Consider the following 57671-nt stretch of genomic DNA (forward strand, 5'->3'; position numbering starts at 1 on the left):
GGAGGTTGAGCCGGACCTTGGCGTCGAGCGCGGACAGCGGCTCGTCGAGGAGCAGCACCTTGGGCCGTACGGCGAGGGCTCGCGCGAGGGCGACGCGCTGCTGCTGACCTCCGGAGAGCTGGTGCGGGTAGGCACCCGCGCGCCCGGGGAGGCCGACGAGTTCGAGCAACTCCTGGGCACGGGAGGCACGTTCGCTCGGCGAGGCGCCGCGGACGCGAAGGCCGTAGCCGACGTTCTCGGCCGCGGTCATGTTCGGGAAGAGGCTGTACGACTGGAACACCATGCCGATGTCGCGCCGGTGGGCGGGCACCGCGGTGACGTCCTGGCCGTCCATGAGCAGTTCGCCGCTGTCGGCGGACTCGAAGCCCGCGATGATGCGCAGGGCGGTGGTCTTGCCGCAGCCGGACGGGCCGAGCAGCGCGACCAGTTCGCCGGCGGCGATGTCCAGGTCGAGCCCGGTGAGGGCCGTCGTGGAGCCGAACTCCCGGCGCAATTGCTTGAGTTGCACGGGGACGGTCATGAGGTCTTCCTTTGCTTGCGGGTGCGCCCGCCGGCGAGCGCGGTGAGCAGGAGCAGCAGCCCCCAGGTGACGAGCAGGCTGAGCATCGCCGCGGCGACGGACAGCTGGGCCTCGCTGTCGCCGGCCTCGACCATCCACACGGCGAACGGCCGGAAGCCGAGCACCGAGGCGACCGAGAACTCGCCGAGCACCATGGCCAGGCTGAGCACCGCGCCGCCCGTCACGGCCTGCCGCAGATTGGGCGCCACGACCTGCCACAGGGTCTGTACCCGGGAGGCACCGAGGCTGCGTGAGGCCTCCACCAGGACCCGCAGATCGACGGCGCGCAGGCCGGCGTCGAGCGAGCGGTAGAGGAACGGCAGCGACATCACCGTGTAGACGATGACCAGGATCAGCGGGAAGTCCGGGTTGATGAGCGCCTGGAACGTCCCGTACAGCGGCGTGGCCGCCAGGTCCTGCTGCCAGGCGAGCACCGAGGTGACGCCGGCGACCAGGGCGATGGGAGGTACGACGAGCGGCATCATGCAGAGCGTCTCGACGGTCCGGCGCAGCTTCGGCAGTCGCAGCGAGACGGCGACCATGGTGGGCACCATCAGGAGCAGCCCGAGTACGACGGTGGCGAACCCGATGAGTACCGAGAGCGTCAGGCTGGTGATCAACCCTTCGGAGCCGAGGCCCTTGGTGTACGCCTCGAAGCTGATGCCGTCGCTGTCGTCGATCGTGAACCACAGGGAGGCCGCGATCGGGACCAGGAAGTAGAGCGCGGCGACCGTGAGGACGGGCGCTCGGGTGTTCAGCCGAGCCATCGGGCACTCCTGCGCTGCAGCGGGATCTGGACGGCCATCACGAGCAGCGCGACCACCACCATGTTGAGGCTCATGGCGAGCGCGAGATTCTCCTGGCCGGCCAGGACGTTGCCGTTGAGGGCGTTGGCGATCTGGATGGTGATCAGCTCGACGGAGCCGCCGACGAGGACGGCGGCGGTGGCGTGCGAGGCGAAGGCGGTGCCGAACATCAGGACCGCGCCGCCGAGCAGCGAGGGCGTCAGGACCGGGACACCGATGTGCCGCCAGAACTGCCCGCGGGTGGCGCCGCAGGAGGCCGCGGCCTCCCGCCACTGGCTCCGCAGCCCGTCGAGGGCGGGCAGCACGGTGACCACCATCAGCGGAATCATGAAGTACAGGTACGCGAGCACCAGACCGGTGAAGGTGTACAGGCTGAACCCGGTCGATCCGAGCGAGAGCAGCTTGGTGAGCGTGCCGGTGGTGCCGAGGGTGGCGATGAACGCGAACGCGAGGGGCGCGCCGGAGAAGTTGGCGAACACGCCGCAGGCGGAGACGACGGCCCGGCGCAGTGCGGGCCGCTTGGACGCGACCAGGGCCTGGGCGACGACGGTTCCGGCGAGGGTCGCCAACAGGGCTGTGAGCAGGGACAGTTCGAGGCTGCGCGCCAGGCCCCCGGCATAGACGCCGGACAGTGATCCGGTGACGTTGTCGGTGGTGAACACGGTCGCCCCGGTCGTCGGGTCGACCGCGGTGAACGCGCCGTACGCCATGGTCCCCGCGGGCAGTCCGAAGCCGACCGCGAGGAAGACGAAGAACGGGACGACGGCGAGCCAGCGGGCCCGGCCCCGGCGCACGGGCCGGCGCCGGGATCCGGGTGCCGGGGCGGGCGCCGCGGCCTCGGCAGGCGCCTCGGCCACGGTCTGGACAGCTTGTTCTGCCATGGTCATCCGACCGCCTTGCCCCAGCCCTGCACGACCTTCTCCTTGGCGTCGGCCTCCTGCTCGGTGCTGGCCGACTTCGGGGTGCCGGAGACGTCGGGGAGCTTGTCGGCGGAGGCCTTGTCGGCGGTGCCATCCTTCTCCATCGGCTCGAGGAGAGCCGGGCGGGAGTAGCCCTTCAGCCAGATGTTCTGGCCCTCGGGGCTGTAGATGAACTCGAGCCACAGGCGGGCGGCGGCCGGGTGCGGGGCGTACTTGTTGACGCCCTGGTTGTAGTAGAGCGAGTACTGACCGTCGGAGGGGACGGTGACCTTCCAGTCGACTCCCTTGGCCTTGAGCTTGTCGCCGTAGCCGAGGTTGAGGTAGTCCCAGTCGATCGAGATCGGGGTCTCGCCCTTCTGGATGGTGGCGAGGGTCGACTCGGCGGGGACGTAATTGCCCTTGGCCTTCAGCTTCTTGAAGAAGTCGAGGCCGGGCTGGATGTCGTCGAGCGAGCCGCCGTCGGCCAGCGAGGCGGCGAAGACCGCGGAGAGCGCGGAGCTGGATTCGGTCGGATTGCCGTTCAGGGCGACCTTGTTCTTGTACTGCGGCTTCAGGAGGTCCTTGAAGGTCTCGGGGCACTCCTTGACGGCCTTGGCGTCGCAGCCGATCGAGATGTAGCCGCCGTAGTTGTTGAGGAACGACCCGTCGGCCTGCTTCTGCTCGTCGGGGATCGAGTCCCAGCCCTTGACCTTGTACGGGGCGAGGAGCTTCTTGGCCTTGGCGTCCTGCATGTACGCGGTGCCGAGGTCGAGGGCGTCGACGGCGCGGTCCTGGCCCTTGCGCTTGGCGGCGGCGTTCAGGGCCTGCTGGCTGCTGCCGCCGGGGTTCTCGTTGTTGACCTTGATGCCGTACTTCTTCTCGAAGGCCGCGATCATCTCGCCGTAGTTGGCCCAGTCGGGCGCCAGGGCGTAGACGTTCAGCTTGCCTTCCTTCTTCGCCGCCTCGACCAGCTTGTCCAGGCCGCCGAGATCGGCCACCGAACCCGCCTTGCCGGCCTCGCTGCTCTGTGCGTCGGCGGTGGGCGCCGAGCCGCAGCCGGCTGCTGTCGCGACCACGGCGAGTGCGCAGGCGGCGGCTGCCACAGCGCGCCGGGTCACACGGGGACGGGATGCCTTCACGATGGTTACTCCTGGATCTTCGGGATGCCACCTGTATGGACAAGCAACGTCAGTAAGCCGGACGAAGATAACCGCCGAACGCCCCTCAGGTAAAGCTTCGGTGTAATAAAAACCCCAGGTCATAAGCGTTATAAAGAGATGCGTTTACCGACACAGGGAGCGGAAAGACGCATGGCCCACCCGCTGAGACCTGTACACAGCTGCGCACAACCAGAGATGCGTACGGCCTGGTCCGGATGGCATGATCCAGGCCCCGGGCCACCGCCCGGACCCACCCATCAGCACGGCTCCTCGAGGAGACAAGTGACCCGACGGCACGAGCACATCGCCGACGAGCTGCGCCGCGCCATCGCCGAAGGCCGCCACCCGGTGGGCGCGGCCCTGCCCTCGGAGTCCGAACTCGCCGCCGAACACGGCGTATCGCGCGGCACGCTCCGGCAGGCCTTCGGCACACTGCAGGCGGAGGGCCTGATCGGCTCCCGGCAGGGTGCCCGGCGCGTGGTCCTGTCGACCACGCCCAGCCAGAGCTTCACCGAACTGCGCAGCTTCGCTCAGTGGGCGAGGGCCGGTGGCCGCACCCCGGGCGGCCTGGTGCTCGACAGTCGCCGCGCACCGGCCACCGAGGCAGAGGCCGGACTGCTCCAACTCACCCCGGGCGACGAGGTCCTGCACATCCTGCGCATCCGCACCCTGGACGACAGCCCGGTCCTGCTGGAACGCACGGTGTACGCGGGCTGGGCCGCCGATCCGGTCGAACGGCTGCCCGCCGACTGCGAGTCGGTCACCCAGCACCTCCGGGACACCGTCGACCTGGTCATGTCCCACGGCGAGCACCACCTCGACGCGGTCGCCGCAGGCACCGTGGACGCACGGGAGTTGGGCGTGCGCCGCGGCTCCCCGCTGCTCAGGGTGCGCCGCACCACGACCACCCTCGAGGGCCGCCCCGTGGAGACCTCGGACGACCGCTACCGGCCCGGCTCCGTCGTCTTCACCGTCCGCAACTCGGTGCAGGCCAACCCGCTCGCCCGCACCACTCCCGACCGCCCCGCACCGTGAGGACCCCCGCGATGCCATCCGCGCCCCGTACCCTCGACCGGCCCGCCGCGCTCCTGTGCGACATGGACGGGACCCTGGTCGACACCGAACACGCCTGGCTGGAGACGGTCGCCGACTTCCTGCGCGCCCAGGGCTCCCCGGCCGACGCCCCGGTGCTCGCACCGTTCGCGGGCGCCGCCGTGGCCGATGCCGCGGATCACCTCGTACGCAGCGGACTGACCACCCGTACGGCCGCGGAGAGTTGCGCCGTGCTGGACCGGGAGTTCACCGCGCGGGTGGCGTGCGGCGTCACCGTGCAGCCGGGCGCGCTGCGACTGCTCGACCGCGCGCGTGAACTCGGCGTCCCCACCGCCCTGGTGACGGCATCGGAACGGCATGTGGCCGATCTGGTGCTGCGCGCGCTCGGCGCGCACCGCTTCGACGCCTCGGTCACCTCGGGCGAGTCGGAGCGCGGCAAGCCGCACCCGGACCCGTATCTCACCGCCGCCGCCCTGCTCGATGTCGACACGGCGGACTGTCTGGCGGTCGAGGACACCCCCACCGGCGCCGCTGCGGCCCTCGCGGCCGGCTGCCGGCTGCTCGCCGTACCGTCGGTCCCCGGCATCTCCCCCGGGCCGCGTACGACCCTGGTCGACTCCCTGGAAGAAGTCACCCTGCTGGGACCCGCCTGACGGCACAGCAGAGCCCCGCACACGGCGTCCGCACACACAGGAGGGCGGCACCCGGAGTGATCCGGGTGCCGCCCTCCTGAGGCTTCGGGTGTGTTACTTGCCCTTGGCCGCTTCCTTGAGCTTCGAGCCCGCGGAAACCTTCACGCTGTAGCCGGCCGGGATGTTGATCGGCTCGCCGGTCTGCGGGTTCCGGGCGGTGCGAGCGGCACGGTGCGTGCGCTCGAAGGTCAGGAAGCCGGGGATGGTGACCTTCTCGTCGCCCTTGGCAACGATCTCGCCGACGGTCTCGGCGAACGCGGCCAGCACGGCGTCGGCGTCCTTGCGGGTCACCTCTGCGCGGTCGGCCAGCGCGGCCACCAGCTCACTGCGGTTCATGTTTGTACTCCCGTGTTCTTCGTGCCGTTAAGGCGTGCCACGCGGTCGTCCCGCATGTCGAGCACCAGCTGAGCCGATGCTGCCAGGGGCCCTGGAGGTCCCCGGACCCGGGTCCCTTCGTAGACCCACGCGCCCAGAGAGGCATCCTGCCCCCACGTACGGTGGTAAGGCCAATCCGGCACCCGCGGGAGTCACACGAAAAGCGCCACACGACAAAATCGGTGACACTCCGTCCACTCCCGGCGGCTGACCGCTGGACTATTGGGCGGGGCTGCCCGCAACCCTAGAGGGCCACGCGGGGACATGGGTCCTGCGACGCGCCGCCGGAATGCGGTGCAACGCGTCACACACCGGCGCCGACGGCCTTCGCGGCGCCACGCACCGCTCCCGCCACGGCGCCCGCGACCTTGTCGTTGAAAACGCTCGGAATGACGTAGTTCGGGTTGAGCTCGTCCTCGGTGACCACGTCCGCGAGGGCGGTCGCGGCGGCGAGCATCATCTCCGTGTTGACGGTGCGCGACTGGGCGTCGAGCAGGCCGCGGAAGACACCCGGGAACACCAGGACGTTGTTGATCTGGTTGGGGAAGTCGGAACGCCCGGTGGCCACAACTCCGGCCGTCTCGCGGGCGATCGACGGCTCTACCTCGGGGTCGGGGTTGGCCAGGGCGAAGACGATCGCGCCCTCCGCCATGGCCGCCACGTCCTCGCCGCCGAGGACGTTCGGCGCGGAGACGCCGATGAACACGTCGGCGCCGCGCACGGCTTCCTTCAGGCTGCCGCTGACGCCCTCGGGGTTGGTGTTGTCCGCGATCCAGCGCAGCGGCGAATCGGGAGCCGCGTCCACCAGGTCGCCGCGGCCCGCGTGCACGACGCCGTGGATGTCGGCGACCACGGCATGCTTGACGCCGGCGGCGAGGAGCAGCTTGAGGATGGCCGTACCGGCGGCACCCGCACCGGACATGACGACGCGGACGTCGCCGATGTCCTTGCCGACCACGCGCAGGGCGTTGGTCAGTGCGGCGAGGACGACGATGGCGGTGCCGTGCTGGTCGTCATGGAATACCGGAATGTCCAGGGCCTCGCGGAGCCTGGCCTCGATCTCGAAGCAGCGGGGCGCCGAGATGTCCTCGAGATTGATGCCGGCGAATCCGGGCGCGATGGCCTTGACGATCTCGACGATGGCGTCGGTGTCCTGGGTGTCCAGGCAGAGCGGCCAGGCGTCGATGCCGGCGAAGCGCTTGAAGAGGGCCGCCTTGCCCTCCATGACCGGCAGTGCGGCCTTCGGGCCGATGTTGCCGAGGCCGAGGACGGCCGAGCCGTCGGTGACGACCGCGACCGAGTTCCGCTTGATGGTCAGACGGCGGGCGTCCTCGGGGTGCTCCGCGATCTGTGTGCACACCCGGGCCACGCCCGGGGTGTAGACCATGGAGAGGTCGTCACGGTTGCGGATGGGGTGCTTGGACTGCATCTCGATCTTGCCGCCGAGGTGCATCAGGAACGTACGGTCCGACACCTTGCCGAGAGTGATTCCGTCGATCCCGCGCAGCTGCTCGACGATCTCGTCGGCGTGCGAGGTGGACGTCGCGGCGATGGTGACGTCGATCCGGAGCGTCTCGTGCCCGGAGGCGGTGACGTCGAGGCCGGTGACCGAGCCGCCGGAGGACTCCACGGCCGTGGTCAGTTGGGATACCGCTGTTCCGCTGGCGGGCACCTCAAGGCGGACCGTCATCGAGTAGGAGACGCTGGGCGCCGTTGCCATGGCCGACTTCCTCTGCTTTCACCTGTGTCGCTGGTACGCCCGTCCGCGCCGGGCGCGGGAGCGTCATCCGATGGTCGCACCTACCACTGAGTACGCGGTAGCCGCATCGAATTGAGAACGTTGTGTTCTCGGGCGTGTTCGTGGGGGTCTTCCGGGGTACAGCTTGTTTCGGAAAACAGATTCCACCATACGAGAGATGCTGGCAACAGAAAAGGTCCCCGTCACTTGGTGACGAGGACCTCTCTTCGGGATCGCTCCCGGCTTCCCGGGATCTTCCCGGACGCTCAGTGACACCGACCCGCCATGCTCGCCTCGCGGCAAGTGGTCGCTCGTAGCGACTATGGTTGGGCCCGGGGGCTTGGATCGGGCCGGTGCCACATCCACGGTAACAAACGATCCCCGTAAGGCAATTCCCGTCCCGCACCCGTTCTCACGCCGCTTCCGGGAGCGCCCCCGGGTGCCCGTGACGCCCGCGTGGAACCCCCGCTCAGTCCCGCAGCAGGTCGGGCACCCCGTCGCCGTCCGGGGCGTCGCGCTCGCCGGAGACGAGGGTCAGTTCCTGGGTCGCCCGGGTCAGCGCCACGTACAGCACGCGCAGGCCGGCCGGCGACTCGTCGGCGATCTCCGCCGGCGACACCACGACCGTCGCGTCGTACTCCAGGCCCTTGGCCTCCAGGCTGCCGAGGGCCACCGCCCGCGGGCCGAGGCCGTCGAGCCAGCCGGCCGCCTCGGTGCGGCGGCGCATCGCGACCACCACACCGACGGTGCCGTCCACCCGGTCGAGCAGCCGCCGGGTCTCCTCACGTACCGCCGTCGCCAGGTCGCCGTCGGGCGCCACCGTGAAGTGCGGGCGTACGCCCGTGGAGCGGACCGCCTTCGGCGGCTGGGAGCCGGGCATCGCCAACGCCAGGACCTTCGAGGCCAGTTCGGCGATCTCGGCCGGGTTGCGGTAGTTCACGGTCAGCTCGAAGCGGCGGCGCGGCCGGGTGCCGAGCGCCTCCTCGCGCGCCGCGGCCGCCTCGTCCGGGTCGGACCAGGAGGACTGCGCGGGGTCGCCCACCACGGTCCAGGTGGCGTGCCGCCCGCGGCGGCCGATCATCCGCCACTGCATGGGGGTCAGGTCCTGCGCCTCGTCGACGATCACGTGGGCGTACTCGGTGCGTTCCTCGGCGAGGCGCTCGGCGCGCTCGCGCTGGGTCTCCTCGCGTACCGGCATCAGTTCCTCGAGGCCGGTGAGCTGGTCCAGCGGGTCGAGTTCACGCGGCTTGCGCGGGCGCGGCGGAGTGCCGAGCACCGCGGTCAGTTCGTCGAGGAGCGCCACATCGTGCACGGTCAGGCCGTCCCGCCGCAGCGAACGCGCCACCCGTCTGATCTCGCCCGGGTTGAGCACCCGGCGCGCCCAGCGGCCGAGGCGCCGCTCGTCGGCCATGGCGGTGAGCACCCCGCGCGGGGTGAGCTCGGGCCACCAGGCGTCCAGGAAGTCGATGAACGCGTCCTCGTCGCGTACGTCGGCGTCGAAGCCCGATCTGAGTTCCGCGGCCAGTTCGGGGTCGGAGTGCCGGGCCCCGGCGCCGGACTGCTCCCACAGGGCGTCCAGGAGGAGCTTGCGGGCGCGCGGACGCAGCAGGTTGACGGGGGCGGTGCCGCCGAGTGCGGTGCGGCGGATCCGGTCGAGGGCGTCCTGCTCCAGTTCGAGCCGTCGGCCGAAGGCGACCACCCGCAGCCGCTCCGGGCGCACGGTGCCTTCGCCCCGAGGGAGTTCGAGGGCGCCCCGGGCCGCTCGGCGGAGCACCTTGAGGAAGCGGGACGAGCCCTTGACGCGGGCCGTCGGCGGATCGTCGTACAGGCTCGCCTCCGCGCCGTCGACCAGGGAGCCGACCGCGCGGATCGCGACCTGTCCCTCCTCGCCGAGCGAGGGCAGCACGCCTTCGGTGTACGCGACCAGCAGCGGCGTCGGCGAGACGATCAGGATGCCGCCCGCGTACCGGCGCCTGTCCTGGTAGAGCAGGTACGCGGCCCGGTGCAGGGCCACCGCCGTCTTACCGGTGCCCGGCCCGCCCTCGACATGGGTGACGGAGGCGGCGGGAGCGCGGATCACCCGGTCCTGCTCGGCCTGGATCGACGAGACGATGTCGCGCATCGTGTGGCCCCTGGCCTGGCCGAGCGCGGCCATCAGGGCGCCGTCGCCGATCACCGCGAGCGCTTCGCCGTCCAGGTAGGCGGTCAGCTCGGGCCGCATCAGGTCGTCCTCGACGCCGAGCACCCGCCGTCCCTTGGAGCGGACCACCCGGCGGCGCACCACGCGGCCCGGATCGACCGGCGTGGAGCGGTAGAAGGGCGCGGCGGCGGGCGCCCGCCAGTCGATGACGAGCGGGGCGAAGTCCTCGTCGAGTACGCCGATGCGGCCGATGTGCAGGGTCTCGGCGATGTCGGCGGTGGAGTCGGCGCGGACCGCGCCGTCGGCCGGCTCCACCGAGGTGTAGGCGCCGTCGGGCCCCTTCTTGCCGTCCTTGCCGAGCAGCAGATCGATCCGGCCGAACAGGAAGTCCTCGAACTCGCTGTTCAGCCGGTTGAGATGGATCCCCGCCCGGTAGACCTGCGCGTCCCGTTCGGCGAGCGCGCCAGGGGTGCCGACGTGGCCGCGCTGGGCGGCGTCGTGCATGAGGTACTCGGCCTCGTGGATCTTCTCCTCGAGACGCAGGTACACCCGGTCCAGATGTTCCTGCTCCACGCTGATCTCACGGTCCCGTGCGTCGGCCACCGAGCCCCCTTCATGCTGTGCTGGGCAGCCGTCAACCGTACGCGAAGTCAGGCCCTCGCGTGGCACCGATCCCTGGTCACGCGTCGACCTCCACCAGACGGCGGCCGTCGAAGGTGCGTACTTCGAAGCGGTCGATGTCGGCGCGGTCGAGGGCGGAGCCGCCGTGTACGTACAGCGGTTCGCGGGCCCACTTGTTCGGGCTGTCCTCGATGCCGTAGCCCCACTTCGGGACGGACCAGGAGGTGACCGTCTGCTCCTCGCCGTCCGTGCCGACGGCGATCAGGGAGCACTTGAGCGGGCCCTTGACGTTCTTCAGTTCGAGGAGGGCGCGGGTGCCCCAGCCCGTCTCCTCCATGCCGACGGTGGCGCTGACGTCGGTGCGTGCGTCGGTGGCGCGCACCTTGTCGTCCATGCCGCGCAGCAGGGCGTCGTCGCCGGGCGCGGTCGACCGCGCCTCCGGCTTGGCCGCGCCGTCCTCGGCGGTCAGGGCGAGGACCGCGAGCGGCGCCGTCACCACGAGGGCGGCCGCCGCGGCGAGCAGATAGAAGCCGCGCCTGCGGCGGTGGGCGCGGCGGCGCACCACCTCGTCGACCGCGTTGTCGAGGACACGGGGAGCGGGTCCCGCCGCGCCCGGTCCCGCCGCGGGCTGCTCGGCGAACTCCGGTGCCGGCTGCGGCGGCAGATCGGCGAGGGCCGCCAGCATGGGTTCCATGCCGGAGAGTTCGTCGAGCTGTGCGGCGCAGAACTCGCAGCGCGCCAGGTGGAGTTCGAAGGCGCTCGCCTCCGCGTCGTCCAGAATCCCGAGGGCGTACGCGCCGACGGTCTCGTGCACGGCGTCCACGTCGTGTCCGCCTCCGTCCCGGCCGTGTCCGGTCGTGCCGTGGCCTGTCATGCCGTCACCCCCCGCTCCTCCAGCGCCAGCTTCATCGAGCGCAGGGCGTAGAACACCCGGGACCGGACGGTCCCGCTGGGTATGCCGAGCGCCTGCGCGGCCTCGTTGACCGTGCGTCCCTTGAAATACGTCTCCACGAGCACCTCGCGATGGGCGGGTGTCAGGTCGTCGAGCGCGTCGGAAAGAGTCATGAGCCACAACGCCTTGTCGATCTCGTCCTCCGCGGGGATGACCTCCAGGGGCGACGGGTCGACCTCCTGCGGCCGGGCCTGCCGGCTGCGGTGACCGTCGATGACGATACGCCGCGCGACGGTGACCAGCCAGGGGCGGACCGATCCGGTGGCGGCGTTCAGACGGTTCGCGTTCTTCCAGGCTCTGATCAGGGTTTCCTGGACGACGTCCTCGGCGCGCTGCCGGTCGCCGGCCACCAGACGCAGTACATAGGCGAGCAGCGGACCGGCGTGCTCCCGGTACAGCGCGCACATCAACTCCTCGTCGGGTGCCGGGAGTTGCCGATGGCCGGGCATACGATGCCTCGCCCGCGGGGGGCGTTCAGCTGCCACGGCGGAATCCTTGCGCACGCGTACCTCCGGTGTCCGGGGGTGGGGACAGCCAGGGGGTAGTGGTGGGTTCTGTGCGGTGCTCCCCCTGGAACCCCGGTCGGTCATCCAGGAGTTACGTACGCGGACGGCGGGATGTTCAACGCGGCCCGGGAACGGGGGTGTCGAAGGCCGGCCGCGTCGGCCCTAACGGTCGGCGAGGGACGCGGCGCGGCGGCGGTGGCGGGCGACCCGTTCGCGGTTGCCGCACACCTCGCTGGAGCACCAGCGGCGGCGCCGGCCGCGCGAGGTGTCCAGGTAGACCAGCGGGCAGTTGACCGCCTCGCAGCGGCGGACACGGGAGCGGGCCACCGGGTCGGTGAGCAGCTCCACGGCGTCGCGGGCGACTGCGGCGAGCAGTTCGGATCCGGTGGGTTCGCCGTGCAGGGCGCGGACCAGGCCGGCGCCGCCGGGGCCCTGAGCGGCTCGCGGGGCCGGCGGTGCGACCGCGGACTGTTCGTTGACCCGGGCCAGGACCGCGGGCGGGACGGCGGCCCCGGGCGGGACGGCTCCGGGGATCAACTGGGCAAGATCGGCGCGCAGTTCACGGAAACCGAGCAGGCATCCGGCGTCGACCAGCCGGAGCGGTTCACGGGCGGGGACGAGTCCCGCGCCGATCAGCCAGGCACGCAACGCCCGTACGCTGTCCAGCCGTTCGCCGGGATGCGCGGTGGCGAGCAGATCGAGGCAGACCCGCCCGGAGTCGAAGCGCAGCTCGTACGGGGCCGGGTCCAGGTCCGACGCCATGTGCGTGTCACCGCCTTGTGGGAGGCCGTACCGGAGTCGCCACCCACCAGAGTGCCCGTGCGGGCGGGTGTCCGGAAGCCCTGCGGCAACGGGCTGTTCAGGGGCCGTCGGCGTACTTGGTGTCCGCGGACGGGTCGAGCGCGAGGCGGTAGCCGCGTTTGACCACGGTCTGGATGAGGCGGGGAGCGCCGAGCGCCGTGCGCAGTCGGGCCATGGCGGTCTCCACGGCATGCTCGTCGCTGCCGGAACCGGGCAGCGCGCGCAGCAGATCGGCGCGCGACACCACCCAGCCGGGCCGTCGGGCGAGGGCCCGCAGCAGGGACATCCCGGCAGGTGGCACCGGCCTCAACTCGCCGTCCACGACGACCGCGTGGCCCCGGATCTCGGTCCGGTGCCCGGCGATCGGCAGGGTGAGCGCGCGTGCGGGAAGTTCGCGGCAGAGGATCTGCACGAGCGGGCCGAGCCGGAACCGTTCGGGCTGCACGGTCGCGATGCCGTGAGACTGCAGCGGCAGCGCGGTCACCGGGCCCACGCAGGCGGCGAGCACGTCCTGGCCGAGTAGGGCGGTCAACCGGTCGAGCTGACCGTGGTGTTCGGCCCGGGACAGCAGGGACGCGGCGGCCGGCGCGCTGGTGAAGGTCAGCGCGTCCACGGACCCGGCGAGCGTGGCGTCCAGAAGCCGGTCGACGGGGCCGATGTCCTCCGGCGGCAGCCAGCGGTAGACGGGGACCCCGATGACCTCGGCGCCCGCCGCACGCAGCGACTCGACGAAGCCGGGCAGCGGCTCGCCGTGCAGCTGGATGGCGATGCGGAGTCCGTCGACGCCCTCCTCGAGCAGACGGTCGAGTACTTCGGCCATCGACTCGGAGACCGGGGACCACTCCTCGGTGAGGCCCGCGGCGCGGATCGCGCCCTTCACCTTGGGGCCGCGGGCGAGCAGCCGTGCGTCGCGCAGCGCGGCGAGCAGGTCCGCGCCGACGCCCCAGCCGTCCGCCGCCTCGACCCAGCCGCGGAAGCCGATCGCGGTGGTCGCCACCACGATGTCCGGCCCGCGTTCGAGGAGTTGCTTGGTGGTGGCGTACAACTCGCTGTCGTCGGAGAGCGGGACGATGCGCAGCGCGGGTGCGTGGATGACGGTGCCGCCCCGCCGGGTGAGCAGCGTGCCGAGCTCCTCGGCCCGCCGGGCGGCCGTCACACCGATGGTGAAGCCGGCGAGGGGGCCGTGCGCGGTGCCGTCGGGGTGGTCGGTGTGGTCCATCGGTCTGTCCCGCCTGACTGTGGTGCGTGCGGACGACCGAGCCTGTCAACGGTCCGTGACGGGCTCGGTTCGGCCGGGTTGCCTCGGTGTTACGGGACCGCCCCGTGGCGCGCGAGGTCCTTACACGTCGGCGTACCCGAGCTGCGGCTTCGTCGCCGCGGTCGCGGCCGGGCCCGGCAGCCCGTCCGCCCTTCGAAGGTATACGGCCCAGGTGACCGCGGAGCACAGGGCGTAGCAGCCGAGGAAGACCACGAAGGCCGCGGTGCCGGTGCCGGCGGTCCGGAAGGACTGCCGGAAGGCGAGGTTGATGCCGAGCCCGCCGAGCGCACCGACCGCTCCGATCAGGCCCATCGCGGCACCGGAGAGCCGACGCCCGTGGGCCGCCGCCTGCGCACCGGTGAGGCCCTCGGCCAGCGCCCGTCGCTGAAAGATGCCGGGGATCATCTTGTACGTCGAGCCGTTGCCGAGCCCGGTGAGGACGAACAGGGCGGTGAAGCCGACGAGGAAGACCGGCAGCGACTCCAGCACCGAGGCCACCACGACCACCGAGGTCGCGGCCGCCATAGCGACGAAGTTCCACAGAGTGATCCGGGCGCCGCCGTGCCGGTCCGCGAGCCGGCCGCCGACCGGCCTGATCAGCGAGCCGAGCAGCGGCCCGAGGAAGGTCAGCGAGGCCGCCTGCAGCGGGGTGCGCCCGAACTGGGTCTGCAGGACGAGCCCGAAGGCGAAGCTGTAGCCGATGAACGAGCCGAAGGTACCGACGTAGAGGAACGCCATGATCCAGGTGTGCCGGTCGCGGAGCGCCTCGCGGGCGGCCCCGGTGTCGTTGCGTACGGGAGCGAGGTTGTCCATATGGCGGGCGGCGAGGGCGGCGGCGAGCACGATCAGCGGGATGTAGACGCCGAGCAGCACCCTCGGGTGGCCGGCTCCGGCCGTGCCGATGACCAGCAGGCCGACGAGCTGGATCACGGGGACGCCGATGTTGCCGCCGCCCGCGTTCAGGCCGAGGGCCCAGCCCTTCTCGCGCAGCGGGAAGAACGCGTTGATGTTGGTCATGGACGAGGCGAAGTTGCCGCCGCCCACCCCGGTCAGCGCGGCGACGAGCAGGAGCGTCCCGTACGAGGTGCCGGGCTCCATCACCAGATACGCGGCGACGGTCGGCACGAGCAGCAGCGCGGCGCTGAACACCGTCCAGTTCCGGCCACCGAAGCGCGCGACGGCGAACGTGTACGGCACCCTGATCACGGCACCGACCAGGGTGGCCGTGGCGATCAGGAAGAACTTGCCGGCCGCGTCCACGCCGTACTCGGGGCCCATGAAGAGCACGAGCACCGACCACAGGGTCCACACCGAGAAGCCGATGTGCTCGCTGATCACCGAGAGCAGCAGATTGCGGCGGGCCGTGCGCCGTCCCGACTCCTGCCAGAACTGCTCGTCCTCCGGGTCCCACCGCTCGATCCAGCGGGACCCGCTGCGCGGGCCGGTCGGGGCTTTCATCACGCCTCCACGAGTGCGTCGGGTCGTGGAGGTGACGCTAGGGACGGCGCGTTTCGGGCTGGTGCCGTCCGGTGACCTTCGCGCAACCTTGCTCTCACCCGCTCCGCGGAGCGGGTGTGAGCCCGACTGCGGGCGCGTCCCCGGCGGCGGGCGCGCTCAGCGGCGGTGCGAGCCTCCCGCGGCGGCGCGACGGCCGGACCGTGACGGCCGCGGCTTCGTGCCGTTCGGCCACAGGCGCCGGCTGCGTTTCGCCGCGAGGTCCTCGACCCAGCCCACGGAGACGATCATCAGCCCGATCAGCGGCCACACCAGGACGAACATCCACAGCGTGTACGTCGTCGAGAAGGCGTCCCCGAAGTGCTCGGACAGGAACGGGACGTTCCACACCTGGTCGAGCAGCGGGATGGTGGCCATGATCAGCGCGTTGTGCCAGAGGTAGATGGTCACCGCGCGGTTGTTGGAGAGGGTGATGAGCTTGTCGAACTGGGCCAGTTTTCCCGGTAGTTGCTGCCACGACGGCGCGTACTGCAGCAGGATCACCACGAACCCGAAGGACCAGGTGGCCTGGGCGAGCGGAATGTCGTTGAGGTCCCAGCCGTCCGGGCCGAGGTGGCCGGCGGCCCACCACAGGCCGAAGGCCATGAAGAGTGCGGCGAGCGACACCGCCAGGTACCGCGGTATCTGCTTGAGCACCCCCTCCTGGTGCGCGAAGCCGAGCACCCAGCAGGAGCCGTAGACGGCGAAGTCCGTGACCGCGTTCCCCGTCTCGCCGGGGATCTTGACCAGGCCGGTGCCGACCACGGCGGTGAGCGCGAGCGGCGCGAGCAGCGTCGCCCACGGGACGCGGCGGAACGCCCACAGCAGCAGCGGCGAGGCGATCACGAACCAGAGGTACGCGCGGATGTACCAGAGCGGGCCCGCGGCCTGCACGGCCCAGGTCTCCTCGAGCAGCCCGCCCGGGTCGCCGGCCTGCCACGGATACGGCGGGGCGCCGACCGGCACGATGTAGTTGAGCAGCTGCAGGAACCAGGTACCGCCCAGGTCCTTCGCCGGGTTCCAGCCACCGAGCAGCATGATCGGCAGCACCGCGGCGCCGAACACCCATACCGGCGGCAGCAGTCGGCGCACCCGGCCACGGATGACGCCCCAGGCGGGCCGGCTCAGCGACCGTGCCATCAGGGAGCCGGCGAGCGCGAACATCACGCCCATGGACGGGAAGAGGACGGTCAGCCAGGCCCATCCGAAGATGTGGTAGAAGACCACGCGGACCAGGGCGAGCGAGCGCAGCAGGTCCAGATAGCGGTCGCGGCCGGGCTTGCTCCGCGCCACCGCCGGCTTCTCGGAGGCACTCGGCTGCGCCGGGGCGCCGGCCGTCACGGGTGCGCCGGGCGCCGCCGGATCCACGGGCCGGGTGGGTGCGCCGGGCGCCCCGTACTGCGCCGGGTACGCGGCCGACCGGCCGTACTGCGGCGGGACTTGGCCGCCACCGGCCTCGGAGGCGCCGGGCACCACGGGCATCGGGCGCGTCCCGCCGCTGTCGGGGGGGTTCATGCGACGGGCCTCCGCTCCTCGGCACGGGACCGCCCGCCGGGCACGGAGCCGGGTGCGGCTCCGACGACTCCGGTGCGCCGGAGCTTCTGCCAGCGAAGGCGGCCTCCGGTGAGAGCGGTGATCCAGGACTGCAGCAGCACGACGTACATCAGCTGCCGGTAGAGGATCTGCTGGAGGGGCAGCGAGATCAGATGAGTCATGCGCTCCCGGTCGAGCCGGAAGGCGTACGCGGCACAGACCGCCTGCACGGCGAGCACGCCGAGCCAGGCGAGCACGGTCTTCTGGGTGGGGCCGAAGACCAGGCCGTACAGCAGGAACACGTCGATCAGCGGTGCGAGCAGCGGCGCCAGGACCATGAACAGGGAGACCAGCGGCAGTCCGACCCGTCCGAAACGTCCCGAAGGACCCCGCTCGATGACGGCGCGCCGGTGCTTCCAGATCGCCTGCATCGTGCCGTACGACCAGCGGTAGCGCTGGGACCACAGCTGCTGCACGGTCTCCGGGGCCTCGGTCCACGCGCGGGCCTTCTCGGCATAGACCACGCGCCAGCCGTCGCGGTGCATGGCCATGGTGATGTCGGTGTCCTCGGCGAGGGTGTCGTCGCTCATGCCGCCGACCCGCTGCAGGGCACTGCGGCGGAAGGCGCCCACCGCGCCGGGGATGGTCGGCATGCAGCGCAGCACGTCGTACATCCGGCGGTCCAGGTTGAAGCCCATCACGTACTCGATGTGCTGCCAGGCGCCGATGAGGGAGTCCTTGTTGCCCACCTTGGCGTTTCCGGCGACGGCGCCGACGCGGGCATCGCCGAAGGGCTGCACCAGTTCACGAACGGTCGCCGGCTCGAAGACGGTGTCGCCGTCCATCATCACGATGATGTCGAAGCGGGCGTTGGCCAGGCCGCGGTTGAGGGCGGCGGGCTTGCCCGCGTTGTGCTGGCGGACCACCCGGACATTGGGCAGGCGGAGGTTCTCCACGATGCGCGCGGTGCCGTCGGTGGAGCCGTCGTCGATGACGATCACTTCGATCGGATGGTCGCTGCTGGTCAGTGAACGCACCGTGTTCTCGATGCACTTGGCCTCGTTGAACGCCGGGACCAGGACGCTGACCGGTTCGGTGATCCGCGGCCCCCAGCGGAAGCGGCGCCGCCTGGTCCGTCTGGCGTGCACGAACGACAGGAGCAGCATCAGACCGAAGCGGGTGAACACCAGGACGCCGATGACCGCGAGCGCCACGACCAGGCCGCCCGTCGCCTTCTCCGAGACGGTGACCGCGAGGACGAACGCCTTGCCCTTCCACAGGTCGAGCCCGCTCACCGGGGTGTGCGCGCTCGGCAGGTCCATCGCCTCGGTGAGGTTGGCGAACTCGTAGCCGTCCTCCTGCATGGCGGGCAGGAAGCGGTCGAGTGCCTGGACGGTCTGCGAGCGGTTGCCTCCCGAGTCGTGCATGAGCACGACCGCGCCCTTGCCGCCCTTGGGCGTGGCCCGCTTGATGATCTCGTCGACGCCGGGACGCTTCCAGTCCTCGCTGTCGGTGTTGTTGACCACCGTGATGTAGCCGTGGTCGGCGATGTACTGCGTGACCGGCCAGTTGGCATTGTCGAAGGCGTCCGCGAAGGACGAGTACGGCGGGCGGAACAGCGAGGTCCGCACGCCGGCGGCGCCCGCGAGCGTCAGCTGGTTCTGCGAGAGCTCCCAGTCGATACGGCTCTTCGACTGGTACGAGAGGTCGGGGTGGTTGAAGGTGTGCAGGCCGACCTCGTGGCCCTCCTTCACCATCCGCTCCACCAGGTCCGGGTAGCGGGACGCCATCGTGCCGGTGACGAAGAAGACGCCGTGTGCGTGGTGCTCCTTGAGCTTGTCGAGGACCTTCGGTGTCCACTCGGGGTCGGGGCCGTCGTCGAAGGTGAGCACCAACTTGTGGTCGGGGACGCTCAGGCCCCGGGGCTTGTCGCCGTCTCGCGCGTCGATCACCGGACCGCCGTCGAGGACTTCCTCGGGGACCTTGTCGGTGGCGACCGGCGGGCGCACCCGGTGGTCGGCGAGGATCTCGCTGTGGACGTACCCCCGCAACATGAGCATGGCGAGGAGCGCGACGAGCAACAGCGACGGCAGCAGGTAGCGCATGGGAAGCCGACGGCCGCCGCGGCGGCGACGTGAGCGGGATGTCATGACGGTGCGCCCTCCGGGGCGACGCGGTGGAGCGCTATCTCTTCGGCGGCGATGCCACCGGTCGGCTTGGGATCGGGCGTCTCGTCGTCCGTCGGATCGGGGTCGGGCGTCTCGTCGTCCGTCGGGTCCGGACCGGGCGTCTCGTCGTCCGTCGGATCGGGGTCGGGCGTCTCGTCGTCCGTGGGCTTGCCGCCCGGTGTCTCGTCGTCCGTCGGTTTGCCGCCCGGCGTCTCGTCGTCCGTCGGGGAGTTGCTGAGCGTCGGGCTCGGCACCAGGCCACCGGTGTCCGAGGGGCCCGGGGTCGGCGACGGAGAGGGTGAATTCTCCGCGGTGGCCGATGCGTCGGGCGGGGTGGTCGGCGAGACCTTGCCGGCCGGCTTCTCGTCGTCCTTGCCGATGCCGGGCATCCACGGGGCGTCCGAGTTGCCGGACACCAGCGTCGCACCGAGCACGACCGCGTAGACCGCGCAGGCGACGCCGAGGATCCAGCCGATACGCCTCAGCCGCCGGCTGCGGCCACCGGACTCGTCGACGAACACCGGGGCGTCGGAACCCTCCGGCCCGTCCTCGGCCGGGCCACGCCCCTGATCGAGGTGGCCCACGCTGCCGATCTGCACAGTGACTTCGTTGGGATCGTGGGCGAGACGAGCGCGCTGATCACGCGCCGGGTCCGGCTCCACGTCGTCGAAATGCCCAGAATGGGCACCTTCACGCCAATTTTCCACTGTTCTACGCCCATCCCCCACTGCCCGGTGCGGGCGCTAAGACGACACCGGGCAACTCGCCACCGGATCGGGCCCCCACCCGATCCGGGCGCCCCCCTTATCACACTGCGCCCGGACCATGAATGTAGCGCACACCGCCGACAGCCGGTGCCCCCGGTCATTCCTGACACATCATGATGCGCCCGTCCATGGCCGGAATCCAACTCCCGACAGGTGCCTCGAGCCACCTCTCCTCCTGCGCCAACTGCCTTGTGGCCAGGCGCAAAGCATCGATTCCGGGGTGCTGGTGCCCCCTTCTCCATACAAGTGACACAGGCGACAGTGGGATCGGTTCCACAAGGGGCCGCAGAACCGTCCCCGGCATCGCCGGGAAGTCCACGACGGCGAGCACCGGCGTCCGGGTCTTCGCCATGATCCGCCGGAATTCGTCCGCCCCGACGGCCAGTGGTGCGGGCTCCGCGACCTCGATCCCGCGGCCGTCGAAGAGGCGGTGCGCGAGGTCGGTCCACTCCAGGGTGCGCGGGTTGCCCGCTCCCGCGTAGACGGTCTCGCCGGCCAGCTCGGCGAGCGGCACGCGCGCGTGGCCGGCGAGCCGGTGGTCCTCGGGCAGCACCACGGCCATCGGCTCGTACCGCACCGGCCGGTGGTCCAGGCGATCACGCAGGGACGGTTCGAGGCCGGCGTACCGCCCGAAGGAGGCGTCCAGGCGACCCGCCACGATCTCCCCGGCAGCCCAGGTCAGACCGCTCTCGTAGCGGGCCATCAGCTCGCACTCGGGGGCGAGTTCACGGGCCCGGTCGAGGACGCGGCCGCAGGCCAGGCCCGGGCTGTTGAGATCCACCAGGAGGGGCCGCGCGTGGCCGGCGGCGGCAGCGGCCAACAGCTCGTCCTGCGCCTCGAGCACCCGCCGGGCGTACGGCAGCAGCCGCTCACCTTCGGCCGTGAGCACCACCTGGCGGGTGGTGCGGACGAACAGTTCGGCGCCGACTTCCCGTTCCAGTCGTCGTACGTCGCGACTCAGAGCCTGCTGGGCCACGTAGAGCCGGGCGGCGGCACGGGTGAAGTGCAGCTCGTCGGCCACCGCCGCGAAGGCCCTGAGCAGTCTTGGTTCGATGTCCTGGCGCATCGCCCGAATTTACAACGCAGGCGCGTCAATGGGCGCCGAACAGGTGTTGGACCCCGACCGCGACGCACCCCGAGGCTTGGCATCATGCCTCCTGCCTCTCCCACCCCGGCCCACCGGCCGCCCTCCGACACCCGCCTCTTCGCCCTCGCCGGTGACGTCCTGATCGTGGCCGACCGCTCCGGCGGAAGCGACCGCCACCGGCACCCCCCTCACCCACGCCGTTCACCACTGACCCCCTACCGTCGCCTCTTCGCGGTCCCCGGCACACGCGCCTTCACCCTCGGCAACCTGCTCGCCCGCCTCCCCATGGGCATGTTCACCGTCAGCGCGGTCATCATGATCGCCGCGGCACACGGCTCCTACGCACTGGCCGGCGCCGTCACCGCCACCGGCCTCGCCACCACCGCGGTCGTCGCACCCTGGACCGCACGGCTCGTCGACCGGCACGGACAGGCCCGCGTCGCCCGGCCCGCCACCGCGCTCGCCGCCCTCGGTTCCCTGGCCCTGGTGCTCTGCGTACGGTCCGACGCCCCCGCCTGGACCCTCTTCCTGTGCTACGCCGCGACGGCCACCACACCGAACACCGGCGGCATGTCCCGGGCGCGCTGGCACCACCTCTTCCGCGGCGACCCGGCAGCCCGGCACACGGCCAACTCCTTCGAACAGGCCACGGACGAGCTGTGTTTCATGCTCGGCCCGGTCATCGCCGCGTTCCTGTGCACCGCCCTGTTCCCGGAGGCGGGCACCCTGACCGGCGTCGTACTGCTCCTCACCGGCATGACCGTGTTCACCGCCCAGCGATCCACCGAGCCGCCGGTGCAGCGCCCCGCCACCCGTACGAAGTCGCCGGTGCGCGCACCCGGCATGCTCCCGCTGCTCGCCGTGTTCCTCGCCACCGGCTCCGTGTTCGGCTCGCTCGAGGTGATCACCGTGGCGTACGCGGACGGGCATGGACAGCGGGCCGCGGCCGGACTCGTCCTCGGCCTGCAGGCGGCCGGTTCCGGCGCGGCCGGCCTGGTCTTCGGCGCGCTCTCCTTCAGCGGACCGCGGCACCGCCGCCTGCGGTACTGCCTGCTCGCCATGACCGCACTGATGACCCTGCCTCTCGCGGCCGCGACGACCGATTCACTGCCGATCCTCGCCTGCGCCCTGCTCATCGCGGGCATGGCGACCGCCCCGACCATGGTCACGGGAATGTCCCTGGTCCAGGACCTCACCGAGGAGGGCCGGCTCAACGAGGGCATGACCCTGGCGGTGACCGCCCTGCTCGGCGGTATCGCCTGCGGCTCGGCCGGCGGCGGCTGGGCGGCGGAGCACATCGGTCCGACTGCCGCGTACGCCGCCCCCGCCACCGCCGCCTTCCTGGCGCTGCTCCTCACACTGCACCGGGCGAGCCCGCCGGCGGTCACCCTCCCGCGGTCACGTCCCTGAGCGCGTCGAAGCACTCGCGTAGCACTCGCGGCAGCTCCAACTCTCGGGCCCCGACCCACCGTTCGAACGCGATCTTGAAAACCGCCATGCCCGCTTCGGCCGTCACCCGCGCCGCCAGCTCGCTCACACCCCGGCGGACCAACGCCTCGGTCATCGCGGCCGACAGCGCGGCGAGTTTGATCAACTCCCGTTCCTGCAGCTCAGAGTTGGCGTCTATGACGACCTGACGCCGCCGCACGCTCTCCTGACGCTCCTGCATACCGTCGGCCGCCGCCCGCAGCGCCGCGAAGACGGCGTCGATCGGTGCGACATCCTCCGGCGCCTCGGCGATCGCCCCCACACAGAGATCCCGCAGCAGGACGGAACCGGCGAAGAGCACCTCGCGCTTGTCCGCGAAATGCCGGAAGAACGTGCGCTCGGTCAGCCCCGCCCGCGCGGTGATCTCGGCGACGGTGGTCCGCTCGAAGCCACGCTCCAGATACAGCTCGAGGGCCACCTGCTCCAGGCGACCGCGCGTGTTCGGCTCCCATCGGCTCATGCTGGGAATACTACGGCCATGACAGTGGCTGACATCGGGTGTACTGTCGATGACAGTCACTGACATCATCTGGCCCGCGACACCTCCCGCCGAGGGCCGACCGACTTCAGGAGCGCCCCTCATGCGCGTATTCGTCACCGGAGCATCCGGATTCATCGGCTCCGCCGTCGTCCCCGATCTCCTCTCGGGCGGCCACCAGGTCGTCGCCCTCGCTCGCTCCGACTCCTCCGCGGCCTCCCTGGAGGCCGCCGGGGCCGAGGTGGTCCGCGGCACCCTCGACGACCTCGAGACCCTCAGGGACGCGGCCACCGCGTCCGACGGCGTGATCCATCTCGCCTTCAAGCACGACATCGCCTTCACGGGGGACTTCGCCGGCGCCGCCGCCGCGGACCGCCGCGTCGTCGAGACCTTCGGTGAGGCCCTCGCAGGCTCCGACCGCCCGCTGGTGATCGCCTCCGGCGTACCCGACGAGCAGGGTCGAGTGGCCACCGAACGGGACGGGCACGCCTCGTCGGCGGCCGCCGACGGCACCGTCCTCGACGACCGGTCCGCCACCGCCGAACTGACGCTCAACCTCTCCACCCGGGACGTCCGGTCCTCCGTCGTACGGCTGCCCCCGACCAACCACGGCGAGGGCGACCCCGGCTTCATCGCCACCCTCGTCCAGACCGCCCGCGCCAAGGGCGTATCGGGCCACATCGGCGACGGGAAGACCCGCTGGCCCGCGACCCACTACCGCGACTCCGCGCACCTGTTCCGCCTCGCCCTGGAGAACGCCCCGGCAGGAACCACCCTGCACGCGGTCGCCGAGGAAGGCGTACCGCTGCGCGACATCGCCGAGGCCATCGGCCGCGGCCTCGACCTGCCCGTGGCCTCCATCGCCCCCGAGGACGCCGCCGAGCACTTCGGCTGGCTCGCCGCGATCCTCGCCGCCGACCGCCCGACCTCCAGCGCACTGACCCGCGAACTCCTGGACTGGGAGCCGACCCGGCCCGGCCTCATCGCCGACATCGAGGCCGGCCACTACTTCCGCGACGCGGGCACCCCGACCGTGTGACGCCACTTCCCTACGCGATTCCGCCGTACGGAAAAGGACACAGAAATGCCCCCGGCCCGTCGATCGAATCGACGGGCCGGGGGCCACATGGGAATCGTGGAGATGGCGGGAATCGAACCCGCGTCCAACGGTGCGGAACCAGGGCTTCTCCGAGCGCAGTTCGCTGCGATTTTCTCGGCCCCGGAGATCACGCGAACAAGTCTCCGACGGGCCCAGCCACTGTTTGATTTCCCACCGAACCCCGTGACCGGGCTCGGTGGTTTAGTCCCCTAGCTTATGCCAGGATCCGGGTCGGGAACGCTCCCGGGCTGACACCCATTTTGGGTCCCTCGATCACTACCTAATTAGGCAGCGAGAGCGAAGGACTGGGAATCGCGCTTAGTATTGGCGATTATTTTTTGCGACATATGGTTTACGAGATCATTGCCGCTTCCTCGGCTCGCTTCCCCTGCTTCGACAGCCGCTGTCGAAACCGATCATCCCCATGTTGTTTTTTCAAATCGCCCGCCCCTTGCGGAGCGGACCTGCCCCGGCTGTGCGGGACGAGTGCCATCGTACGTGAACAACGCGCGACGGGGCCAGCCTATTTCCGGCGCCGCGGTCCGGGTGGGGCCGGGGCCCCCGACCGCTACGCGCGCTGCTTGCGCCGGGCCGCCGCCACCGCACGGTCGGTCTCGCGCCGGTCCTGCTTCTCGCGCAGGGTCTGCCGCTTGTCGTACTCCTTCTTGCCCTTGGCCAGGGCGATCTCGACCTTGGCCCGGCCGTCCCTGAAGTACAGGGCGAGCGGCACGATCGTGTGGCTGGTCTCCTGCGACTTGGCGGCCAGCTTGTCGATCTCCACCCGGTGCATCAGGAGCTTGCGCTTGCGGCGCGCGGAGTGGTTGGTCCAGGTGCCCTGGTGGTACTCCGGCACGTGGACGTTGTGCAGCCACGCCTCGTTGTCATCGATCTGTACGAACCCGTCCGCCAGCGACGCCCGCCCCTGGCGCAACGACTTGACCTCGGTACCGGTCAGCACGAGGCCGCACTCGTAGGTGTCGAGAATGTGGTAGTCGTGCCGCGCCTTCTTGTTCTGCGCGATCAGCTTGCGCCCTTTTTCCTTAGCCATAGTCCGGCCATTTTCGCACTACGAGGGGGTGCCGAGGCCACTCAATACTGTGCGGGCCCGTTCCTGGGCCCCGTCACCGGCCACCAGGTCGGGCGTGAGGCCCCGGCCGTCGACGTTCCGCCCCGACGGGGTGCTGTAGTGACCGACGGTGAGCTCGGCGACCGAGCCGTCGGGCAGCTTGCTCGGCATCTGCACGGACCCCTTGCCGAAGGTCCGGGTCCCCACGACGACCGCGCGACCGCGGTCCTGGAGCGCGCCGGTGAGCAGTTCGGCCGCGCTCATCGTGCCGCCGTCGACCAGCGCGACCACGGGCCTGGCCGCGTCCCCGCCGCGGGACGCGTGCAGGGCGCGCTGCTCGCCACGTACGTCGTAGGTGGCGACGAGGCCTCCGTCGAGGAAGGCGGAGGCGGCATCGACAGCCTCGTCGACCAGCCCCCCGCCGTTGCCCCTGAGGTCCAGCAGGACGCCGCTGCCGGAAGGCGCCTGGCGGACCGCTCGCCGTACCCGCTCACCGGAGCCCTTGGTGAAGGCCTTCACCTTGATCTGCACGTTGCCGTCGGGCAGCCGCTCGACCGCGACCGTCTCCCGCCGCAGATCGGCCCGGTGCAGCGTCTCGTGCCACACCCGCGCACCGCGCCGGAGCCCGAGCTCGACCGTGCTGCCCGCACCGTCCCGCTCGCCCCGCAGCATTTCCACGACCTCGGCGACCCGGCGGTCCGCCACCGGCCGGCCGTCGACCGTGCGCAGCCGGTCCCCTGCTTCGATTCCGGCCCGGTCGGCGGGGCCGCCGCGCTGGACCCGGTCGACCACGATGCCGCCGTCCCCGCCGCGCACCGTCCACAGGCCGACGCCGGTGTAACGGCCGTCCAGATCCTGCTCGAACTCCTCGTACTCGCCGGCGTCGTAGACCGCGCCCCAGCGGTCGCCGCTGCGGCTGACCGCATCCTCTGCGGCCTCGGTGGGGGACTTCCCGTCGATCATGGCCCGGGCCGCCGCCTCGGAGACGCGCTGCGCGGCGGGGACGGGCCGCACCTCGTCGTCGTGCGCGTCATCCCGGTCGGTGCGGCCGAGCGAACCGGTGGCGGCCCCGGTCGCAAGGACGACTGCGAAGACCAATGCCAGCGTCGCCCCGCGGCGGACACCGCGGGGTCTGGCGAACAGGTCAGGACCTGACATGCCGGTGAGTCTAGGACAACAAGGGGCGCCGCACGGTTGCTTGACCGTACGGCGCCCCTTGGCATGTGTCACACCTTGAGGTACTTGCGCAACGCGAAGAACGCGGCCAACGCCGGCATCAGAAGCCCGATCGCGAGCACCAGGGGCAGCTTGGCCAGCACCTGGTCCCATCCCACGAACTGGATCAGCTGAAGCTTGTCGGCGAGCGCGAGTCCGTGATCGATGAGGAAGTACCGGCCGACGAGCAGCATCAGACAGGCCACGCCCGCGCCGAGCAGCCCCGCGAAGGCGGCCTCCATGATGAACGGCATCTGGATGTAGAAGCTGGACGCTCCCACCAGGCGCATGATGCCGGTCTCCCGTCTGCGGCTGAACGCCGACACCCGCACGGTGTTGACGATCAGCATCAGCGCAACGACCAGCATCAGCGCCATCACCGCGAGCGCCGCGTAGTTCATTCCGTTGAGCAGCTCGAAGAGGTTGTCGACGGTCTTTCTCTGGTCCTGCACCGACTGCACACCGTCACGGTCGGAGAAGGCGCTCGCGATCACCTGGTACTTCTCCGGGTCCTTCAGCTTGATCCGGAAGGACTCCTGCATCTGGTCCGGCGTCAGCGAATTGACCAGGGGCGAGTCGCCGAACTGCTCCTTGTAGTGCTTGTACGCCTCGTCGCTGGACTCGTGGATGACGTTGTCGACGACGCCCATCTTGTCCAGGTCGGTCTTGATCGTCTCCCGCTGCTGGGCGGTGACGGCTCCCTTGGTGCACTTGGGGTCCGTCTCCGCGTCGCCCTTGTTGCAGAAGAAGATGGCGACGTTGACCTTGTCGTACCAGTACCCCTTCATGGTGCTCACCTGGTCGCGCATGAGCAGCGAGCCGCCGAAGAGCGCCAGAGACAGGGCGACGGAGACGATGACCGCGAAGGTCATGGTGAGATTGCGGCGGAGACCGACGCCGATCTCCGACAGGACGAACTGGGCGCGCATGGCGTCCTTTCAGTGCTCTCGTACTCTTCGTTGCCGTGCTGATGCTCAGTGCTGGTAGCCGTAGACGCCGCGCGACTGGTCGCGGACGAGGCGGCCCTTCTCCAGCTCCATGACGCGCTTACGCATCTGGTCCACGATCTGCTGGTCGTGGGTGGCCATCACGACGGTGGTACCCGTGCGGTTGATCCGGTCGAGCAGCTTCATGATGCCGACGGACGTCTGCGGGTCCAGGTTGCCGGTGGGCTCGTCCGCGATGAGCAGCATCGGACGGTTCACGAAGGCGCGGGCGATGGCCACGCGCTGCTGCTCACCACCGGACAGCTCGCCCGGCATACGGGCTTCCTTGCCACCGAGGCCGACGAGGTCGAGCACCTCGGGGACGGTCTTGCGGATGGTGCCGCGCGGCTTGCCGATGACCTCGAGCGCGAAGGCGACGTTCTCGCCGACGGTCTTGTTGGGCAGCAGCCGGAAGTCCTGGAAGACGGTGCCGAGCTGGCGCCGCATGTGCGGCACCTTCCAGTTGGAGAGCCGGGCCAGGTCCTTGCCGAGCACGTGCACCTGGCCGTGGCTGGCGCGCTCCTCACGCAGGAGGAGCCTCAGGAAGGTGGACTTGCCGGATCCGGAGGACCCGACGAGGAACACGAACTCGCCCCTCTGTACTTCGAGGGAGACGTCCCGCAGCGCTGGACGCGTCTGCTTGGGATAGGTCTTGGAGACGTTGTCGAATCGGATCACGGATGCACCACGGGTCGCCGGGGGTAGGTGAGCGTGACCCTACGCGAACCGGCGTGCGCAGTGCAGTCGCCGTCCTGGGTTGCGCGTTTTATCACGGATCTGCCGGGGAACGGACCGGTCGGAATCAGGCGCGTCGCCCGGCGGCGGGGGCAGCGGGAGCGATCGGGGCCCGCGCCGAATCCTGGGGAAGCTGGCACAGTGGTAGGGGGAACGGTTGCGTTCCCGTATGCGTTGTGCGAGGCAGTGAATCGGGTTGCGGCCTCGCCGCGCGGGAGGAGGAAAGCACATGACCTTGGACAGGTTGGTGTGCGCGAACTGCGCGGCGCCGGTGAGCGAGGGCCGCTGCCCCGTCTGCCGGGCGAACCGTGCGCGGATGGAGCAGGAGGGCCCAGGCGGCCTGAACCCGGTGATGCTCGTCACCCTGCTGATCCTCCTGATCGGCACCATGGCCCTCCTGGCGGCGCAGAGCGCCTGACGGCCCGCCTTTCCCCAGACACCCTTCGCCCTCGACCGCCGGACCGACTCCGTCGCGGCAGGCTTGATCACCCCGCATCCCCGGAACGCAACTGTGCCCCGCCAGGACGGACCCGGCGGGGCACAGTTCATGGGCCGGGGGTCAACAACCCCCACCCCGCAAGCAGTTCAGCGGCAGCGACTACGCCGCAGTGTTACGGCCGGAGACCAGCCGCGGCAGCATCCGGAACCCGATACCACCGGCAATCATCGTCGCCGCACCGATCAGCAGGTACGTCGTCTCCGCCGCACCCGTCTCGGCCAGCTCGCCCTTGCCCTTGTCCGCCGCCTCGGGCGCGCCGCCCGCGTCGGTCAGGCCTTCCTTGCCCTCGCCCTGCTCGACGGGCTCGTTGCCGCCGTCGGGGTCGGTGCCGTCGCCCGGCTCGGTGGGCTGCTCGGTCGGCTCGGACGGCTCGTCCGTGGGCTCGGAGGGCTCGTCGGTCGGCTCGGTCGGCTCGTCCGTGGGCTCGGTCGGCTCCTCGGTCGGCTCGGTCGGCTCGTCGGTGGGCTCGGTCGGCTCCTCGGTGGGCTCCTCCGGGTCCTCCGACGGGTCCTCGGGAATCTCGGTCTCGTCGTCGCCCGCACCCGGCAGGTCGACACCGACCTCGGCGCCCTCCTCGTCCACGCCGGCCTTCACGCCGATTCCCGCCACGTCGACATCCACGCCGACGGCCGAGGCCGCACCGGCAGCGGTGAGCGACGCACCGGCGGCGATCACCGCGCCGGCGGCTATGCGCGCCACGCGGATACGCGTCTTCTTCGTCATCTGCCTGCTACCCCCAGTAGCTGTTCTCATCGATGGAGCAGCCGTATTCGGGGCAACGGCACGGCGGAATTCTGTCTCGAGCTCGGGACCGCCTCCGAAAGGCCGTCCACCCCGCCCCGCTCACACCCGCCCCAGACATACGCATGCTGCACTGCAGCCTGTCCAGAGTTAAGAGTTACGTCAAGGCCGTTCCGGGCGAGATGTCGTGTTCATTGCGACTTGACCGGCGTCCGCCACGCGACTGTGACGCAATCACCACGGTTCGGGCCCACCGAGGCTCTCAACTCCAGGGCGTACGGGGCCCACTGGGCTGTCGTACCCGAGTGCAAGGATGCATCGGCCGGGCCCGGCGGGTGCACGGCGGGAGGGCGAGACAGGAGCAGGTGTGGCACAGGACGTTCCGGTGACTCCGGGGAGACAGGCCCGGGCCGTACTGCACCGGGCGGGCGAACTGCTCGGCGCCGCCCGGGCCGTGGTCGAGGAGTACCGGGGCGCACAGCAGGCCGTGCGGGACGCGACGCGGTCCCTCGAGGACGCTCTCGCCCGTGCGGAGCTCACGGCGTTCCCGGTGTCACGCCTGCGCGACGTCACACGCGGCCAGTTGCGCGAGACCACCGTCGAGGCGCTGACCGCCGCCGGATACACCTCGGTCGGCCAGGTCCTCGACGCCGACACCCACGCGCTGCGCCGGGTGCCCGGCATCGGCAGCACAACTGCCGCTCAACTCCTCGCTGCTGCACAGCAGTTGCACCAGTCCGCGGCCGGCGCGGTCGCCGTGCGGATCAACGTGGACGCGGCCGGCGGAGCCGACCCCGCCTCCGCCGCGCGGCACACCCAACTGGTGCTCGCCCTCAACCGCCTCCTGCTCGCCGGCCCCGGCATCCCGGAGGCCGCTGCCGTCGCAGAACGCACCGCGGAGGCCCTCGAGCCGCAGTTGGCGACGGCCCGACCCACCGCTTCCCGGCTGACGTCGATACTCCTGGGCCGGGAACGCAGGACAGCCGCCAAGGCCTCCCTCGCCGCGCTCACCGAACTCCTCGCGCAGGCCGACGCCGACGACGTACCCCTCGCGCTCGGCCAGGCCGCCACGGATCTGATGCGCGGACCGGCCCCGACCGACGAGGCCTGGCTGGACTTCCAGGTCCGGGCCGCCGACTACTACACGCTGCTCGGCCGGATCGCCGACCTGCCCGAGGACCGGGCGTCCACGGAAGGCTTTCTGCCGTCCGGGATCGCCGAGGAGATCCGCGCACAGCCGCTGGACGAATCGCTGCTCCGGGTGTCGCTGCGTGGGTACCAGGCCTTCGGCGCCCGTTTCGCGCTGGTCCGCAGGCGGGTCCTCATCGGTGACGAGATGGGTCTCGGCAAGACGATCCAGGCGATCGCCGCGATGGCCCATCTGCGGGCCGCCGAGGAAGCCCGCCACTTCCTCGTGGTCTGCCCCGCGGGCGTACTCATCAACTGGATCCGTGAGGTGGAGGCTCGCAGCACCCTGCCCGCGTACCGTGCGCACGGCCGCGACCGCGAGGCCTCGATCGCCGCCTGGACCGCGCACGGCGGGGTCCTCGTCACCACGTACGACCTGTTGTGGACGCTCGAGCTGCCCACCGCGCTCGACCTCGGCATGCTCGTCGCGGACGAGGCGCACTACGTCAAGAATCCCGCGACCCGGCGAGCGGACGCCGTCCAGAAGCTGATCCGTCGCCGGACCACCGGGCGCGTGTTGTTCCTGACCGGGACCCCGATGCAGAACCATGTGGCCGAATTCCGGTCCCTGGTCGGCCAGTTGCAGCCGAAGCTCGTGCACACCATCGGCTACGGCACGGCGGCGGGCGACTCGAAGGCGTTCCGCGCCGCGGTCGCCCCCTGCTATCTCCGCCGCAATCAGCCGGACGTGCTGACCGAGCTGCCGGGAGTCATTTACGCCGACGCATGGGAGGAGTTCTCCGACGGCGACCGGGCGGCGTACCGCAAGGCCGTCGCGGACGGGAACTTCATGGCGATGCGCCGCGCGGGCTACGCGGACCCGAAGCGCTCCGCGAAGCTCCACCGACTGCGCGAACTGGTCGGCGAGGCGGCCGAGAACGGACTCAAGGTGGTCGTCTTCTCCACCTTCCTCGACGTCCTGCAGACCGCCCACGACGCCCTCACCGTCAGCGGCCCGGTAGCGGAGGCCGGGACCGTGACCGGCATGCTGACCGGCGCCGTCCCCACGGACCGGCGCCAGGAACTGGTCGACGCCTTCACCCGGGCCCCCGGCCACGCGGTGCTGCTCGCCCAGATCCGTACGGGCGGGATCGGGCTCAATCTCCAGGCCGCCTCGGTCGTCGTCCTGTGCGAGCCGCAGCTCAACCCCGCCCTGGAGGCGCAGGCCGTCGGCCGGGCCCACCGGATGGGGCAGGTCCGCCGGGTCCAGGTGCACCGGCTGCTCGCCACCGACAGCGTGGACCAGCATCTGCTCGGCATCCTGGAGGAGAAGAAGGCCCGGTTCGACGCGTACGCACGGCGCAGCGAGCTCGCGGAATCGGTGCCGGAGGCGCTGGACATCTCGGAGCCGGACCTCGCCCGCCGGATCGTCGAGGACGAACAGCTGCGTCTCGCGCTCGGCGGGGGCCCGGCACCGCCGGACTGACCGGGCCTACTTCTCCGTGCGCTTGCGCCAGCGGATACCGGCCTCGATGAAGCCGTCGATCTCGCCGTCGAGCACGGACTGCGGGTTGCCCACCTCGAACTCGGTCCGCAGGTCCTTGACCATCTGGTACGGGTGCAGGACGTACGAACGCATCTGGTTGCCCCAGGAGTTGCCGCCGTCGCCCTTGAGGGCGTCCATCGCGGCCTGCTCCTCCTGGCGGCGGCGCTCGAGGAGCTTCGCCTGGAGGACGTTCATGGCGCTCGCCTTGTTCTGGATCTGCGAGCGCTCGTTCTGGCAGGAGACGACGATGCCGGTGGGGATGTGGGTGATGCGCACCGCGGAGTCCGTGGTGTTGACGCCCTGGCCGCCGGGGCCGGAGGCGCGGTAGACGTCCACGCGCAGCTCGGACTCGTCGATCTCGACGTGGTCGCTGGACTCGACGACGGGCAGCACCTCGACGCCGGCGAACGACGTCTGGCGGCGGCCCTGGTTGTCGAACGGCGAGATGCGCACCAGACGGTGGGTGCCCTGCTCCACGGAGAGCGTGCCGTAGGCGTAGGGGACCTTGACGACGAAGGTGGTCGACTTGATGCCGGCCTCCTCGGCGAACGACGTCTCGTAGACCTCGGTCGAGTAGCCGTGCCGCTCGGCCCAGCGCAGGTACATGCGCTGGAGCTGCTCGGCGAAGTCGGCCGCGTCCACGCCGCCGGCCTCCGCGCGGATGTTGACCAGGGCGTCGCGGGCGTCGTACTCGCCGGACAGGAGGGTGCGGACCTCCATCTCGTCCAGCGCCTTCTTCACCGCGGTGAGCTCGGACTCGGCCTCCGCGCGGGTGTCCGCGTCGTCCTCCTCCTCGGCCATCTGGAAGAGCACTTCCAGATCGTCGATACGACCGCGGAGGGCCTCGGCCTTGCGGACGTCGGCCTGCAGGTGCGAGAGCCTGCTGGTGATCTTCTGTGCTGCCTCCGGGTCGTCCCACAGGGACGGGGCCGCGGCCTGCTCCTCGAGCACGGCGATATCGGCCCTGATGCTGTCGAGGTCCAGGACGGCCTCGATGGACCCCATGGTCGAAGCGAGGGACTTGAGCTCTTCGGATACGTCGACGACTGCCACGCGTCCCAGCCTAACGGCATTGCACCGCGATCCCGTCCGCCCGGGGGCATCCCCGTCCCCGCGGGCGCTCAGGGAGCGACGGGAGACGTCGAGGTGCGCTCCCTCGGAGTCGCGTCGGCGTCGTCGTCGGAGACCGCGAGCCAGCCGCCGACGCCGACGGCCGCCACCACGGCGACCGCGGCCGCCCCGAGGGCGAGGCGCCTGCGGCGGGCGACCATGGCGGCGCGGTGGCGGGCGGAGCCGGGGCGCGGGGCGCCGCTGGCGCGCGGGACGCGGGCCGTGCCGCGGGCGCCTCCGGCCAGCTCGTCCGGCTCCGGTACGCGCATCGAGGTGTGGGTGTCCCGGTTGGAGTCCGTCGCCGAGCCGGGGACCAGGGGGACGGCTCCGCGGCGCGGCTGCGGACCGGGCTGCTCGGCGGCCGTCGGGCGGTCCTCGGCCGGTTCGTCCTCGTCGGACTCGGCGTCCGGTTCGTCCACGTCGAGCGGCGGCATCCCGGCCAGCTGCGGGAGCTGCTCACGCAGCCGCTCCGCCAGCTCGGAGGCGCGCAGCCGGGAGGCGGGCGCCTTGGCCAGGCACTGGATGAGCAACTGCCACAGCTCGTCGGGGATCCCGGGCAGCGGCGCCACCGCCTCGGTCACATGCCGCCGCAGTACGGCTCCGGGGTGCCCGCCGCCGAACGGCGTGAAGCCGGCGAGCAGCTCGTACAGCACCGTGGCCAGGGCGTAGATGTCGACGGCGGCACGCGGCGGCAGGCCCTCGACGATCTCCGGGGCCAGATAGTCCGGAGTGCCGATGACCTTGGTCGCGCGGGTGCGGCGCGGGGAGTCGACGAGCTTGGCCACACCGAAGTCGGTGAGCAGGGCGGGGTGCGAGCCGCCCGGGCCGAGCGGGCCCTGCATGTCGAGCAGGACGTTCTCCGGCTTGACGTCGCGGTGCACCACGCCGGCCGCGTGCGCGGCGGCGAGCGCGTCGGCGACGTCGGCCGCGATGGCCACCGCGGCCTCGGGGGCGAGCCTGCGCTCCCGGTCGAGACGGGTGCGCAGGTCGGTGCCGCGGACGAGATCCATGACCAGAGCCAGGTCGTTCCCGTCGACCACCAGGTCGTGCATGCCGACCACGTGCGGGTGGTCGAGGCCGAGGAGCGCCGTGCGCTCCTGCACGAAGCGTCCGACGAGCTCCTGGTCGCTGGCCAGGTCCTCGCGCATCAGCTTGATCGCGACGGGCCCCTCCGGCCCCTCGCCCAGCCACACCGTGCCGGCGGACCCGCGCCCCAGGATCTGGTGGGCGGTGTACCGGCTGCCGATTTTCCGTGCCAAGGCTGCTCCTACGGACGCTTGTTGGCGACAAAGCTACGCGGCGTGGGAGCCAACCTTCACTCTCGTACGGGAAATCACCCTTCAGATATCGACAAATCGGCAGGGTCGGGGGTGGATCGGCCGAGTCGTCGTCCGCGCCATGACATGGAGAAGGCCGGTCCCGCGTCCGCTGTCGCGGATACGGGACCGGCCTTCGCGGTCTGCGTCACTCCAGCCCTAAGAGGCGCCGCCGGAGTCGCCGCCCAGGTCACTGATCCAGCCGGTGACGTTGGACGTCCAGTCGGTCAGCTGCTCCCAGTACCCCTTGCTGGTGTCCAGCCACTCCTGCAGCGGGCTCAGTTCCCAGATCAGCCAGCCCGCCACGAACACGATGATCAGCGAGAACAGACAGCCCTTGAGGCAGCCGAGCCCGGGGATACGCATCGGGTTGGAGCTACGGCGCCGCGGTTCGCGCGGCGGTCGCTGCTGCTGTTGCGGGGGCGGCGCGTACCGCTGCGGCTGTGGTTGCTGCGGCGGCGGAGGTGCGTAGCGCTGCTGCTGCGGTTGCGGCGCGTACTGCTGTTGCGGGGGCGGCTGCTGGGGCTGATTGACCTGGCGCTGCGGGCGTCGACGGCGCAGCGGATCCTGGTTCGGGTCCAGGTACTGCTGCACCTGCGTCTGCTCGTTGCGGTCGCGGGCCGCACGCATCTGGTTCTGCCAGGGGTGCGGACCGTCCGGCTGCTGCGGGGCGTCGTCGGGCCTCGGGGGCACCGGCGGCATGACGGACGTGGCGTCGCCCGCGCCGGCGGGGCCGGTGTGCGGCATGACGTTCGTCGCCGCGCCCGGGTCGTGGGAGCCCGCGTTGCTCGGCAGGACCTGGGTGGGATCGGCGTCCGCCGCGGCGGGCACCGGCGCGGGGGACGGGTCGGGCGCGAGCAGCGCACCCACGCCCGCCGCGGCCGCGATCTGTGCCGGCGTCGCGTGGACGCCGACGCCCTCGGCGACGGCGCGCAGGCCACGGGCCAGGTTCTCGGCGCTGGGACGTTCGTCCGGGTTCTTGCGCAGGCAGCGCTCTATGACCGTCCACAGCGGCTCGGGGACGCTGCCGGGGCGGCGGGGCTCCTCGCTCAGATGCCGCTGCAGGACCTCGAGGGCGGTGCCGCCGGCGAACGGCGGACGTCCGGTGACCAGCTCGTAGAGCAGGATGCCCGCGCCGTAGATGTCGACGGCGGAGGTCTGCGGGCGGCCTTCGGCCGATTCCGGCGCGACGTACGCGGGTGTGCCGACGAACTCGTGGGTGCGGGTCAGGCCCGGGGAGTCCGCGAGCCGGGCGATGCCGAAGTCGGTGAGCATCGGGTGCATGCCCTCGGCGGTGTCACGCACCAGGACGTTGGCCGGCTTCAGGTCGCGGTGCACCACGCCGTCCGCGTGGCTCGCGGCCAGCGCGTCGGCGATCTGTGCGGTGAGCAGGGCCGCGGCGACCGGCGTCATCGGGCCGTTGTCCCTGATGTACCGGTGCAGGTCGGGGCCGTCGACCAGGTCCATGACCAGGGCGAGCAGATCGCCCTCGACCACCAGGTCGCGGGTGCGGACGATGTTCGGGTGGGTGAGCCGCAACAGTACGGAGCGCTCGCGCAGGAAGCGCATCACGACGTCCGCGTCGTTGGCCAGCTCCTCCTTGAGCACCTTGATCGCGACGGTCTCGCCGGGCTGGCCCGGAACGGCGGCCTCGGAGCCCGCGGTCTCCCGCTGACGGGCCCGCCAGACGGTGCCCGTGGCGCCGCGTCCGAGCGGCTCCTCGAGCAGATACTTGCTGCCTACCGGCCGCACGTCATGCGCTCCCTGTCGATCTGGGGGTCCTGTGTCCCGGGGCCGTGCTGCCTCTGTGGCGCTTATCGGATCCAGGTGTTCCGACCCACTGTAGTGCGGGCGCCCGGGGCACTGTCCCGGGCGATCCGGCGCCGCCGCACGGCACGGTCCGTATCGGTGTTCGGTATGAGTGTTCGGTGGAAAGACGCGCGGCCCGGACAGTTGGTTGCGTACCCCGGAATCGGCATTCCAGATCTCCGCGCACGGGTCCGAACGGGCGCTGTACTGGAGGTATTTCGCGCACTTTTACGGGCAGAGCCGACCAATCAAGATCACTTGGCGCCGGGCACCGGGCGTGTTGTCAGTGGCAGGTGCGAGGATGCTCCACAGCACGGAGCCATGCCGTGTGCGGTGGGGGGCATCACATGGACGTCCCCTGCCGGGCACCCGCGCAGAAGGGACCGCTGACGGCGATGCAGATCCGGCTGACCGTCCTCGGGCCGCACAGCGGCCGGACCCCGCAGTCCACGCGCGGACGCGACGTGCTCGTCACCGCGCCCGCGGGCACCGCGCTGTCCGCGGTGGCCTCCGCACTCGCCGCCTCGGCCGGAGCGCCCGACGGCCCCGTGGTGCTGTTCTCCGGGACCGACCGGATCGATCCGGCGGTCTGCCTGCTCGGTGAGCCGCCGCTGGTGGACGGTGCCGTCCTCGCGCTGCAGTCCCCCGTCGAGCCGGCGCCTTCCGCGACGGGTGACTCCGCCCGGCTGCACGTGATCGCCGGTCCGGACGCGGGCGGCGTGCACCTGCTGCACGGCGGCCGGATCACCATCGGACGGTCGGCCGACGCCGACGTACCGCTCGACGACCCCGATGTGTCCCGGCTGCACTGCGAGGTCACGGTCACCGCGGACGGCCTCGTCTCGGTCGCCGACCTGAACTCGACGAACGGCACGACGGTGGACGGCACCCCCGTCACCGACCGCCCGGTCCGCTTCGCCCCGGGCGCCGTACTGCGGGTCGGCGAGTCGACACTGCGCCTCGGCACGGCCGCCGACGAGGCCGCACCGCTGCCCACCGCCGCGGACGGCGAGGGCCACGTGCGCGTGGGCGCCGATACGTCGCCGGCGCTGTCGTCCGACGGCGCGGGTTCGTCCGGGCGCCCGCTGGGAGGCCGCAGCGCTGCGGCACCTTCGGGGCGCCGCGTCTCGGCCGGGATGCGGGACGCGGCGAGCGGCGCGGAGTCTCGGGTCGGCTCCGGGCGAGCGGGGCGCCCGCTCGGGGGTGGCGGCTCGGCGGACACGGGTGCCTCCGGTCCCGGTTCGGCGTACGGGGCGGGGGCGGACGGTGATCGTGGGGCACGCGCGCGTGGGGCCGCGGCTGCAGACGCCGGAGCCCGGGCTGCGGGCTCAGGTGGCACGGCGTCGGGGGCACGGGCCGGGCAGGTCGTTCCGGATGCAGGGAGCCAAGGGGTGCCGCGGGCCAGGGAGGCCGGGGAGTACGGCGGTCGTGGTGTGCACAGTGGCCCGGCTGAGCAGGCCGATCTGACTTCCGGTTCGGCCGAGGAGGATTCGGCGCGGCGCACCGCCTCCGGAACGGGCGACGGGCCCCGGGCCCGGGCGGCCGATACGGCGGATCCTGGTACGCCATCGCCCCAGGGGGTGCCGCTCGGTGAGTTCACACCCGGCGAGGAAGGTCCAGAGGGCCGCCCGGAAGCAGCACACGCACGTGGCGGGGCTCGATCCCGCTCCTCGGACACGGACTCCGCGCACGAGCCCTGGCACCCGGCCTGGGCTCCGTACGGCGCCCAGGGCTCCGTCGGCGACGGCACCGGCACGGCCGGTGGTGACCTCCGCGGACACCTCGGTGCGCCGCGTGCGGTCTCGCCCACGGATCCGGACCGACCAGACGGCGCCGCCTCTCCGGAAGCCCGCCCCCATGTGCAGGGTGCTCCGGCGCCCCGCACACCGGACGCCGGGCAACAGGCGCCTTCCGGCGGCCCGTTCACGCCCCAGGCCCCCGGCACCCGTCACGAGCCGACGGCCGGCCCGCTGCCGATGACGGACGGGCGGACCACCGACGGCCGCGCCCCGAGGGCACCGCAGCCGGGCCCGTCGCACCCGGCCCCGGACACCCCCGACCAGCCCGTGGGCGACGCCCTGCCGCACGGAGCGACCGTCCGCGGGTTCGGCGGCACACCCGGTTCCGACGCAGACGCGCCGCACGCCGACACCGCGGCACCCGACGAGGGCGCCGACCTGGATCCCGCCTCGCGCCGCTCCGGCACCCCCATGCGCGGCACCACCGTGCCCCGCCAGCTGCGCAGGCGCGGACTGACCGCATGGGCGCGGCGCCTCACCGGCAGCCGCGAGGTACCGGTGACACCGGCGGCCGAGCAGCCCGCGGAGCACCCCGTACCGGACCTCGCACCCGCCCCCGCTCCGGAGGCCTGGCCCGATCCGGCCACCCTCCTGCTCACCGCCCTCGGCCCGGGCCCCCGCCTCTGGGAGCGCGGTCCCGCCCACCCGGAGGCGTTGGCCGTCCGGCTCGGCACGAGCGACAGGACCGCACCCGGCGGCACCGGCCTGCTGCCCGGTGTCCCCGTGACGGTGAGCCTGCGGGAGGCGGGCGCCCTCGGCCTGGCCGGGCCCCGGGAGCGGCTGGACGGCCTGGCGCGCTCGGTCGTGGCCCAGCTCGCTGCGCTGCACGCACCCGGAGATCTCGAGATCGTGCTGATCAGCACGGACCGCGCCCGCGGCGTCGAGGACCGCACGGACCGGTGGGGCTGGCTCGGCTGGCTTCCGCACCTGCGCCCGGCTCACGGCCAGGACTGCCGCCTGCTCCTCGCGTACGACCGCGAGCAGGCCGCCGCCCGCGCCGGCGAACTACTGCGCCGCCTCGACGACCTCCGGCAGGAAGCGGAGCGCACACCGACCGCCGGCCGCGTCCCCCGCCCGACCACCGGCCCGGAGACCACCGGCGAGCAGCGCCCCGGCGCCGCGCACCCCGCAGTCCCCCAGGACGGCCACGCGGGCAGCACCCCGACGAACGCCCACCGCACCCCGCTGCATCACACCACCGGTCAGGCGCCCGACCCGTACGACGGCCAGGACGGCCGATCGCACCCCCACGCGCGCGTGGCCGGCGACCGCGGGACCGACGTCCCCGGCTCCGAACCCGCCTCCCCCACCGGACCGTTCACCGTGGTCCTGGTCGACGGCGACCCGGGTTCCGCCGCACTGCGGGAGGCGGTCACCCGGCTCGCCACCGACGGCCCGGCCGCGGGGGTCCACGTGGTGTGCCTCGCCGAGACCCCGCCGGCGTCCGCCGCCTCCCCCGTGTCCGCCACCTACGACGCGGCCGCCGCGGCGTCGCCCGCCTTCCGCGCCTGCGGCGCCGTCGCGCTCCTGAGCGGTGACGTGGCGACCACCCTGCGGCTGCTGCGCGCCACCCGCGACGGACTTGCGGGGCACGGCACGCTCGCCTCGGTGGACGCCGTGTCGACGGCCTGGGCCGAGCGGTTCGCCCGCGCGCTGGCCCCCTTGCGCGCGGCCGACACCGGCGAGCGGCACGCGCGCGCGTCCGCGCCGCTGCCGCAATCCACCCGGCTTCTGGACGAGTTGGGCCTGGCCCGTGCCACACCGGCGTCGCTGATGGCACGCTGGGCGGCCGCCGCGGACGACCCGGTGGCGCCCGCGGGGCGCGCCTGGGCCGTGCTCGGCGCCGGTCCGCGCGGACCGCTCTGCGCCGATCTGGCCGGACAGGGCCCGCACCTGTTCATCGAGGGCCCGGCAGGCAGCGGCCGCACCGAACTGCTGCGCACCGTGGCGGCCGCACTGGCCTCGACGGAGCGCCCGGACCGGCTCGGCATCATCCTGGTGGACGGCGCCGGGACGGACCGGGGCGACGGCCTGCGGGCCTGCCTCGACCTGCCGCACGTGACCACCCGCCTGGTCGCCAACGACCCCGTACACATGCGGGAGTTCGCCCAGGCGCTGGTCGCCGAGCTGAAGCGGCGCTCGGAGTTCGTCGGCCGGCTCGGCTTCGCGGACTGGCACGCGGAGCGCCAGGCGGCCGACCGGATGGTGGCGCAGCGGATCCGCTCGGGTGCCGCGGACCTGGACGCGGCGGCGAGCTCCACGCTGCGGCTGCGCGCCCCGGACGTGGCGCCGCGCGACGCGGCCGGTCCCCCGCTGCCCCGCCTGGTGGTCCTCGTGGACGACATCGACGCCCTGGTCGCACCGGCGCTCGGCGCTCCTGGCCGCCCCGCGGCGGGATCGGTCGTACGGGCGCTGGACGCGGTGGCGCGCGAGGGCGAGCGGCTGGGTGTGCACCTGGTCGCGGCGTCCGCGCGGCCCGAGCGCACCGCGGACACGGAGTTCGCGCGCGCGGCGCTGCGTGTCCGCCTGGAGACGCCGGCGTCGGGGCCGGAGGATCCGGCGCCGGGCCGGGGGACGCTGACGACGGCCGACGGCCGGGTCACCGCGTTCCAGGCCGGCCGGGTCAGCGGACGCATCCCTCGTACGTCGACCCTGCGGCCGACGGCGGCGCCGCTCGAGTGGGAGCGGATGGGCGATCCGCCGACGCGGCGTCCGGTGCGGGAGTTGGGGAACGGTCCGACGGACCTGGCGCTGCTCGCCAGTGCGGTCGAGCGGGCGGGCCGATCGGTCAACTCGGATCGCCTGCCGCCGCTGCTGTGACGGGATCCCCGGGCGCGCGGCCCCGGGGACCGCACTCCACGGGCCCGCCGCCCGGGCAACTCGCCGGAAACCACCCCAGGCCCGCCCAGCGACACCCGCACACCGCGTACCCCCGGTACCCATCCGCCTCGCCGCCTCGGTACCCCCGCTACCACTCCTCCTCCCGAGCGGCCGTATTCGCATGTGAGGGCACGTCACGAGGCCATCACGATCAAGGAGTTGGGGTCGCCGACGCTATTGCCTGGGGTCCTTTGCCGGGCGTAGACCTTCTCTCACGAGACAGCTCGGCAGAACGGGGCAGTGATGCGCACAACTCTTCGTACACGCACGGCAGTTCTGGCGGTGATCACCGCCGGCGCACTCGCACTCGCCGGATGCGGCGGCGGTGACGACGGCGAGAAGGCCGACGGCGGGTCGGACGGCGGCGGCAAGAAGTCCGCGCCGTCGGTCAAGCTGCCGAAGCTCGACGGGGAGAAGCTCGAGGTCGCGGCGGTCTGGACGGGACCCGAGCAGAAGAACTTCGAGAAGGTGCTCGACGAATTCGGCAAGCGGACCGGCGCCGAGGTCACCTTCGTCCCGGCTCAGGACCCGATCGTGAACTTCCTCGGCTCGAAGATCGCCGGCGGCGACCCGCCGGACGTCGCGATGCTTCCGCAGCCCGGCGCCATCAAGCAGGCCGTGGACAAGAAGTGGGCGAAGCCGGTCGGCCCCGAGGCCAAGGCACAGCTCGCCAAGAACTACACCAAGGGCTGGCAGGAGATCGGCGAAGTCGGCGACGAGAGTTACGGCGTCTACTTCAAGGCCGCCAACAAGTCGCTGGTCTGGTACAACGCCACGGTCTTCGACAACGCGGGCGCCAAGGAGCCGAAGACCTGGAAGGACCTGGTCAGCACGGCCCAGACGGTCTACGACTCCGGCGTCACCCCGTTCTCGGTGGCGGGCGCGGACGGCTGGACGCTCACCGACTGGTTCGAGAACATCTACCTCTCGCAGGCCGGCCCCGAGAAGTACGACCAGCTGGCCGAGCACAAGATCAAGTGGACCGACCCCTCGGTGAAGAAGGCCCTGACCACGCTCGCCGAGATCTGGGGCAAGAAGGACTTCCTGGCGGGCGGTCAGACCGGCGCGCTGCAGGTGGACTTCCCCAAGTCGGTGGAGCAGACGTTCACCGGCGGCGACCAGCCGAAGTCGGGCATGGTCTTCGAGGGCGACTTCGCGGCGGCCAACGCCCAGGAGGCGAAGGCCGAGATCGGCAAGGACGCGAAGATCTTCCCGTTCCCCGCCGTGGGTGACGAGGCCCCGGTGGTCACCGGCGGCGACGCCGCGGTGGCGCTGAAGGACACGGAAGCCTCGCAGGCGCTGCTGACGTTCCTGGCCTCCACGGACGCGGCCGAGATCTGGGCGAAGCAGGGCGGCTTCATCTCGCCGAACAAGGAGATGGACCAGTCCGCGTACCCGAACGACGTGCTGCGCGACATCGGCAAGGCCCTGGTCGACGCGGGCGACCAGTTCCGCTTCGACATGTCGGACCAGGCTCCCCAGGTGTTCGGCGGTACGCCGGGCAAGGGCGAGTGGAAGGCGCTGCAGGACTTCCTGAAGAACCCGAAGGACGTGGCGGGCGCCCAGAAGCAGCTCGAGGACGCCGCGGCCAAGGCCTACAAGAACTGATCGGGCGATGACCTCTGTGAAGACGGGGGGCGTCCGCTCGACGCCCCCCACCCCCCGGAAACTCAAGAGCGTGACAGGTACCCGTAAATCGGTGGCGGTCTTCTTCCTGCTGCCCGCACTGGTCCTGCTCGGCGCGCTCGTGGTCTACCCGATCGGGTACTCCGTCGTCCGCAGCCTCTTCGACCAGTCCGGCGACAGCTTCGTCGGCCTGGACAACTACGTGGAGCTGTTCACCGACGACGGCATCCTCACCGCCATCAAGAACAACGCGATCTGGGTGGTCCTCGGCCCGACGGTCGCCACCGCCCTCGGCCTGATCTTCGCCGTCCTGACGGAACGCATCCGCTGGGGAACGGCGTTCAAACTGATCGTCTTCATGCCGATGGCCATCTCCATGCTGGCGGCGGGCATCATCTTCCGCCTGGTGTACGAGCAGGACCCGGGCCGCGGCGTGGCCAACGCCGTGTGGGTGGGTGTGCACGACACGTTCAACGAGTCGTCGGCCTTCCCCAAGGCACACCCCGGCCCCAAGTCCCCGCTGAAGCCCGCGGGCGGCGGCGCGTTCATCACCCGCACCACCGTGAAGGCGGGCGACCCGGTCGCCCTGCCTCTGGTCGGCGTGGCTCCCGACCAGATGCCCGACGACGCGTCGAAGGCCGCGAAGCCGAAGACCGACCCGGGCAAGGTCACCGGCACCACCTGGCAGGACTTCACCCGCGGCAAGGGCGTCGGCACCCGCGGCGGCGTGGACGCCTCGGAGTTCGGCTATCCGGGCATGAAGGTGGAGGCGGTCAAGGAGGGAAAGGTGGTGGCGTCGACCCGGGCCGGACCCGACGGCGCCTTCACGCTGCCGGCAGCGGCCGACGGATCCCGACTCCGGCTCCCCGAGGCCAACTTCCACGAACCGTACAACGGTGTGCAGTGGCTCGGCCCGAGCCTGATCACACCCGCCATCATCGGCAGCTACGTATGGATGTGGGCGGGCTTCGCGATGGTCCTGATCGCCGCGGGCCTGGCGAGCGTGCCCCGCGAACTGATGGAGGCGGCCCGGGTCGACGGGGCGAGCGAATGGCAGGTGTTCCGCCGGATCACGGTGCCGCTGCTCGCACCGGTGCTCGCGGTCGTCCTGGTGACGCTGATGATCAACGTCCTGAAGATCTTCGACCTGGTGTTCATCATCGCCCCGGGCTCGGTGCAGGACGACGCCAACGTCCTGGCGCTGCAGCTCTACCGGTCCGCCTTCTCCGAGGGCCAACCGGGGATCGCGACGGCCATCGCCGTCCTGCTGTTCCTCCTGGTGATCCCGATGATGCTGTTCAACATGCGCCGGCTGCGCAGAGAGGTACGCCGATGAGCGCGGGAACCGACGAGGCGGTGCGGGCCACCGAGCCCGCCGAAGTGTCCGCCGCCCGGCCGTCGTTGGCCGCCAGGGCCGCGGCTGTGGCCGGCAGCGGTGCGATGCGGGTCTTCCTGGTCGTCATCGCCCTGTTCTGGCTGATGCCGACGGTGGGACTGCTGCTCTCCTCGCTGCGGGACCCCTCCGACATCGCCGCCACCGGCTGGTGGAAGGTCCTCACCGAGCCGTCGCAGATCACCTTCGAGAGCTACGGCAAGCTGCTCGAGACCGAGGCGATCACGGACTCCCTCGTGAACACCGTGATGATCACGCTGCCGGCCACCGTGCTCGTGGTGGTGATCGGCTCGCTCGCGGGCTACGCCTTCGCGTGGATGGAGTTCCCGGGCCGCGACTGGTGGTTCCTCGGTGTGGTCGGGCTGCTCGTGGTGCCCGTACAGGTGGCGCTGCTCCCGATCGCCGAACTCTTCGGTGACATCGGCCTGTTCGGCTCCATCAGCTCGGTGGTGCTGTTCCACGTGGCGTTCGGGCTGCCGTTCGCGATCTTCCTGCTGCGGAACTTCTTCGCGGAGATCCCGCGCGAGCTCCTCGAAGCGGCCCGCCTGGACGGTGCCGGCGAACTGCGGCTCTTCACCCGCGTGGTGATGCCGCTCGGCGGTCCCGCGATCGCCGCGCTCGGCATCTTCCAGTTCCTGTGGGTGTGGAACGACATGCTGATCGCCCTGGTCTTCGCCAAGCCGGAGAACCAGCCGATCACGGTGGCCCTGCAGACCCAGGTCCGGCAGTTCGGCAACAACGTCGACGTACTCGGCCCCGGCGCCTTCATCTCGATGATCATCCCGCTCGTGGTGTTCTTCGCCTTCCAGCGACAGTTCGTCTCCGGGGTCATGGCGGGCGCGGTGAAATAGGGCAAAGTCAAGTACCTTCACACATACCTCACTTGAGGGGCGGGATATCCTCCCGCCCCTCATCCCTTTGCCGCAGGCGCGTAACCCATCCGGACCTTGAGGCGTTTTCGGGCAGGTATGCCCGTGCCGACCCATGGATGCGCCTTGCCCCGGTTCAGTGTCATCGTCCCCGCATACAAGGTGCAGGCCTACCTGCACGAAGCCCTCGACTCCGTACTCAGACAGTCGTACGCGGATCTGGAGCTGATCGCGGTCGACGACTGCTCACCGGACGCCTGCGGTGACCTGATCGACGAGTACGCCGCCACGGACGCCCGCGTCGTCCCGGTCCACCTCACCGAGAACGTCGGCCTGGGCCGCGCCCGCAACGCCGGCATCGACCGCGCCAGCGGCGACTACCTGATCTTCCTGGACGGCGACGACACCCTCGCCCCCGGCGCCCTCGACGCCGTCGCCGACCGCCTCAAGGAGACCGGCACCCCGGACGTCCTGGTCTACGACTACGCCCGCGAGTACTGGACCGGCGAGCGGGTCCGCAACAGGATGGCCCTGCAGCTCACCGAGGACGGCCCCGCCACCTTCACCCTCACCGACCGACCCGGCCTGCTCAAGGTCCTCATGGTCGCCTGGAACAAGACCCTGCGCCGCGACTTCGTCGAGCGCCACGGCTTCCGCTTCCCGCCCGGCTACTACGAGGACACCCCCTGGACGTACCCGGCACTGCTCAGCGCCGAGTCGATCGCCGTCCTCGACCGGGTCTGCGTGCATTACCGCCAGCGCAGGCAGGGCAACATCCTGGGCACCACGAGCCGCAAGCACTTCGACATCTTCGACCAGTACGAGCGGGTCTTCACCTTCCTCGAAGGGCGCGAGGACCTCGCGCGATGGCGGCCCGTGCTCTTCCGCCGGATGCTCGACCACTACTGCACGCTGTTCACCATCCGCGGCCGGCTGCCCCGGGGCAGCCGCGCCCAGTTCCTGCGCCGCGCCCGCGCCCACCACCGCCGGTACCGGGTGCCGGACACCGGCCGGGTTGCGGCGCGCGCCCGGCTGCGGCACCTGCTCGTGCGCTTCGGCTGCCACCGCACGTACCGGACCCTGTCCTTCGCGCAGCGTGTCCGCCACCGCCTGCAGGCGAACTCCGGCCCGCTGCTGCACAAGCTGCACGGCGGCCTGATGCAACTCCACTACCGCGCCCAGCTGTTGCTCCCGGTGCGCGCCGACCGCGCGGTGTTCTCCGCCTACTGGGGACGCGGCCACAGCTGCAACCCGGGCGCGATCGAGGAGAAGGCGCGCGAACTGGTCCCCGGCCTGCGCACCGCATGGATCGCGGACCGCCGGCACCACCACGCGGTACCGACCGCGGCGCGCAGGCTCACCCCCGGCACGGCCGCCTACTGGACGGCGCTCGCCCGCTCGAAGTACCTGGTGAACAACGTCAACTTCGACCGCCGCCTGAAGAAGCGCCGCGGCCAGGTCCTGGTGCAGACCCAGCACGGCACTCCCCTCAAGCAGATGGGCCTCGACCTGCAGAAACGCCCCGCAGCGACCGGCACGACGGACTTCGGCGACCTGCTCGCCAACGCCGACAAATGGGACTACGTCCTGTCCGCGAACCGCCACTCGACCCTCGTCTGGGAGCGCGTCTTCCCCGCCGGATACACCACTCTCGAATACGGATACCCGCGCAACGACCGTTTTCAGCAGGCCAGTTCGGCCGAGGTCGCCCGGATCCGCGAGAGCCTCGGCATCCGCCCCGGCTCGACCGTGCTCCTCTACGCACCGACGCACCGCGACTACCGCACGAGCCCGCAGCAGCCGCTGGACCTGGAGCGGCTGCTGCGCACCCTCGGCCCGCGCTTCACCATCCTGACCCGGGCCCACCACACGTACCGCGAACCGCTCAGCCGGGAGACCTCCGCGCGGCTGATCGACGTGTCCCGGCACCCCCGCGTGGAATCGCTCTGTCTCGCAAGTGACGCCTTGGTGACGGATTACTCGTCCCTCATGTTCGACTACGCGAACCTGGACCGACCAGTGGTTGTATACGCGGACGACTGGGATGCGTACGAGGCAGCCCGGGGCACTTACTTCGATCTGCGTGCGTTCCCGCCCGGTGCGGTGGCCCGCAGCGAGGACGAGCTCATCGACATCTTCGCGACCGGACACTGGAGGGGTTCGCGTGCGGCACAACTGCGATCCACGTTCCGTGCCCGGTTCTGCGGGCTTGACGACGGGCGTGCCGCGGAGCGCGTCGTACGGCATGTCTTTCTCGGCCAGACGGCGGGTCTGCCGTCCGTCGTGCCGCTGGAGGAGCGCCGTCCCGTGCCCGCGCCAGGGGCCGGTGAGCACCTCCCCGAGCAGTTGCAGGCGCACCCTTCCCCGCAGGCGGTGCATCTGATGCCCACCGAACGCACCTGAACCCAGGAGCACCCATGACCACCACATCGGCCACGAAGGCACTTCCCCGCCCCGCCCGGCTCTCTGATGTGAAGGGCTGGTTCTTCCCCGCCGATCAGCTGCTCTTCGACTGGTTCCTCGGCAGACAGCGTGACCGCGAGGAGCACGGCGACCTGCTCGAACTGGGTGCCTATCTCGGCAAGAGCGCCATCTTCATGGGCTCCTATCTGGCCGAGGACGAGACCTTCACGGTCTGCGACCTCTTCGACTCACCGGCCCCCGACGCCTCCAACTCGGCCGAGATGGGCCGCTCGTACTCGACCCTCACCCGCCGCGCCTTCGAGACCAACTACCTCTCCTTCCACGACGAGCTGCCGGTCGTCGTGCAGGCGCCGTCCTCCGAGGTCTCCTCCCACGTCGAGCCGGGCAGCTGCCGCTTCGTACACATCGACGCCTCGCACCTCTACGAGCACGTGCACGGCGACATCGAGGCGGCGGCCGAACTGCTCGGCCCCGACGGCATCGTGGTGCTCGACGACTTCCGCGCCGAACACTGCCCCGGGGTCGCTGCGGCCACCTGGGGCGCCGTCGCCACCACCGGCCTCAAGCCGCTGTGCATCACGGCGACCAAGTTCTACGGCACCTGGGGCGCCTACGACGCGGTGCACGAGGAGCTGGCCGCCATGCTGCGCACCCGCTCCGACCTGTGGCACGGCGTCGAGGAGGTGGCCGGCCGCCCGATGATCCGGATCTCCGGCAAGAAGGCCGAGGCACCCGCGCAGCCGCCGTCGAAGCACCCGGCGCCTCCCGCGGAGGAGCGCAAGGGCGGCGCGGCCTCCGCCCCGGCAGCGGCTCCGGCGCCCGCCCCGGCGGGACTGACCCGCCTCAAGCGCGCGCTGCGGAATCGCGTACGCCGCTGACGACCCGGGGCGGGCCGCCGGACACACCGGCGACCCGCCCCGCACTCGGCCTCTCCGCAGGCGTGAGTCACTCCTCGAGGAAGGCGAACAGGTCCTCCCAGCGCCGCAGGACCTCCTCCTCGGAGAACCGCTGCACGTTCTCCCGTGCCCGCTCCCCCATCGTGTCCCGCAACTGCGCACTGCCCGTGAGCCGCAGCAGCTGCCGCGCCAGCGCCCCGGTGTCACCGGGGGGCGCGAGCAGACCGTCCACCTCGTCCTGCACGATCTCGCGGACGCCCGGCGCACAGTCGAAGGCCGCGCACGGCACGCCGCTCGCCATCGCCTCCATCAGGGCCAGCGGGAAGCCCTCGCCGCGCGAGGACTGGACGAACACCGAGGCCGCGTCGAGCGCCCCCCGCACGTCGTCGGTGCGCCCCATCCAGCGGACCGAACCGTCCAGACCGAGCCGGGTGCACTGGGCCCGCAGGGCGTCCTCCTCGATGCCTGCGCCGTAGATCCGAAGGGTCCAGTCGGACCGCTCGGGGGCCACCTCCGCCCAGGTGTCCAGGAGCAGGTCGATGCCCTTCTGGTCGTGCAGGCGGCCGATCGAGGCGACAGCGGGGCCGGTCCGCGGTGAGGGCACCTCGGGGAGCCGGGCGAGGGCGTTGGGCATGAAGCCGACGTTGTGCATCCCGTCCGCGATCCAGCGGTCCGCGTCCTCCTCGGTCAGCGTCAACCACCGGTCGACGGACGGGTAGTTGTGCTTGATCCAGCGGTAGCGGTGACAGGCCTTGGAGTATTCGTACGACTCGTGGCTCATGCCGATGACGGTCAGGCCGGCGGTGTCCGCCTCGCGCAGCCACTCCATCGGCCAGACCTGCGTGACGATCAGGATCCCGCCGGGGCGGGCGGTCGCGAAGAGCTCGGACAGCCCGTCCACGACGCGCTTCCTCTCGGCGAGCCGGTCCGCCTCGCGGCGCCGCTGCCGCACATCGAGCCGCCCGAAGCCCCTGATCCGTCGCGGGGTCGGAGGGTGCGACGGGTACAGGTTCGTGACCGGGTACCCCAGGTCGTCGGGCAGGGAAAGCTTGAGGTCGGCGCGGTGCACGCCGATGACGTGCACACGGTGGCCGTACCGCTGGAAGAGGCGGGCCATCTGGTGCATCCAGGCGGTGACACCGCCGAGCTCGTCGGTGGTGTTGGAGACCAGGAAGATGTCGCGTGCGGTGCTGGTGGTCGCCGCTCCGGGGGCCGTGCCGACGGTCATTTGCAGGTCCTCCTGACGAAGAGTGCGTCCACCACGGCGCGGGCCGACTCGCCGTTGTCGTACGCCCCGAAGTGCGCGGCGAAGGCGCGGCGGCGCTCGGCGTGCTCGGTGTCGATGGCCTTCAAGTCCGCTAGCACGCGCAGGAGTTCACCCTCGGTCTCGATCAGCGGGCCCGGCGCCCGCTCACGCAGATCGAAGTAGCTGCCCCGCTCGGCCGCATAGGTGTCGAGGTCGGGGGCGAAGAGCACGACGGGCCGGTCGAGCAGCGCGTAGTCGAACATGATCGACGAATAGTCGGTCACCAACGCGTCCGCGAGACAGAGGAGTTCACTGACGTCGTGGTGGTCGGAGACGTCGATGAGAGTGCCGGGTGCGCATACCGGGAGTTCGGCGCGCTCCATGTAGTGAGCACGCACGAGGAGGGTGTGGCGGTCACCGAAGGTCTCGGTGAACTTCCTTACGTCCAGATCAAGTTGACGCTTGCGACCGTTCTTGGGCACCCCGCGGAAGGTGGGGGCGTAGAGGATGACGGTCTTGTGGTCGGGGATGCCGAGCTCGGCGGCGAGCGCGGGCCGCGGGAAGCGGCCCTCGGCCTCCTCCCGGGTGCGGGCCGCCACCAGGCGGTCGTTGCGCGGGTAGCCGAGCGGGAGCAGCCGGGACGCGGGGATCCGGTAGGCGTTGCCGAGCGTGCGGACGTCGTGCTCCGATCGGACCAGGAAGCGATCGAAGCGGTCCACGGCGCTCTGCAGCCGGTCGCGGTGCGGCGCGTTCTGCATCCGCACCCGGGTCTCGTCGAAGCCCATGCGCTTGTACGCGGTGCCGTGCCAGGTCTGCAGATAGGTGGTACCGGACGGCTTGTGCAGGGCGTGCGGGAAGCCCTGGTTGTCGATCCAGAACTCAGCCCGGGCGAGGGCCCACAGGTACCGCCACGACCACCGCCGCACCAGCTTCGAGTCCTCCGGGAATCCGGCCTGCGAGGTCGAGTACACCCAGGTGCTGCGCACCTTGAGCCCTTGCCCGTTCAGCTCCTCGTGGATGGCGCGCGGGCTGTCGCCGTAGCACTTGCCCATGTGGCTCTCGAAGACCGCCGAGTTACGCCGCGTAGGCAGCTTGAGCAGGATCTTGTTGTAGACCCTGGTCTTCACCGAGCCGGAGTTCAGTCGGTCGCGGCGGGCCCGCAGGGCCTTGGCGAACCGCCGGATCGTGCGCGCGGGCCGGAAGTGGGTGACGTAGTGCAGGATCCGGCGGGTGGTACGGGCGGGCCGACGCTCCGCCTTCAGTTCGAGGGCGAGGTGGTGGCGTGCGGTGGTGTAGGGCTGCCATGTGTCGGCGGAGAGGCGGCCGAGGCGCGGGCGGGCGGGGAACACGGCCCGGGGGCCGGTCAGTTCGGGCTCGGCGAGGACCTCCGCGAGCAGCCTCTCCCCGTTCGCCTCGACGACGATCCGGGCGTCCCAGGTCCGCTCGCGCATCCCGCGCGCGGGCAGCCGGGCCGGGTCGACCCGGACGCTCCAGTCGAAGCCGCCTTCCCGGCGTACCGTCTCGTCGACGGGCATCCGGAAGGTGCGAGGGCTTCCTCGCAACTTGAACTCGAGGCGTACGACCGCCTCTTGGGTGTCAGGCAGTACGTCGAGGGGCAGCAGCAACGTTCCGGCGAGGTCGAGCGCGCCGTCGACGGGCTCGCAACGGGTGAGCCGGTTCATGACCTGCACGGTGCCCAAGTTCCGGTGCTGGTGGCCGAGTTCACTGACGTCGGTGCCCGCGCGCACCTCCGGGTCGTCGAGCCCCTCGGCGCTCCAGTGGATCCTGCCGTCACGCTCGACGAGCGGCGAGACCACAGTGCCGGGCCTGGCGAGCGCGTATGCGGCGGCGTGCACGCCCTCCGCGTCACCGGCGGCCAGGAGGCGTACGCAGACCCTTTCGACGGGCGGCAGTTCGGACCACCGCTGGTCGACACCGTTCAGGTGCGTGGCCACCTCCTGCGCGAGCTTGTGTCGCTCGTCGCGCGACAGACGGAGAAAGGTGGCGGCCAGGGGCAGCAACAGGTCCCCGGCGAGGGCCTGTTCGCGCGCCAGGTGCAGAGCACCGAGCCCGCGGTCCGCGAGTTCGCGGCCGATGCGGGTGCCGGCGTCGACGAGTCCCGCGAAGTCCCGGCCGTGGTCGGGCGCGGCCCGGCGCGTGACGATCACGTTCGGCACGAGGGTGAGGCGCTCTGCCGTGAGGGCCGCCATGGCCCCGAACACGAGATCGGCCCGCTCGGCGTCGACCGGGTGACGGAGGCCGTGGGCGTCCAGGAAGCCGCGGCGCAGACAGTATCCGGAGGCCAGGCCACCGTCCCGGACGACCAGCTCGGGAGCGGCGGTGACAGCGGTCAACGTACGTGTGCGGGCGTGCAGTTCGGCCTGCCAGTCGGGGCCGGCCTGTTTGCGTCCGGAGCCGGTGAGGCGGGTCCACCGCCCGGCGACCAGGTCGGCGTCGGTGCGCCGTGCGACGTCCAGGAGGTTCCGGCAGGCGTGCGCCTGGAGCAGTTCACCGGCATCGAGGTACAGCAGGTGACTGCCGTGCGCGGCGTCGAGGCCCGCGTTGCGCAGCGCCGCCGTGCCGGGGCCGTCGGCCCGCACCAGGCGTACGCGATCAGGGTGTTCGGCGGCGAGGGCGGCGATTGCCTCGTCCCGGCCCTCGGGTGCGTCCTGTTCCCCCTCGGCCGCCACCAGTACGGCCTCCACGGACCGCAGGGTCTGCCCGAGGACGGATCGGACGGTTGCCGTGACGGCGTCGGCGCTGCCCGTCGGCCCGCAGGTCACGATGCAGCTGAAGGCAGGTCCCTCGTGGGGTGGCGCGGTGTCGCGGGTGGTCATGCCCGGCCACCTCCGAGGATGTAGTCGGCGACCCGGGCGGCCGCGTGCCCGTCGTCGAGATCGCAGTACGCGTCACGGAATCTGTCGTACGCGCCCGCGTGGCCGGCCGTCGCCTCCGCCGGGTCGGCGAGGGCCTCGAGCAGCTCCTCCTGGCCTGCGATCAGTGGTCCCGGAGCCTTGGACTCGAAGTCGAAGTAGAAGCCGCGCAGGGTGTCGCGGTAGTGGTCCAGGTCGTAGGTGTGGAAGAGCATCGGCCGACCGGTCTGCGCGAAGTCGAACATCAGCGAGGAGTAGTCGGTGACCAGCACATCGCTGACCTGGAGCAGTTCGGCGACGTCCGGGTAGCGGGAGACGTCACGCACGAACGCGGTGTCGGGCAGTGTGCCGCCGACCAGGTAGTGGCGGCGCACCAGAAGCACATGGTCGTCGCCCAGCGCGCGTTCGGCGGCCGCGAGGTCCAGTTGGAGGTCGAAACCGTAGCGGCCACCGTCCTTGGGCTGGTTCTCGCGCCAGGTGGGGGCGTAGAGGATGACCTGCTTGTCCTCGGCGATGCCGAGGCGCTCGCGCACGGCCGCGGCGATCTTCTGGCGGTCGGGGGCGTGCAGCATGTCGTTACGCGGATAGCCGCATTCCATGACCTCGCCCTCGTAGCCGAAGGCGCGGCGGAGCACCGAGGTGGAGACCCGGTTGGGCGAGACGAGCACGCTCCACTGGGCTGCTCGGGCCGGCAGACCTGCGATGTAGCCGGGGTCGGCGGCGACGCCGCTGACGTCGCGGCCGATGCGCTTGAGCGGAGTGCCGTGCCAGGTCTGTACGACGGTTTGGCCTTCGGCGCGCTCGAACCAGGTCGGCAGGTTCGAGTTGGTGACCACGGTCCGGCAGGTGGCGAGCGCCTCGTACCATTCGGCGCTCCACAGGACCACGGGCCGGGCACTGAGCGGGACTTCGGCCTGCTGGTCGCGCACTACCCACAGGTGTTCCGTCTGGGCGCCTCTGCGCACCAGTTCCTCGTGCACGGCTCGGGGGGAGTCGGAGTACTGGCGGCCGTCGAAGCTGCTGTAGAGCACGGCCTCGCGGCGTGGTCCGCCGCGCAGCGTCTGGTAGCGGCGGCGCAGCTCACGCTGGTGGCGGCCGCCTCGGTCGGCGGCGGACAGGACGCTGCCCGATTCGATGAGCAGCCGGTCGTGGGAGCGGCGCTCCACGGCGAACTGCCGCCCGTTCAAGGCCCGTTGGACCGGAAGTGTCTGATAGAGCGCAGGGCTGACATGCATCGGCAGGGTCCGGACGGTGCCGTCCTCGTCCCGCTCGCGGAAGAACAGGTACCAGCGGCCTTCGGCGAGCGGCAGAGTCCCGGCGATCCCCTCGACCGCAGCGGGCCGGACGGAGGCGCTGAAACCGCCCTCGGTGAAGGAGACCGGCAGGGCGATCTCCTCGTCGTGCCCGGCGTGCCGAAGGAGGAGCGAGACCTGGGTGGATCGCGGCGCCGGGTGGCTTCCGGTGACGGTGAGCAGGCCGTCGTCGGACCACGTCACGCCGGTGGCGATGGGACGTACGGTCTGGTCGCGCAGTTCCAGGTTCCCCGAGGCGTTGGACGTCAGGTACAACTCCCGGCCGGGGCGCAGCGGGTAGCGGCCGGGCAGGACGGTGTCGCGGGCACCGAGCGCGCAGCGGCGGCTGCCGTCGGCGCGCTGCAGGTATGCGCCCCAGGGCACGGACTCGCGCGGGGCGGAACGCTCCGACTGGTCGGCCGGGTCGGCCGGGTCGGGCTGAGCGGATTGCTCGGGCTGCTCGGCGGACGCCTGCTCGGTGCTGTCGGCGGGCTCAGGCGCTCCGGAGTCCGCGGTGCGCTCGTCGATCTCAACAGCCGCTTCAGAAAGTTCGGTTGCCTCGGCCCCGTCGGCCGCGTCCCCGAGCGCGGCCAGCGGCACCAGCCCGGTGAACGTACGCCCCTCGATCCGCAGCGGCACCTCGACGCCCTGCTTGGTGTACCAGTTCTCGACCCGAAGAAGCAGGCCTTCGGCCGGCTCGGCGAGGGTTCCGCTGATGCGTACCGCGTCGCCCTCCGGCCGGTGCTCCGTGAGTTGTGCCGCGATGCGCTCCACCTTGAGCTGGAGCCGGCCACGGCTCAGGGAGGGCACCACGCGCACATGGTCGGCCGGGTAGTGCACGGCGAGCGGCGCGGCACCACCGGGCATACGCAGCGGGCCGCGCTGCATACCGGCGCCGCCGTACACGGCCGTCTCCGCCTGCCAGGTGGCGCTGCGCCGCCCGGTGACGAGGCGGCGCGGATCGACGACGGTCTCGAAGCCCGCCCACTCGTACCGGTGCAGGCCCTGCTTGGAGGCGTAGGTGGCCTCGCGCAGATAGCGCGTGCGGACGCGCAGCGGGACGATGCGGCGCCGGCCCAGCCGCAGCCAGATGAACTTCAGCCGTCCGGTGAGGCGGCCCGCCGGAAGGTTCCGGCGGTAGGCATAGCCCTTGAGACGCAGTCGGCCGTCCCGCCACTCGGCCTCGGTGATCTGCGCGCTCAACGGCACCTCGGCGCGGCTGAGGGTGACGGTGTGCGCGGGCAACGGGGCGCGCAGCACCGGAAATTCGGCCCGCCGCTTGCGCAGTCCGCGGACCCGGAAGGCGTTGGGATTGGCCTTCTCGTAGCCGAGCAGCTCGAGGAGTTCGGCCATCCGGCGCTCGCGCACCAGCTGCCACTTGACCCGCAGGTGGAGCGGGAGGCCTGCGAAGACCGTGCGATCGACTCCCCCCGCGTACGCGTTGGCGTGCTGCAGGAAGGCCTCGCGGTAGGCGGCGTCGCCGTCGGGCAGTACGTCGAGGAAGTACCACAGGTCGGCACGCAGTACGGACGACTCGTAACGCAGTGACGCCTCGGCCCAGTTGGCGTGCTCCTCGGCGTCCCCGGCCTCTTTGGCGCGCTCGGCACGCTCGGCGAGGAAGGCGCGGACCTTGCCGCAGGCGACGGTCCGTTCCTCGATGGCGCGGGGCGTGGTGCGCCGGTTGGTGATGGACCCGTCGCGGTCACGCCACAGGTAGACGGTGTCCTTGAGGACGTCGACACTGCCCGCCAGGAAGTGCGCCGGCACCACCACGGGCACGTCCTCGAAGAGCACGCCGGTGGGGAAGGCGAAGCCGTGCCGGTCCCAGAAGTCCTTGCGGAAGACCTTGTTGCAGGCGATGCGGTCGGCGATCAGGGACCAGTCGCGCGTCACGTGGGTGGCCGAACGCGTGCCGCGCATGGCCTTCTTGAACATCCAGGACTGCTCCGTCCTGCCGTTCGGCCGCAGCCGGTGCACATTGCCGCTGACCAGGTCGGAGCCGGACTCCTCGAGGGAGGCGAGCATCTTCTCGTACGCGTCCTCGGGCACCAGGTCGTCGCTGTCGACGAAGGCGAGGTGGGTGCCCCGGGCCAGTTTCACACCTGCGTTGCGCGCCGCTCCGAGGCCCGCGTTCTCCTGGCGGACGAGCCGGAAGCGGGCGTCCTCGTCGGCGTACCGCCGGGCGATGTCGGGGCTCCCGTCCGTGGAACCGTCGTCGACCATGACGACCTCGAGGTCTTCGAGAGTCTGGTCCGCGAGGGAGCGCAGACAGGCGTCGAGGTAGTCCTCGACGTTGTGGACGGGGACGACGACGGTGAGGCGGGGTGCCATGCGGTGCACTCGATCCTTCCGGACGGCAGGACATACACTTCGGGCCCTTCAGGGCCCTTCGGGTTAACCGGCGTGGGAGCCGCCCGGTCACCTTCGAGCAGCCATTCGGGTGACCATGCGGCCGGGCCCCGCACCCCGGCGGCGTCAGTGGCCGTGGGACACGGGGCCCGCCGGGCGGCCGGGGCGAGCCGGCCGCGGCACCTGCCGGCGGCCAACTGCCGTGACTGCGGCCCTGGTCGGGGTGGACTTCAGGGCTTGACCGCGATGCGGCCCTCGTCCATGCGGAGCAGGAGCAGGCGCTCGCCGGTCTTCTCCAGGAACTCGTCGACGGCCTGGCGCGAGCCCTGCCAGTAGCCGTAGTCGTCGATCAACAGGACGCCGCCGGGGACCAACCGCTCGTAGAGGTGGTCGAGTTCGTGCTTGGTGGAGGCGTACCAGTCCGTGTCGAGCCGCAGTACGGAGATCTGCTCGGGGGCCGCGTGCGGGATGGTGTCCTCGACCTTGCCCTGGACGTAGTGCATCCGCTCGGCGGGGTAAGGAACCGCTCCGAAGCCGGACTTGACGTCGTCGAGGGAGGCGACCGCCCAGATCGGGCGGTCCTTCGCCTGGGCATCGAGCAGTTCCTGCGCCGACTTGCCGTCGCGGCGCAGGTCCTCCTCGGTGGGCGGGGTCATGCCCTCGTAGGTGTCGAAGAGATACAGGTCCCGGTCCGTCTCGCCGAGCGACAGCAGGGTCTTGGCGCAGGCCTGCATCGAGCCTCCGCGCCAGACACCGCATTCCACGATGTCACCCGGGATGTTGTGCTTGACGATGTGCCGGGTGGCGAGGATGAAGGCGTTGAGCCGCTCCGGCGAGGTCATCGTGTACGGCTTGACCGCACGGATGACGTCCTTCGCCTCGTCGTCGTAGTCGTCCGGGAAGACCGGCCCCTTGGGCTTGGGAGCCGCCTTGGGCTTGGCCTTCGGGGACTGCTCGGCCGGGGTCGCGGGTGCTGTGACGATCCGCTGGCCGGGGACCGGGACCCGCGTCAGCTGGTATCCGGTGAGGTGCCTGAGTGCGCCGTTCACTGCGCTTCGCCATGCCATGGGGCCGGACAATACGCGCGAGTCGGCGCCGGTGTCACTTTTCGTCAACGACTCGTCACCGTGCGTTGATCATTGGGGAGTTCCCCGGTTCGGCTTGCGTGCGCGGGGGCGCGTCCGCAGGGCGTCCGCAGTCGGCTCGCGCCGCCAGCGGTTCCGGCAGCGGTACGGACTCCACGCCGCCGACCCGGTTGGCCCACCAGCGAGTTGTGGCCCTGACGAAGGCCATGGTCAGACGCGGATAGCCGGACGGCTTGCGGAAGACTCCGACGGAGTCGCCCCAGTAGGCGTGCTTGGCGTCCACGCGCGCGTAGTCGTGGCGGATGCCCTTCATGGGCGGGAAGTCGGTGTAGGCCTCGCGCAGTTCGAGCTTCGTGTACGCGGCCAGGGCGCGGAAGCCGTCCGGGTAGTAGCGCCAGCAGTCCTGGGCGTCGTGCACGTGCCCGCGCGAGGGCGCGGTGACGAAGGCGATGCCACCGGGCTTCAGGACCCGGGCGATCTCCAGCATGGACGCCCAGAAGAACGGGATGTGCTCGAAGGCCTGCCCGGAGAGCAGGAAGTCGGCGGAGTTGGACTTCACCGGGATCCGGTACGGCTTGGGCATCACCCGGTCGACGTTGGGGCCCTCCCAGACGTCGACCCCGCAGTAGTCGATGTCGCGGCCCTTGAGGAGCTCCTGGTGGGTGAGCTTCTGGCCGTCCGAGATGCGGGACCCGAGGTCCACGACGCGGTGCCGGGTACCGGCCGGCATGTACTGCTCGATGCAGAGTTCCATCTGCTCGTACGCGGACCTGTGCACAGCGGTTCACTCCTCGACGCGGGCTTGGCTGAACAGTCGAGGACAACAACGCGAGGACGGCCGCCCGAGTCACGAACGGACGGTCCGGCCCGGCGTGTTGCCCGTGTACGCGCCCGCCGGCCCGTCAGCCGGCGGCGCCGTCCAGGAACAGTTTGTGCACCACTCGCTCGGCTGCGTGGCCGTCGTCGTACGGGCAGAAGCGGTCACGGAAGGACTTCCTGAGCAGGGTGGTGGCGTGGGTGTCCCAGGCCTCCGCCTGGAAGAGGAAACGCAGCTCCTCCTCGCCGGCGGCTACGGCTCCCGGAGTCTGTCCGGGGCGGCCGGACAGCAGGTCGC

General features: G+C 71.3%; 43 protein-coding genes and 1 other RNA gene (2 of these 44 running past the window's edge). 12 read left to right on the forward strand and 32 right to left on the reverse strand.

All coding sequences use genetic code 11. The features are described from left to right. The 4 genes in view from DSC45_RS07400 to DSC45_RS07415 are tightly spaced (at most 2 nt apart) and all read right to left on the reverse strand, a layout consistent with a single transcriptional unit that may run on beyond the window. Window positions 1-520: the 5' portion of an ABC transporter ATP-binding protein gene (locus DSC45_RS07400; RefSeq protein WP_119288263.1), read on the reverse strand. 545 nt of this gene lie to the left of the window's left edge; only the first 520 of its 1065 coding nucleotides appear in the window; it begins with the start codon at window positions 518-520; its stop codon lies beyond the left edge, outside the window. Beyond that, complete coding sequence (locus DSC45_RS07405; RefSeq protein WP_119288265.1) at window positions 517-1326, reverse strand: ABC transporter permease; 810 nt, start codon at window positions 1324-1326, stop codon at window positions 517-519. Before DSC45_RS07405 ends, DSC45_RS07400 begins: the two co-directional genes overlap by 4 nt. After that, the gene (locus DSC45_RS07410) at window positions 1314-2246 is read right to left on the reverse strand and encodes an ABC transporter permease (RefSeq protein ID WP_119288464.1); all 933 of its coding nucleotides are present in this window, start codon (window positions 2244-2246) and stop codon (window positions 1314-1316) included. Before DSC45_RS07410 ends, DSC45_RS07405 begins: the two co-directional genes overlap by 13 nt. A gap of 2 nt (window positions 2247-2248) precedes the next feature. Next, window positions 2249-3367 carry an ABC transporter substrate-binding protein gene (locus DSC45_RS07415; protein WP_205571277.1) on the reverse strand — a complete coding sequence of 373 codons (1119 nt, stop codon included), beginning with the start codon at window positions 3365-3367 and terminating at the stop codon, window positions 2249-2251. A gap of 339 nt (window positions 3368-3706) precedes the next feature. Between DSC45_RS07415 and DSC45_RS07420 the strand changes: the two genes are divergently transcribed. Further along, on the forward strand, window positions 3707-4459 hold the full coding sequence (locus tag DSC45_RS07420) for a GntR family transcriptional regulator (protein ID WP_119288269.1): 753 nt from the start codon (window positions 3707-3709) through the stop codon (window positions 4457-4459). 11 nt (window positions 4460-4470) lie between these two features. Next, window positions 4471-5130: an HAD family hydrolase gene (locus tag DSC45_RS07425; RefSeq protein WP_119288271.1), complete on the forward strand. Its 660-nt coding sequence runs from the start codon at window positions 4471-4473 to the stop codon at window positions 5128-5130. Window positions 5131-5223: 93 nt separating this feature from the next. Here the strand turns inward: DSC45_RS07425 and DSC45_RS07430 are convergent, their stop codons facing one another. From DSC45_RS07430 to DSC45_RS07490, 12 genes are all read right to left on the reverse strand, one after another. Further along, window positions 5224-5505: an HU family DNA-binding protein gene (locus tag DSC45_RS07430; RefSeq protein ID WP_016645140.1), complete on the reverse strand. Its 282-nt coding sequence runs from the start codon at window positions 5503-5505 to the stop codon at window positions 5224-5226. 343 nt (window positions 5506-5848) lie between these two features. After that, window positions 5849-7264, reverse strand: coding sequence for an NAD-dependent malic enzyme (locus tag DSC45_RS07440; RefSeq protein WP_119288275.1), 1416 nt, complete (start codon window positions 7262-7264; stop codon window positions 5849-5851). A 487-nt stretch (window positions 7265-7751) separates the two neighbouring features. Beyond that, window positions 7752-10025 (reverse strand): HelD family protein, encoded by a 2274-nt coding sequence (locus tag DSC45_RS07445; RefSeq protein ID WP_240434508.1) that lies wholly within the window; start codon window positions 10023-10025, stop codon window positions 7752-7754. A 76-nt stretch (window positions 10026-10101) separates the two neighbouring features. Continuing rightward, window positions 10102-10917 carry an anti-sigma factor family protein gene (locus tag DSC45_RS07450; RefSeq protein WP_119288277.1) on the reverse strand — a complete coding sequence of 272 codons (816 nt, stop codon included), beginning with the start codon at window positions 10915-10917 and terminating at the stop codon, window positions 10102-10104. Continuing rightward, entirely contained in the window at window positions 10914-11444 is a 531-nt protein-coding gene (locus DSC45_RS07455; RefSeq protein WP_119288279.1) for a sigma-70 family RNA polymerase sigma factor, read from the reverse strand. Before DSC45_RS07455 ends, DSC45_RS07450 begins: the two co-directional genes overlap by 4 nt. Before the next feature lie 219 nt (window positions 11445-11663). Beyond that, on the reverse strand, window positions 11664-12263 hold the full coding sequence (locus DSC45_RS07460) for a CGNR zinc finger domain-containing protein (RefSeq protein WP_119288281.1): 600 nt from the start codon (window positions 12261-12263) through the stop codon (window positions 11664-11666). 97 nt (window positions 12264-12360) lie between these two features. Continuing rightward, the gene (locus DSC45_RS07465) at window positions 12361-13521 is read right to left on the reverse strand and encodes a uroporphyrinogen-III synthase (RefSeq protein ID WP_119288283.1); all 1161 of its coding nucleotides are present in this window, start codon (window positions 13519-13521) and stop codon (window positions 12361-12363) included. Window positions 13522-13641: 120 nt separating this feature from the next. Beyond that, window positions 13642-15018 (reverse strand): nitrate/nitrite transporter, encoded by a 1377-nt coding sequence (locus DSC45_RS07470; protein WP_119288285.1) that lies wholly within the window; start codon window positions 15016-15018, stop codon window positions 13642-13644. Window positions 15019-15174: 156 nt separating this feature from the next. After that, window positions 15175-16569, reverse strand: coding sequence for an acyltransferase family protein (locus DSC45_RS07475; protein ID WP_240434509.1), 1395 nt, complete (start codon window positions 16567-16569; stop codon window positions 15175-15177). After that, window positions 16566-18737 carry a bifunctional polysaccharide deacetylase/glycosyltransferase family 2 protein gene (locus DSC45_RS07480; RefSeq protein WP_205571267.1) on the reverse strand — a complete coding sequence of 724 codons (2172 nt, stop codon included), beginning with the start codon at window positions 18735-18737 and terminating at the stop codon, window positions 16566-16568. Before DSC45_RS07480 ends, DSC45_RS07475 begins: the two co-directional genes overlap by 4 nt. Further along, a complete protein-coding gene (locus DSC45_RS07485) occupies window positions 18734-19354 on the reverse strand; it encodes a hypothetical protein (RefSeq protein WP_119288289.1) in 621 nt (206 codons plus the stop codon). Before DSC45_RS07485 ends, DSC45_RS07480 begins: the two co-directional genes overlap by 4 nt. A 265-nt stretch (window positions 19355-19619) precedes the next feature. Then, window positions 19620-20588 carry a LysR family transcriptional regulator gene (locus DSC45_RS07490; protein ID WP_119288290.1) on the reverse strand — a complete coding sequence of 323 codons (969 nt, stop codon included), beginning with the start codon at window positions 20586-20588 and terminating at the stop codon, window positions 19620-19622. Between the two features lie 84 nt (window positions 20589-20672). Between DSC45_RS07490 and DSC45_RS07495 the strand changes: the two genes are divergently transcribed. Then, window positions 20673-22019 carry an MFS transporter gene (locus tag DSC45_RS07495; protein WP_119288292.1) on the forward strand — a complete coding sequence of 449 codons (1347 nt, stop codon included), beginning with the start codon at window positions 20673-20675 and terminating at the stop codon, window positions 22017-22019. On the opposite strand, the gene DSC45_RS07500 is transcribed toward DSC45_RS07495, so the two are convergent. Continuing rightward, complete coding sequence (locus tag DSC45_RS07500; RefSeq protein WP_119288293.1) at window positions 21994-22557, reverse strand: TetR family transcriptional regulator; 564 nt, start codon at window positions 22555-22557, stop codon at window positions 21994-21996. The genes DSC45_RS07495 and DSC45_RS07500 overlap by 26 nt on opposite strands. Window positions 22558-22678: 121 nt before the next feature. Here DSC45_RS07500 and DSC45_RS07505 point away from each other — a divergent pair, with 121 nt between their 5' ends. After that, a complete protein-coding gene (locus tag DSC45_RS07505) occupies window positions 22679-23614 on the forward strand; it encodes an SDR family oxidoreductase (protein ID WP_119288295.1) in 936 nt (311 codons plus the stop codon). A gap of 94 nt (window positions 23615-23708) precedes the next feature. Here the strand turns inward: DSC45_RS07505 and ssrA are convergent. The 5 genes from ssrA to ftsE form a co-directional block, all read right to left on the reverse strand. Next, window positions 23709-24098, reverse strand: a transfer-messenger RNA (tmRNA) gene (ssrA, locus tag DSC45_RS07510). A gap of 144 nt (window positions 24099-24242) precedes the next feature. Further along, window positions 24243-24722 (reverse strand): SsrA-binding protein SmpB, encoded by a 480-nt coding sequence (gene smpB / locus DSC45_RS07515; RefSeq protein WP_119288297.1) that lies wholly within the window; start codon window positions 24720-24722, stop codon window positions 24243-24245. A gap of 18 nt (window positions 24723-24740) precedes the next feature. Continuing rightward, window positions 24741-25898, reverse strand: coding sequence for a S41 family peptidase (locus tag DSC45_RS07520; protein ID WP_119288299.1), 1158 nt, complete (start codon window positions 25896-25898; stop codon window positions 24741-24743). A 68-nt stretch (window positions 25899-25966) separates the two neighbouring features. Then, on the reverse strand, window positions 25967-26884 hold the full coding sequence (gene ftsX, locus DSC45_RS07525) for a permease-like cell division protein FtsX (RefSeq protein ID WP_119288301.1): 918 nt from the start codon (window positions 26882-26884) through the stop codon (window positions 25967-25969). A gap of 45 nt (window positions 26885-26929) precedes the next feature. Next, window positions 26930-27619 carry a cell division ATP-binding protein FtsE gene (gene ftsE / locus DSC45_RS07530; RefSeq protein ID WP_119288303.1) on the reverse strand — a complete coding sequence of 230 codons (690 nt, stop codon included), beginning with the start codon at window positions 27617-27619 and terminating at the stop codon, window positions 26930-26932. Window positions 27620-27905: 286 nt separating this feature from the next. Here ftsE and DSC45_RS07535 point away from each other — a divergent pair, with 286 nt between their 5' ends. Next, a complete protein-coding gene (locus DSC45_RS07535) occupies window positions 27906-28094 on the forward strand; it encodes a hypothetical protein (protein WP_119288305.1) in 189 nt (62 codons plus the stop codon). A 180-nt stretch (window positions 28095-28274) separates the two neighbouring features. Here DSC45_RS07535 and DSC45_RS07540 read toward each other — a convergent pair whose 3' ends face one another. Further along, window positions 28275-28898 carry an LPXTG cell wall anchor domain-containing protein gene (locus DSC45_RS07540; RefSeq protein WP_119288307.1) on the reverse strand — a complete coding sequence of 208 codons (624 nt, stop codon included), beginning with the start codon at window positions 28896-28898 and terminating at the stop codon, window positions 28275-28277. A gap of 385 nt (window positions 28899-29283) precedes the next feature. Between DSC45_RS07540 and DSC45_RS07545 the strand changes: the two genes are divergently transcribed. Then, window positions 29284-31530: a DEAD/DEAH box helicase gene (locus DSC45_RS07545; RefSeq protein ID WP_240434510.1), complete on the forward strand. Its 2247-nt coding sequence runs from the start codon at window positions 29284-29286 to the stop codon at window positions 31528-31530. Between the two features lie 6 nt (window positions 31531-31536). Here the strand turns inward: DSC45_RS07545 and prfB are convergent, their stop codons facing one another. The 3 genes from prfB to DSC45_RS07560 all read right to left on the reverse strand — a co-directional run bounded on the left by prfB (window position 31537) and on the right by DSC45_RS07560 (window position 35768). Continuing rightward, entirely contained in the window at window positions 31537-32643 is a 1107-nt protein-coding gene (prfB, locus tag DSC45_RS07550) for a peptide chain release factor 2 (protein ID WP_119288311.1), read from the reverse strand. 68 nt (window positions 32644-32711) lie between these two features. After that, the gene (locus DSC45_RS07555) at window positions 32712-33959 is read right to left on the reverse strand and encodes a serine/threonine-protein kinase (protein ID WP_119288313.1); all 1248 of its coding nucleotides are present in this window, start codon (window positions 33957-33959) and stop codon (window positions 32712-32714) included. Window positions 33960-34175: 216 nt separating this feature from the next. Further along, the gene (locus DSC45_RS07560) at window positions 34176-35768 is read right to left on the reverse strand and encodes a serine/threonine-protein kinase (RefSeq protein ID WP_119288315.1); all 1593 of its coding nucleotides are present in this window, start codon (window positions 35766-35768) and stop codon (window positions 34176-34178) included. A gap of 404 nt (window positions 35769-36172) precedes the next feature. Between DSC45_RS07560 and DSC45_RS07565 the strand changes: the two genes are divergently transcribed. From DSC45_RS07565 to DSC45_RS07590, 6 genes are all read left to right on the forward strand, one after another. Further along, the gene (locus tag DSC45_RS07565; RefSeq protein WP_240434511.1) at window positions 36173-40444 is read left to right on the forward strand and encodes an FtsK/SpoIIIE domain-containing protein; all 4272 of its coding nucleotides are present in this window, start codon (window positions 36173-36175) and stop codon (window positions 40442-40444) included. 303 nt (window positions 40445-40747) lie between these two features. Then, the gene (locus tag DSC45_RS07570; protein WP_119288317.1) at window positions 40748-42112 is read left to right on the forward strand and encodes an ABC transporter substrate-binding protein; all 1365 of its coding nucleotides are present in this window, start codon (window positions 40748-40750) and stop codon (window positions 42110-42112) included. A gap of 70 nt (window positions 42113-42182) precedes the next feature. Further along, the gene (locus DSC45_RS07575) at window positions 42183-43466 is read left to right on the forward strand and encodes a carbohydrate ABC transporter permease (protein ID WP_119288319.1); all 1284 of its coding nucleotides are present in this window, start codon (window positions 42183-42185) and stop codon (window positions 43464-43466) included. Then, on the forward strand, window positions 43463-44374 hold the full coding sequence (locus DSC45_RS07580; RefSeq protein WP_119288321.1) for a carbohydrate ABC transporter permease: 912 nt from the start codon (window positions 43463-43465) through the stop codon (window positions 44372-44374). The genes DSC45_RS07575 and DSC45_RS07580 overlap by 4 nt, the downstream gene beginning before the upstream one ends. Before the next feature lie 144 nt (window positions 44375-44518). Beyond that, window positions 44519-46795, forward strand: a complete 2277-nt coding sequence (locus DSC45_RS07585) for a bifunctional glycosyltransferase/CDP-glycerol:glycerophosphate glycerophosphotransferase (RefSeq protein ID WP_119288323.1) — start codon at window positions 44519-44521, stop codon at window positions 46793-46795. A 14-nt stretch (window positions 46796-46809) separates the two neighbouring features. After that, window positions 46810-47694: a class I SAM-dependent methyltransferase gene (locus DSC45_RS07590; protein ID WP_119288324.1), complete on the forward strand. Its 885-nt coding sequence runs from the start codon at window positions 46810-46812 to the stop codon at window positions 47692-47694. Between the two features lie 67 nt (window positions 47695-47761). Here DSC45_RS07590 and DSC45_RS07595 read toward each other — a convergent pair whose 3' ends face one another. The 6 genes from DSC45_RS07595 to DSC45_RS07620 all read right to left on the reverse strand — a co-directional run. After that, on the reverse strand, window positions 47762-48940 hold the full coding sequence (locus tag DSC45_RS07595; RefSeq protein WP_119288326.1) for a glycosyltransferase: 1179 nt from the start codon (window positions 48938-48940) through the stop codon (window positions 47762-47764). Beyond that, a complete protein-coding gene (locus DSC45_RS07600) occupies window positions 48937-51795 on the reverse strand; it encodes a bifunctional glycosyltransferase/CDP-glycerol:glycerophosphate glycerophosphotransferase (protein ID WP_119288327.1) in 2859 nt (952 codons plus the stop codon). The genes DSC45_RS07595 and DSC45_RS07600 overlap by 4 nt, the downstream gene beginning before the upstream one ends. Next, window positions 51792-55454, reverse strand: a complete 3663-nt coding sequence (locus tag DSC45_RS36275) for a bifunctional glycosyltransferase/CDP-glycerol:glycerophosphate glycerophosphotransferase (protein WP_240434512.1) — start codon at window positions 55452-55454, stop codon at window positions 51792-51794. Before DSC45_RS36275 ends, DSC45_RS07600 begins: the two co-directional genes overlap by 4 nt. Before the next feature lie 248 nt (window positions 55455-55702). Beyond that, on the reverse strand, window positions 55703-56539 hold the full coding sequence (locus DSC45_RS07610) for a TylF/MycF/NovP-related O-methyltransferase (RefSeq protein ID WP_119288329.1): 837 nt from the start codon (window positions 56537-56539) through the stop codon (window positions 55703-55705). A 55-nt stretch (window positions 56540-56594) separates the two neighbouring features. After that, entirely contained in the window at window positions 56595-57335 is a 741-nt protein-coding gene (locus tag DSC45_RS07615) for a methyltransferase domain-containing protein (protein WP_119288331.1), read from the reverse strand. A gap of 124 nt (window positions 57336-57459) precedes the next feature. Continuing rightward, window positions 57460-57671, reverse strand: partial view of a glycosyltransferase family 2 protein gene (locus DSC45_RS07620; RefSeq protein WP_240434513.1) — the 3' portion only. Its footprint extends 565 nt past the window's final position; the window shows 212 of its 777 coding nt (coding positions 566-777); its start codon lies beyond the right edge, outside the window; its stop codon occupies window positions 57460-57462.

The organism is Streptomyces sp. YIM 130001 (genome assembly GCF_003574445.1).
GTDB lineage: Bacteria > Actinomycetota > Actinomycetes > Streptomycetales > Streptomycetaceae > Streptomyces.

Coding starts and splice junctions, on each gene's coding strand:
- DSC45_RS07595 (WP_119288326.1), bottom strand. CDS start 48,940: ATGACCGTCGGCACGGCCCCCGGAGCGGCGACCACCAGCACCGCACGC.
- DSC45_RS07480 (WP_205571267.1), bottom strand. CDS start 18,737: ATGACATCCCGCTCACGTCGCCGCCGCGGCGGCCGTCGGCTTCCCATG.
- DSC45_RS07490 (WP_119288290.1), bottom strand. CDS start 20,588: ATGCGCCAGGACATCGAACCAAGACTGCTCAGGGCCTTCGCGGCGGTG.
- DSC45_RS07505 (WP_119288295.1), top strand. CDS start 22,679: ATGCGCGTATTCGTCACCGGAGCATCCGGATTCATCGGCTCCGCCGTC.
- DSC45_RS07465 (WP_119288283.1), bottom strand. CDS start 13,521: ATGGACCACACCGACCACCCCGACGGCACCGCGCACGGCCCCCTCGCC.
- DSC45_RS07470 (WP_119288285.1), bottom strand. CDS start 15,018: ATGAAAGCCCCGACCGGCCCGCGCAGCGGGTCCCGCTGGATCGAGCGG.
- DSC45_RS07450 (WP_119288277.1), bottom strand. CDS start 10,917: ATGACAGGCCACGGCACGACCGGACACGGCCGGGACGGAGGCGGACAC.
- DSC45_RS07570 (WP_119288317.1), top strand. CDS start 40,748: ATGCGCACAACTCTTCGTACACGCACGGCAGTTCTGGCGGTGATCACC.
- DSC45_RS36275 (WP_240434512.1), bottom strand. CDS start 55,454: ATGGCACCCCGCCTCACCGTCGTCGTCCCCGTCCACAACGTCGAGGAC.
- DSC45_RS07520 (WP_119288299.1), bottom strand. CDS start 25,898: ATGTCAGGTCCTGACCTGTTCGCCAGACCCCGCGGTGTCCGCCGCGGG.
- DSC45_RS07405 (WP_119288265.1), bottom strand. CDS start 1,326: ATGGCTCGGCTGAACACCCGAGCGCCCGTCCTCACGGTCGCCGCGCTC.
- DSC45_RS07600 (WP_119288327.1), bottom strand. CDS start 51,795: ATGACCACCCGCGACACCGCGCCACCCCACGAGGGACCTGCCTTCAGC.
- DSC45_RS07500 (WP_119288293.1), bottom strand. CDS start 22,557: ATGAGCCGATGGGAGCCGAACACGCGCGGTCGCCTGGAGCAGGTGGCC.
- DSC45_RS07610 (WP_119288329.1), bottom strand. CDS start 56,539: ATGGCATGGCGAAGCGCAGTGAACGGCGCACTCAGGCACCTCACCGGA.
- DSC45_RS07475 (WP_240434509.1), bottom strand. CDS start 16,569: ATGAACCCCCCCGACAGCGGCGGGACGCGCCCGATGCCCGTGGTGCCC.
- DSC45_RS07425 (WP_119288271.1), top strand. CDS start 4,471: ATGCCATCCGCGCCCCGTACCCTCGACCGGCCCGCCGCGCTCCTGTGC.
- DSC45_RS07565 (WP_240434511.1), top strand. CDS start 36,173: ATGGACGTCCCCTGCCGGGCACCCGCGCAGAAGGGACCGCTGACGGCG.
- DSC45_RS07460 (WP_119288281.1), bottom strand. CDS start 12,263: ATGGCGTCGGACCTGGACCCGGCCCCGTACGAGCTGCGCTTCGACTCC.
- DSC45_RS07410 (WP_119288464.1), bottom strand. CDS start 2,246: ATGGCAGAACAAGCTGTCCAGACCGTGGCCGAGGCGCCTGCCGAGGCC.
- DSC45_RS07535 (WP_119288305.1), top strand. CDS start 27,906: ATGACCTTGGACAGGTTGGTGTGCGCGAACTGCGCGGCGCCGGTGAGC.
- DSC45_RS07540 (WP_119288307.1), bottom strand. CDS start 28,898: ATGACGAAGAAGACGCGTATCCGCGTGGCGCGCATAGCCGCCGGCGCG.
- ftsX (WP_119288301.1), bottom strand. CDS start 26,884: ATGCGCGCCCAGTTCGTCCTGTCGGAGATCGGCGTCGGTCTCCGCCGC.
- DSC45_RS07580 (WP_119288321.1), top strand. CDS start 43,463: ATGAGCGCGGGAACCGACGAGGCGGTGCGGGCCACCGAGCCCGCCGAA.
- smpB (WP_119288297.1), bottom strand. CDS start 24,722: ATGGCTAAGGAAAAAGGGCGCAAGCTGATCGCGCAGAACAAGAAGGCG.
- DSC45_RS07455 (WP_119288279.1), bottom strand. CDS start 11,444: ATGCCCGGCCATCGGCAACTCCCGGCACCCGACGAGGAGTTGATGTGC.
- DSC45_RS07430 (WP_016645140.1), bottom strand. CDS start 5,505: ATGAACCGCAGTGAGCTGGTGGCCGCGCTGGCCGACCGCGCAGAGGTG.
- DSC45_RS07590 (WP_119288324.1), top strand. CDS start 46,810: ATGACCACCACATCGGCCACGAAGGCACTTCCCCGCCCCGCCCGGCTC.
- DSC45_RS07440 (WP_119288275.1), bottom strand. CDS start 7,264: ATGGCAACGGCGCCCAGCGTCTCCTACTCGATGACGGTCCGCCTTGAG.
- DSC45_RS07495 (WP_119288292.1), top strand. CDS start 20,673: ATGCCTCCTGCCTCTCCCACCCCGGCCCACCGGCCGCCCTCCGACACC.